A 55,501-nucleotide genomic window follows, 5' to 3' on the forward strand; every position below is an offset into this window, starting at 1 on the left:
ACAGGTGCCGACATATGGCGTGACCGGATATGCCGAGCCCAACGACCAGGGCCGTGCCCTTGGGCACTTTTTGCATGCTCGCCTCCTGTCCGTGGCGCAGGGTTCGAAAATAGGCCTGGCCTGGCGGCTCAGCGTATCTTCAGGGTGGCCAAGCCGATCAGCACCAATACCACCGTGATGATCCAGAAGCGCACGATGACGCGCGGCTCCGGCCACCCCTTGAGTTCGTAGTGGTGATGCAGCGGCGCCATGCGGAAGATGCGGCGTCCCGTCAGCTTGTACGACCCCACCTGGAGGATCACCGAGACCGTCTCCATGACGAAGATCCCACCCATGATGAAAAGCACGATCTCCTGGCGGACGATGACCGCCACCACACCCAGCGCCGCCCCCAGCGCCAGCGCCCCGACGTCGCCCATGAAGACCTGGGCCGGATAGGTGTTGAACCAGAGGAAGCCCAGGCCAGCCCCGGAAATGGTGGCGCAGAAGACCGCCAGCTCTCCGGCCCCGACGATGTTGGGAATCTGCAGGTAGCTGGCGAATACCGCATTGCCGCTGGCGTAGGCGAATACCGCCAGGCCCATGGCCACCATGACGGTGGGCATGATCGCCAGCCCGTCCAGGCCATCGGTGAGGTTGACGGCATTGGAGCTGCCGACAATCACCAGATAGGTCAACACGATGTAGAAGACCCCCAGTGGTATCACGATATCCTTGAACAGGGGCACGATCAGGCTGGTTTCCACCGGATTGCCAGCAGTGTAATAGAGCACCAGGGCGGCGATCAGGCCAATCACCGACTGCCACAGGTACTTCCAGCGTGCCGGCAGCCCCCTGGGATTCTTCTCCACCACCTTGCGGTAGTCGTCGACCCAACCGATCGCGCCGAAGCCCAGGGTCACCACCAGTACGATCCAGACATAGTGCACGCTAAGGTCCGACCACAGCAGCGTACTGACGGCGATGGCCATCAGGATCATCGCGCCGCCCATGGTGGGGGTGCCCGCTTTGGACAAGTGGGATTGAGGGCCGTCATCGCGTACCGCCTGGCCGATCTGCCGCTCGACCAGTCGACGAATCATCCAGGGCCCTAACCAGAGACAGAGCAACAGGGCCGTCATGGTCCCCAGGATCATCCGCAGGGTGAGGTAATTGAAGACATTGAAGGCGCTCTGGTATTGCGCCAGGAAGTTAGCCAGAAAAAGCAGCATGTGTTGCGTTCACCTTGATGCGTCAGCGCGTAATGCGGCCACGACCCGCTCCATTCCGGCACTGCGCGATCCCTTGATCAGTACGCTTGCCCCGGGGGGGAGTTGACTCAGGACATGGCGCGTCAGCGCGTCGCGGTCGTTGAAATGGCACCCACCCTCTCCGAAGGCTCTACTGGCTGGCTGCGCCAGCTCACCGCAGGTGCCGAGCACGTCGATTCCCAGTTCCCGCGCGTAACGGCCGACTTCGGCATGCAGTCGGTCCGATGCCTCCCCCAGCTCGCCCATGGCGCCCAGCAGGCACCATCGCGGCCCCGGCAACTCGGCCAGCAGCGACATGGCCGCCTTCACCGCACCTGGGTTGGCATTATACGTATCGTCAAGCAGTCGGCATCCATTGATGCCGGATTCCGGACTCAAGCGTCCCGGCATTGGCACAACCGCCTCCAGCCTGGCCAGTAGCGGCTCGGGGGCGAGCCCCAGCGCAATGGCTCCGGCCATTGCTGCCAGCGCATTGGCCACTCCATGGCGCCCCAGCAGGGCGAGCTGCACCCGCCCGCACCGACGTTCGTCCACGACAAGCGTGAAAGCATAGCGCCCCGAGGCGTCACAGGCCAGCTCGGCGGCATGCACCCGCGCCTCTGTGCTGAATCCGAAATCCATGACCGGTCGCGGAGCGGCAAGCCGCATCCATAACGGAAAGTAATGATCGTCGCGATTGAGGACGGCGATGCCGTCGTCACCCAGGCCTGCGAGGATCTCCGACTTGGCCTGGGCGATCCGGCCCATGCCGCCGAACTCACCGACATGGGCACCGGTGACATTGGTGATGATCGCCACCTGCGGCTGAGCGAGCATCGTGGTCCAGGCGATTTCACCCAGATGATTCGCACCAAGCTCCACCACTGCCTGCCGGTGGGCGGAATTCAGCGCAAGAAGCGTGAGTGGCACGCCAATATCGTTGTTGAGATTGCCATGGGTGGCCAAGGTCTCACCCGGCCGGCCCAGCAGTTGAGAGAGAATTTCCTTGACGCTGGTTTTGCCACTATTACCGGTCACCGCTACCAGCGGGCCGCCCCAGGCCCGGCGTCGTGACTGCCCAAGCAACCCCAGGGCCAGGCGGGTATCCGGCACCACCAACTGGGGCAGCGGGTCGTCCATGGGCTCCTCGACCATCGCCGCCGCCGCCCCCGCCTCCCGTGCCTGGGCGATGAAGTCATGGGCGTCGAAGCGGTCGCCGCGAAGCGCCACGAACAGGGCACCGGGAACCAGGCAGCGTGAATCGGTAACGATGTCAACCAATTGCCGGTCCACCCCCGGAGGCGCCACCCCAAGCGCGTCGGCCACTTCTGCCAACGTCGACAGTCCGAGCCTAGGCATCAGCATCGCTCCCACACCGCAGCAGCGCGACTTCGGCCCGCCGCGTATCACAGAATGGGTGGCGTACGCCATCGATCTCCTGGTAAGTCTCATGACCCTTGCCGGCGATCAATACCACATCATCGGCACCGGCCTCTGCCAGCGTCCGGTCGATGGCTTCGCCTCGCTCCGCAATAGCCCAGGCCTGGCGGCGGGCCTCGGCCGACAGCCCGTTCAGGACCTGGTCACGAATGGCGGCTGGGTCTTCGTTACGAGGGTTGTCATCGGTCACTACCAGACGATCCGCATGACGCTCAGCAGCCTGTGCCATTAATGGCCGCTTGCCACCGTCCCGATCGCCGCCACAGCCGAACAGACACCAGAGCCGCCCTTCGCCGGGCAAGTGACGGCGCAAGGCAACCAGCGCGTTTTCCAGAGCATCCGGCGTGTGTGCGTAGTCAACGATCACCGTGGGACAGCCGGCCCGGCGCAGCGTTTGCATCCGCCCCGGCACTGGCGGCAGACGCGTTGCCACCTCGAATAGCGTCGGCAAGGACTCTCCCAGGCCATAAAGCGTGGCGATGGCCAGTAGCACGTTGTCGAGATTGAAGCGCCCCATCAGCGACAGTTCGAGGGTCTTCTCACCCTCGGGGGTGGCCACCAGCGCCAGCTGACCGTGCTCGGAGGGCTTCCAGTCGAGCACACGCAGGGTCGCTGCGATGTTGTCACCAACGGCAAGCACCCGCACTCCCGGCGCCACACCAGCCAGCATCAGGCGCGCCAGGGGGTCGTCGGCATTGACCACGACAAGCGACAGCTCGGGCCGACGGAACAATCTTGCCTTGGCAGCCGCGTAGGCCGCCATGCTGCCGTGATAGTCGAGATGATCACGGCTCAGGTTGGTAAAGATCGCTGCCGTCAGTTGGCAGCCGTCCAGTCGCCCCTGCTCCAGGGCATGGGATGAGACCTCCATGGCAACGCGGTCGATGCCCTCCCGGGCCATCTCTGCCAGCGACGCCTGCAGGGCCAGTTGCCCCGGCGTCGTCAGGCCGCCCTCTGACAGCGCGGCAGGCCGCCCATGCCCCAGGGTTCCCACTAGCCCAGCATCCCGACCCAAGGCGGCGCTCAGCTCGGCAAGATAATGTGTCACCGAACTCTTGCCGTTGGTGCCTGTGACACCGATCAGCTCGACCCCCTCGGGGACCGCAAAGAGTTCATGACCCAGCTCGCCCAGGCGTTGACGCAGAAAAGGCAAGGCGAGCACCCGTGGATCCTCGGCGGATGCCGGCAAGGTTTCCCCGGGCTCGATATGGTAGAGCACCCACCCGGCACCGGCGTCCAGCGCGGCGGAAACGAAGGCTCGCCCGTCGGCACTGACCCCTGGAACGGCCAGGAAGATATCGCCCCGTGACAGGCGACGGCTGTCGAGCACCAAACGAACCGGCTCGCCCGGTGCTATGTCGGGAATCGGCAGGCCGGGCCAGCATCGCTTCATCGCAGCCTGAAAGCAGGAAGCACTCACCTCCATGGGATCACCTCTAACGGGAAGTGGCAAAGTGTCATCTTACGCGCTGGTCGGGCGGCACATCGAGCAGACGCAGTGCGCCACCAGTGACACGAGAGAATACCGGAGCCGCGACGGCACCACCAAAGTAGTCGCCACCACGGGGGTGGTCGATCATCACGATAGTAACGATGCGGGGGTCGGAGACGGGGGCAATGCCGGCGAACAGGCTACGATAGGCATCCTGCTCATAGCCACTAGCCGAGGACTTGCGCACTGTGCCAGTTTTTCCGGCTACCCGATAGCCAGGCACCCCTGCACGGCGACCACCCGTTCCCGGCTGGACGGACTCCTCCATGATGCGCAACAGATTGTAGGCTATCGTCGGATCGATGGTTGGGGTACCGTCAGGCCCCTCCGGCAGCCTGAGCAGGGAGGGAGGCATACGCACCCCGTCATTGGCGAGCGCCGTATAGGCACTGGCCAGTTGCAGCGCAGAGACAGACAAACCATAGCCGTAGGAGAGAGCGGCCCACTGGCTGCGCGACCAGCGTACCGGTGCCGGCATATGGCCGACAGCCTCGCCGGGAAAGCCCGTATCGGTGCTCTGGCCAAAGCCCAGCCGACGATAAAGCTCGGGCACCAGGGGTTCGTCGAGCTCGAGGACCAGTCTCGACATGCCGATGTTGGAGGATTTCTCGAGAATCCCGGCCAAATCCAGCCTGCCATAGTTGCGAATGTCGCGAATGGTGAAGCGGTCCAGCATCATCCAGCCGGGCGAGGTATCGACCACGACATCCAGGTCAAACTGACCACTCTCCATGATTGCGGCCATGGCCAGCGGCTTCACCACGGAGCCAGGCTCAAAGACATCGACGATAGCCTGATTGCGCAATCCTCGAGGGTCGAGGCCCGCTCGATTATTGGGGTTGTAGGAGGGCTGGTTGGCCATGGCCAGCACCTCACCGGTACGGGCATCCATCATCACCACGACGCCGCCATCGGCCTCGTGCTCGTCCACCGCGGCCATGAGCTCACGATAGGCCATGTACTGCAGCCGCTGATCAATGGAGAGCACCAGCTCGCCACCGGGCTGCGCTTCGCGAAGAATGGCCAGGTCACGCACCAGGCGACCGCGGCGGTCCTTGATCACGCGGCGCTGCCCCGGTGTTCCAGCCAGGTAGGGCTGATAGGCGAGCTCCACCCCCTCCTGGCCCATGTCATCCACATTGGTCACGCCCAGCAACTGAGCGGTCACTTCGCCAGCCGGGTAGTAGCGCTTGTACTCATGCTGGGCATAGACTCCGGCCATGCGCAGGCCAAGAACGCGCTGGGCTGCCTCCGGAGTCAACTGCCGACGCAGGTACATGAATTCGCGCTCGCTGAAGCGCTCCAGACGCGCTTCGAGATCGTCCGGTGACATGTTCAGGGACTGGGCCAGCATCAGCCGCTGGATACGATCCTCAGGCACTTCCTGGGGGTTGGCCCACAGCGTCACGACCGGTGTGGAGATGGCCAGCGGCTCACCGTTACGATCACTGATCATGCCCCGGTGGGCGGTGAGAGACTCTGTGCGCAGCGTCCTGGCATCCCCCTGCCCTTGCAGAAACGAACGATCAATGACATGCAGCGTGACGATGCGCCCTGCCAACAGCAGCATGCCGACCAGGACCAGAAAGAGGATCAGATAATAGCGTGCGCCGCCCATGGGAGCCGAAGGCGGGCGACGGCGCGGCGACACACCGCTGCGGGCTTCCCCGCTCATGGTCGGATGACCTCGACTTCGTTGACATGGGGCAGGCGCATTTCCAGCCTCTCGATGGCCAGGCGCTCGATTCGCGCTGGTGACGACCAGGCGCTCTCTTCCAACAGCAACTGCCCCCACTCGGTCTGCAACTGATCGCGTTCACGCTCGAGCTGCTGCAGGCGAGCATATTGCTCGCGAGTAAGATGGCTGACGTTGACCACCACTGTGGCAGTGACAAGGCAGGCCACCACCAGGCCCACCACCACCAGCAGGCCGCTGCTGGGCATACTGGCAGGCGCCCAGCGGGACAGGTTGGCGCGTGATGGTTGCAGTCCTTGCTTCATGCCCTTCCTCAGACCAGCTTGCGCGCTGCTCGCATGACAGCACTGCGGGCACGGGGATTGGAATTGACCTCTTCTCGTGTCGGGCGCTGGGCCTTGCCCAGCGGCTCCAGGCGCCGGGCCAGCTGATCGTCACGAATCGGAACGCCACGTGGCAAGTCAGTGTCCCCACGCACGTGCTCACGGATGAATCGCTTTACACGCCGATCCTCGAGCGAGTGAAAACTGATCACTACCAGATGGCCACCGGGGGCCAGGGCCTCAAGCGCCTCCTCGAGAGCCGCATCGAGTTGCTCCAACTCACCGTTGATATGGATACGTAACGCTTGAAAAGCGCGAGTCGCGGGATGCTTGCCCTTTTCCCAGGCCGGATGAGCGACCTTCAGCACCTCGGCCAGATCCGCTGTCCGGCTGAAGGGGCGCTCCGCACGACGCGTCACGACCGCCCTGGCCAGCCGCTTGGCAAAGCGTTCCTCGCCGTAGATCTTGAAGACATGGGCGATCTCGGACTCACCGGCACGTGCCAGCCAGGCAGCCACGCTCTCCCCCCGGGTCGGGTCCATGCGCATGTCCAGCGGACCGTCACGCAGGAAACTGAAGCCGCGCTCGGGGTCATCCAGCTGTGGCGAAGAGACACCGACGTCGAGCAGTACACCATCCAGCCTGCCATACAGGCCATGGCGTTCAGCCAGTTCACCAAGGCGCGCAAATTCTCCCTGCTCGATGGTGAAACGGGCATCATCGATATCCGCCGCTTCGGCAATGGCTTGGGGATCACGATCGATGGCCAGCAGCCGTCCCTCGGGGGCTAGCCGGGCGAGGATGGCCCGGGAGTGTCCGCCTCGGCCAAAGGTGCCGTCCAGATAGGCGCCAAAGGAGTTGTGAACGAGCGCCTCTACGGCACCGTCCAGCAATACGCTGGCATGACGAAAGCCGCGGTGGGCCGGTTCAGGTGCGGTTGACGACATGCGCTTCTCTGGATTGTCGGTCTAGGACCGGTAACGGAAGTTTGAAATCAGGGGGAGTCGGCCGATAAGCCGGGTTCTGTCGAGGACAGCCATTCATCTAGGGGCCGCGTCACCACGGCCCTCGAGCAACCTACCCGAACCCGACGCGGGCCACGTCATTGGGTTCCTATTTGGTCTTGCTCCGGGTGGGGTTTACCATGCCACGCACTGTTACCAGGCGCGCGGTGCGCTCTTACCGCACCCTTTCACCCTTACCGGCCTCCCGAAGGAGACGTAGGCGGTCTACTCTCTGCTGCACTTTCCGTCGGCTCACGCCGCCCAGGCGTTACCTGGCACCCTGCCCTATGGAGCCCGGACTTTCCTCCCCCGGCCGACCGCGAGGGCCGGCACGGCGGCGACTGTCTGGCCGACTCCGAGCGCAAGAATAACAGCGCACCGGAGCCCTCTCAATGTCTTTCCTCGTCATCGGACGCAGAGCCCGATGCGTCAGCGCGCATCCTTGAGGGCCTGAGCCCGGCCGTACCAGACCTTCTTGGGACCGCCCAGCAGCCTTGCCGCTACTCCTGCCGCCTGCTTGACACCGACATCCTCGGCCAGCAGCGCACCCAGCAAGGCATCGGCCTCGGCCTCGCCGGCTTCGGGGGCATCGCGCGACTCGGCTCCGGCTATCATGATGACGAACTCCCCCCGAGCCTGGTCCGGGTCGTCGTGCATGCGCGCCAGGAGGCATTCTGCACTACCATCAAGGAAAGTCTCGAATGCCTTGGTCAGCTCACGAGCCAACACCAGCCGGCGATCACCCAGCACACAGGCGATATCCGCCAGGGTATCGCGGATACGGTGCGGCGACTCGTAGAAGACCAGCGTCTCCTCGCGGGCCGCAAGCCCCTCCAGGCGTAGTCGGCGGGCACCGCCCTTCGCTGGCAGGAAACCCTGGAAGAGGAAACGGTCCGTGGGCAATCCAGCCCCCGAGAGGGCCGCCACCAATGCACAGGCGCCCGGCACCGGTACGATACGACGCCCCCGGGCACGCAGTTCTCGCACCAGCACGAAGCCGGGATCACTGATCAACGGCGTACCGGCATCACTGACAAGGGCGATATCATCGCCGCCTACCAGTCGTTCGTCGAGTTGAGCGACGCGCGCCGCCTCATTATGCTCATGGAGAGAGAGCATCGGCAACGCAAGCCCCAGGTGGCGCAGCAACCGTACTGTATGGCGAGTATCCTCGGCGGCTATTACCGCCACTTCGCTCAACACCCTGGCTGCACGCGGCGAGAGGTCTTCCAGATTCCCAATTGGCGTGGCGACAACGTACAATGTCCCCTGATTCACATCAGTCATGTCGGTTCCCTGGCAAGCTCCCCGGACAAGGAAGAATCATGCTGAAAATGCCCCGCGGCCTGCTGGCCACAGCGCTTCTGGCCATACTGCTGGCCGGCTGTGCACCTCCCGGCATCGTCGATCGTGTTCCCGACGACGACCCTGGCTATCTCATCGAGCTGGCGCGGCAGCAGGAGCCCGAACAGGCAGCGATGAGCCGCCTCCAAGCGGCCGACATCCTAGCACAACAGGGACAGCGCACCCAGGCGCTCGAGGTGGCAACCGATATCGACGATCAGCGACTACCCGCCGAATATCGCCTGCAGTGGGCCGTGCTGCTCTCCGAACTCGGCGAGTCCGAGGACGATCCCTGGGCGGTCATCCAGGCCGCGCAGCTGCTCGACGAAATCCAGGTGCCTCGTGATGCTGGCCTGATACTGCGTGAGCGGCATGGCCGGGCCCTGGCACAGGTCGATGAGGATCGCGCGGCTGCGCTGATCCTGATCAGTGTACAGAGCGAGACTGACAGCGAAGCACTAAACGACCCTATCTGGGCCTCGCTCTCTCGCCTTGAGGGACCTGAGCTTGCGTCCATGCGCGACGAAACCGATGCTCTGGGTCTGGGCTGGCTGGTACTCGCCAATCTGGCGCGAGAAAGTGCTGGCGACATCGAGCAGCTCTTCATGCGCCTCGATGAATGGCGCCAACGCAACGCCCACCATCCAGCCGCACGAAGCGTACCCGCAGACCTCATCGCCTTGCGCGACCTGCGCGGTCAGGAAGTCCGACATATCGCCGTTTTCCTTCCTGAATCGGGCCCCTTGGCCGGCGTGGCTGACGCAATTCGGGACGGCATACGCACCCATCACCAGCGTGCCGCCGAACGCAATGGCGGTGTTCGCCTGTCGTTCCTGGACACCAGCCGGGGCAGTATCGACGCCCTCTATGAGGAGGCACGTAACCGCGGCGCTCAGGTCGTCATCGGCCCCTTGGACAAGGACCTGGTGACGGAGCTCGAAAACCGCGACCGACTGCCGCTGCCTACCCTGGGCCTCAATTACGGCCACGGTGAGTCCAATCGCGCCGAGGGGTTCTTCCAGTACGGCCTGTCGGCCGAGGACGAAGCCCGCCAGGTGGCGAGACGGGGACGTGATGATGGCCATCGCAGTAGCGCCATACTGGTACCGGATAACGAGTGGGGGCGGCGGGTCGGCCGCGCTTTCGAGGAGCAGTGGCGCCGCCGGGATGGCATCATCACCAATGCGGTGGCCTACGATCCCCACGGCTCCGCCACAGAAAGTACACGCCGCGTTCTCTCCGGCGGTCGCCCGGACATGCTATTCCTGCTGGCACTGCCCAGCTACGCTCGCCAAGTCCCCCCGACCTTGGACTATTATGATGCGTCCACCCTACCGATCTATGCTACCTCGCACCTTTTCGAGGGTCGCCCGCAACCGCTGCTCGATCATGACCTGGATGACGTAAACTTCATCGACATCCCTTGGCAGATACCCGATGCCGCCGTCGGTGGGGTTGAGGCCCTGCCCTACCTCAGCAGTTATCAGCAATTGCACACAGACGCGGACCCCTCCGTCTTCCGCCTAATGGCCATGGGCGTGGACGCCTATGAGCTTGCACGCCGCCTGCCCCAGTTCCAGCTAATGCCGGAGAGTGAGCTGAACGGCGCCACGGGTCGGCTGACCCGCGCCGCCGACGGGCGCATTCAGCGCCAGCTACCCTGGGCACGCTTCCAGAACGGTGTGCCCCGGCCTATTCTGACCATCGACCTATTCGACACCGAGCCGATGGAAAACGGGCTTCTTGATCACGAGCCGTTCGCCAATGGCCAGCGGAACTGATGCACGGGCAAGGGGCGCTCGTATCGAGCGCCTCGCTGCCGATTGGCTCACTGCACGAGGCCTGGCGCTGATCGCCAGTAACCACCAGGTGAAAGGTGGGGAACTGGATCTAGTCATGCGCGATGGCGAGACCCTCGTCTTCGTCGAGGTCCGGCACCGTGCCGATATCCGACATGGTCACCCATTGGAAACCATCACCGCTACCAAGCAGCGTCGCCTGATACGTGCGGCGCGTTTTTATCTTGCACGCAACCGGCTATCATGTCCGTGCCGCTTTGACGCGCTGGCCGTGACCGGCACCCCACCCGCTCTCGACTTCGAATGGGTGCAAGGCGCCTTCGAAGCGTTCTGACCGGCCTGCCACAGAACCCAGGACCAGGACCTCACAGAATGGATTTTCAGCAACGCATACTCGGCCACTTCAATGCCAGCATCGACACCAAGACCTATGCCAGCGAGGTATTGCCGCCTTTCATCGAGGTAGCCAGCCAGATGATGGTCCAGTGCCTGGTCAATGAGGGCAAGATCTTGGCCTGCGGCAACGGCGGCAGCGCCGGCGACAGCCAGCACTTCTCCTCCGAACTGCTCAATCGCTTTGAGCGGGAACGTCCCAGCCTGCCGGCACTGGCCCTGACCACCGACACCTCGACGCTGACATCCATCGCCAACGACTATAGCTACAACGAGGTGTTCTCCAAGCAGATTCGCGCTCTGGGGCAGCCCGGCGACATACTGCTTGCCATTTCCACCAGCGGCAATTCCGGCAACGTCATCCAGGCGATACAGGCGGCCCACGACCGCGATATGACGGTCGTCGCTCTGACCGGTCGCGACGGTGGCGACATGGCATCACTACTCGGCCAGGACGACTGCGAGGTACGCGTCCCAGCCACCTCGACGGCGCGCATCCAGGAGGTTCACCTGCTGGTGATCCACTGTCTGTGCGATCTCATTGACGAACAACTCTTCGGTAGCAGCGAGTAAACACCATGGCCCTTACAAGATTGATTCCCCTCTTCCTGTCCACCTTCGTGCTGACACTGGCCGGCTGTACCACGGTGACCGGTGTCGCAAACCCCGGCACCATCGACGAGAACTATGGCAAGCGCACTCTCGGCGCCCAGGTCGAGGACGAGAGCATCGAGACGAAGATCGCCCATAACCTGCGCCGGAGCGATGCCCGCCTGGGGGACGCCCGCATCAATGTCGACAGCTACAATGCCATTGTACTGCTCACCGGCCAGGTGCCAAGCCAAGAGCTCCAGCAGAAGGCCACCGAAATCGCCCGTGACGTGCGCAACGTGCGCGATGTCCACAACGAGCTTTCCATTGCCGCCAATCTTCCCGCAAGCCAGCGCATGTCGGACACATGGATCAATACCCGCATTCGCACCAGCCTTGCCGCCGACGATACCATCGACACCAGCCGGCTGCGTTTCATCACCGAGAACGCCAGTGTCTATGTCATGGGCATCGTCACCCGTGCCGAAGCGGATCGCATCGTCAATGCCATTTCGCGCATCGGCGGGGTTCAGCGTATCGTCAAAGTTTTCGATTATATCGATTGACGCCAGCATCGAATGAAAACAACCGACGCAAAAACGGCAGGCCTAAGCCTGCCGTTCTTCGTATCGGTATGGCTCGCCAGACTGTGGCAGTGCCAGTTCAGCCGAAATAAGTCGGCCCCATGCTGCTGGCGTGAGGCTCTGCTACTTGATGACCCTGAGCGACGGGCGCCCATTGGACTTGGTTTTAGCCTTGGGCTTGCTGCTGCCCTCATCCTGGCGCGCCTCGCCCGAAGCTTCCGGTTCATGATCCTCGCGTTCAACGGTAGTCAGCTCAGGACGTTCGGCGGACTCTTCCATGTCATCGCCGCTTTCCACCTGAGGAATCACCGGCTCATGGCCAAACACCATGCCTACGCCGTTCTCACGGGCATAGATGGCGATCAGCGCAGGCATTGGCACAACTACCTGCATAGGCCGACCACCGAATCGGGCATTGAAGGTGATGGCATCATTCTCGATGTGCAGATCGCGCACTGCGGTTGGCCCCACATTGAGAACGATCTGGCCGTTCTGGACAAACTGACGCGGCACCACCACACCGGCCTGCTCGGCATCCACGACAACGTAGGGAGTATGCGCGTTGTCGAGAAGCCACTCGTAGAGACCTCGGGCGAGATAGGGACGGCTCGATAGCATCTTTGCTGCCCTCCTCCGTTTGAAGACGCCGGGCACAGCCCGACGTTAGAATCCGTTGCGCATTTCGCGCTCGGTCTCACTTAGAGAAGCAACAAAAGCATCACGCTCGAACAGCCGCTCCATATAGGTAACCAACGGCTGTACCTGTTTCTCCGGCAACTCGATGCCAAGCACCGGCAGACGCCACAGGATCGGAGCGATACAGCAATCGACCAGCGAAAACTCCTCGCTCATGAAGAACGGCACGTCCTCGAAGATTGGTGAGATGCCCACCAGGCTTTCGCGCAGCTCCTTGCGTGCCTTCTCGACGTCCTTCTTGGGCCCTTGCCCGATCTGCTCAACCAAGGGGCACCACTCACGCTCGATACGATGCATCCAGAGTCGGCTCTGTGCCCGAGCCACCGGGTAGACCGGGAGCAGCGGTGGATGTGGGAAACGCTCATCCAGGTACTCCATCATCACCTTGGACTCGTACAGCACCAGGTCACGGTCAAGAAGCGTGGGCACACTGTTGTAGGGGTTGAGATCGGCGAGTTCTTCAGGGCGCTTTTCGCCACTGACTTCGACAATATCCACCGCCACGCCCTTCTCGGCGAGTACGATGCGCACGCGATGACTGAAGTGATCATCGCTTCCGGAATAGAAGATCATCGACGACCGCTTGGCCACTACACCCATGAAACAATCCTCGCATCAATTCGAACCGGGATGATAACACGCACACGCATGGTCGTGCGTATGCGTTGCAACTGGCAGAAGACAAGACGCAAGGGGCGCATGGCACAACCGCCATACGCCCCTCCTTCACACAACCGACCCGCTGGGAGCCTGCCGGACTCAACGCTGATCCGCTGCGAGATCCGGTCAAGACCGACAGACTCCTAGGAATCAGTGAATATCGCGCCAGTACTCCCGCTTGAGCAGATAAGCCAGCACACCAAAGATGAAGATGAACAGCAGCACCTTCGGCCCGAGAACCTGAGCCTGCAGCTTGGAAGGTTCACCCACATAGGCCAGGAAGTTGGTCAGGTCATAGACCGCTTCCTCGAACTCGTCCGGCTCCATGGAACCCGGCCGGGTGACCTGAAGCACATCGCAGGACTGGTACTTGCCGGTCAACGGATCGAGTTCGGCGCCCTCAACGGGGCGATCGGTCTCGGTACAGACTTTTTCCTGGACCCCCTGCAGCGGCTCGAGCACATTGGGCATCGCCACCATGTCGAAGACCTCATTGTTCACCCCGTTGGGGCGACTCGGGTCCTTGTAGAAGGTCAGCAGGTAGGAGTAGACCCAGTCGGCACTGCGCACCCGCGTGTGAAGGGTCAAGTCCGGTGCCGCGGCACCGAACCAGTTGGCCGCATCATCGCGGGTCATGGCAATATGCATCTGGTCATTGTAGGCCAGGTCGGACGAAAAGATCAGGTGCTCCTCCACCAGGTCCTGGGGCATGCCGAAATCCTCGGCGGCCCGGGAGAAACGCTGGTGCTCCAGGCTATGGCAGCCCATGCAGTAGTTGACATAGAGCTGCATCCCCCGCTGCAACGACGCCTTGTCATTGAGGTTCGGCGTCATCGAATAGGGCACGTCAGCTGCCGGTGCGGCCACGGCCGCGAAGGGCACTAGCGCGAAGAGCAGTGCGAACAGTTGCTTTTTCATTAGCCAGTCACCCTCTCCGGAACGGGTTTAGTCTTCTCCAGCCGCGTGTAGAACGGCATCAGCAGGAAGAAGGCGAAGTACAGGGCCGTGCACAGCTGGGCCACCGCAGTGCGTAGCGGTGTCGCCGGCAGTGCCCCGAGAATACCCAGGATCACGAAGCTTATGGCAAAGATCGCCAGCATCGACTTGGACATCCATCCCTTGTAGCGCATGGAGCGAACCGGGCTGCGGTCCAGCCAGGGCAGCACGAAGAGAACCGCAATGGCCCCACCCATGAACACCACGCCAAGGAACTTGGCATCCAGGCCGAAGAGGTCGAAGGTAATCGCCCGCAAGATCGCGTAGAACGGCGTGAAGTACCACACCGGCGCGATATGATCCGGCGTCACCATGGGGTTGGCCGGCTGGAAATTGGGTGCTTCAAGGAAGTAGCCACCACCTTCGGGGAAGTAGAAGACCACGGCCGCGAAGACGAACAGGAATACCGCCACACCGAAGATGTCCTTAACGGTGTAGTAGGGATGGAACGGGATGCCGTCCAGCGGCTTGCCGGTTTCATCCTTCTTGGCCTTGATGTCGATACCGTCGGGATTGTTGGAGCCGACCTCATGCAGGGCAATGATATGCAGCACCACCAGCGCCAGGATAACGATAGGCAGCGCCACCACGTGCAGGGCGAAGAAACGGTTAAGAGTGATGCCGGAAATCAGGAAGTCACCTCGAATCCACTGGGTCAGATCCGGACCGATCACCGGTATCGCCGAGAATAGCGAGATGATTACCTGGGCACCCCAGTAGGACATCTGCCCCCAAGGCAGCAGGTAGCCCATGAAGGCTTCGGCCATGAGCAGCAGGTAGATGGCCATGCCGAAGATCCAGACCAGTTCCCGAGGCGCCTTATAGGAGCCATAGAGCAGACCGCGGAACATGTGCAGGTAGATGACCACGAAGAAGGCAGTAGCACCAGTGGAATGCAGGTAGCGAATAAGCCAGCCCCACTCGACATCTCGCATGATGTACTCGACCGAGGCAAAGGCGCCTTCGGCCGAGGGGTTATAGCTCATGGTCAGCCAGATGCCGGTCAGTATCTGGTTGACCAGCAGCAACATGGCCAGCGAGCCGAAAAAGTACCAGAAATTGAAGTTCCTCGGCGCATAGTACTTGGACAGGTGGTCCTGCCACATCTGCGTGGCGGGAAAGCGATCATCCACCCAGCGCATGAAGCCGCTTTCCGCCTTGACCTTGTTCGGATTACCCATCAGGCAGTCTCCTCGTCTTCGCCAACGATGATCACATCATCGCCCTCAAAGCGATACGGCGGCACTTCCAGATTGGTCGGTGCCGGCACGTTACGGAATACGCGTCCCGCCAGATCGAAATAGGAACCGTGACAGGGACAGAAATAGCCCCCGGGCCAGGCGGCCATATCGACGTCATCAGGCTCGGGCCGATAGAGCGGAGAGCAGCCGAGATGGGTGCAGATCCCGATCAGTACCGAGATATCGGGCCGGATCGAACGCAGCGGACCGGTCACATACTGTGGCTGCTGCGGCTCATTGGAATCAGGGTCGGCCAGACGAGCGGGATCGAAGTTCTCGGTACGCTCGATCATGTCGTCGGTACGCCTGACGATCCAGACCGGTCGCCCTCGCCACTCGACGGTCATGCGCTGCCCCGTTTCCAGCTTCGAGACATCTGCGGTTACCGGCGCCCCCGCCGCTCGTGCCCTGGCACTAGGCTGCCAGGAAGCCACAAAGGGAACCGCCACTCCCACTGCACCCACCGCACCCACTACGGTGGTGGCACCCAGGAGGAGACGGCGCCTCCCTTTGTTCACGCCGTTATCTACCATGTTATGGTTTCTCCCATCAGCTTACCCGTTGATCCAGCACGGGGGGTGGTGTCCCGCGACCACGGATATAAAATCCGACGTATCTTAAGGAATCCTGCCGCTTTGCACAAGACAGAACACGCCTGACCAAGGTGTAATTTCTTATGCAAAGGACTGTTTAATCACAATAAAAAACCCAGGCAATTGCCTGGGTTTTTCTGTCGGGAAGGACTGCGATCAGCGCTTGGAGAACTGCGGGCGACGACGCGCCTTGCGCAAACCGACCTTCTTCCGCTCAACCTGACGAGCGTCACGAGTTACGTAGCCGGCTGCGCGCAGAGCCGGACGGAAGTCCTCGTTGTACTCCATCAGGGCGCGAGTGATGCCGTGGCGAATGGCACCGGCCTGAGAGGACCCGCCACCGCCCTTGACGGTGACAAAGACGTCGAACTGACCCACAGTGTCGGTCAATTCCAGCGGTTGACGGACTACCATCCGACCGGTGACACGGCCGAAGTACTTGTCCAGTTCTTGGCTGTTGACGTTGATCTTGCCGGTTCCCGGCTTGAGAAAGACACGGGCGGTGGATGTCTTGCGGCGCCCGGTACCGTAATAGTGCTGTGTCATGGCAATGACCCCCTCAGATGTTCAGTTCTTGCGGCTGCTGGGCGGCGTGCGGATGCTCGGCGCCGGCGTAGACCTTGAGCTTGGAATACATCGCACGTCCCAGGGGACCCTTCGGCAGCATACCCTTGACAGCGGATTCGATGACACGCTCGGGAGCATGAGCGATCATCTTCTCGAAGCTCATTGAGCGCAGGCCACCCGGGTAGCCAGTGTGGCGATAGTAGGTCTTGGCCTTCGCCTTGTTGCCCGTGACATGCACCTTCTCGGCGTTGATCACGACGATGTAGTCGCCGGTATCAACATGAGGAGTGAATTCAGGCTTGTGCTTGCCGCGCAGGCGACGAGCAATTTCGGTGGCCAGACGGCCGAGCGTCTTGTCCGCAGCATCGACGACGTACCAGTCGCGCTGGACGGACTGCGGCTTAGCAGTGAACGTCTTCATGGATGAAATCACCACAATATTGATGTATTGGATCCTGCCGCCGGGGCTGCCGGCTGGGGATCATCCCTATTCTTCTTGGTTGCCGCCACCGACCGACAGTGACGACAACGTTCGAGCGAGGACGCATTCTACATGACTCGCCGGGCCATGATAAGGGGCTGTCACGGTTTATGCGGCAGCGCCAGGTACTCGTGGGACTGCATCTCCTGGAGCCGAGACAGGGTTCGCTGAAACTCGAACTCGAGTCGACCATCGGCATAGAGGGCCTCCGCCGGCGCCTCGGCGGAGAGCAGCAACTTGACGCCACGATCGTAGAACTCGTCGACCATGTTGATGAAGCGACGCGCCTGGTCGTCGGTTGATGCCCCCATGCGGGTCACATTTGAAACCAGCACGGTGTGGTACTCCCGTGCCAGCTCGATATAGTCATTCTGGCTGCGTGGCCCGTCGCACAACTCGCGAAACTCGAACCAGACCACGTCGTCATGGAGTCGTCGCACCTGCAGTACGCGATGATTGACCTCTATCGCCACGCTACGCTCACCCTCGTGGCCGGCAATCTCGCGGAAGCTGCGAGCGAGCTCGGCTTCGGCCGCCTCGTCGAGGGGGGCATGGAAGATCTCGGCACGCTCAAGTGCCCGCAGCCGATAGTCGATGCCGGAATCGACATTGACCACGTCGCAGTGTCGCTTGAGCAGGTCGATGGCAGGCAGGAAACGCGCCCGCTGCAGCCCATCCTTGTAGAGCTCATCGGGGACGATATTCGATGTTGCCACCAGCACGACGCCCCGCTCGAATAACGCCTCGATGAGGTTGGCCAGAATCATCGCATCAGTGATGTCCTTGACGAAGAATTCATCGAAGCAGATCACCCTGGCCTCGGCGGCAAACTTGCCGGCAATCAGGGACAGTGGATTCTTCTCGCCCTTGTAGTGCTCGAGTTCATTGTGCACACGCTGCATGAAGCGATGAAAATGGGTGCGCATTTTGTCGGGAAACGGCAGCGACTCGTGAAAGGTATCGACCAGGTAGGTCTTGCCTCGCCCCACTCCCCCCCAGAGATAGAGCCCCCGAATGGCCGGTAGCGACGGCGCGTCATCAGGCTTGTCACGCTTGCCGAACAAGCCCGCCATCTTCGACTTGAGACCGCGCCCCGTAGTCACGGCCCTTGGCTCGACGCGTGGCGTCGCGACCAGCTGATCGAAGAGACGCTGCAGGTGCATGACGGCCTGCTCCTGGGCCGGATCGTACTGGAAACCTTCTCGCTCGATGTCGGCACGGTAACGCGTCAGTGGCGTATTACCGGGAGTCGAACAAGAGTCCAGGGGGGTCGCAGTCGCGCACATGGCAATTCCTTGCTGACTTGGCTCGAAAGTTGGCAAGCTCGGCATTATACGCACCCTGACATTTTTGCGCAGAATATTGGCTGTCGTCACTACCCTGCGGACACTGCGTTGACCGGCCAGCCGCCCACACCCCTATAATGGGCCGCCAGGCGTCCGAGTGCGGCGCCATGGCGACACCACGCGCTCAGCGTGTATCTGCATCAAGGGGGAGAACCACGTGGAATACGGCAACATCAACTGGCTCGTCGCCATTGTCAGCCTGCTGGCCGGCCTGGGCCTCGGCGGCTTGGGTTATCACCTGTTCGGCGCTTCAGCTGCCCGCTTTCAGCGGCAGCGGCAGCAGCTGGCAGAGCGCGAACGCGAACTGAGCGAAATCAAGGAAGGCCTGGGAGAGCATTTTTCCCAGGTTGGCATGATGGTCACCAACATACAGCGCGAGATCCGCACTCTCGAGCACCGGATAACCGAAGACGCCAGCACCCTGAACTGCGAAACACCGACCACACGCCGTCTCGATGCCGTCGAGCAGAAAGTCCTCGACCCTCAGACAGAAGACATACCTGCGCCCCGCGACTACGCCGATGGCACCAGGGGGACCCTTTCCGAGGATTTCGGACTCAAGGGAGACAGTGACAACCAGAATTCCCCACCGCCGCCACGTTACTGAAGGGGCTGGAATGCCCCCTGCCCGGCGTCATGCCGGGTTGTCGATGTCGACGAAGCGATGCTCGATGCCGAACTCCCGGACCAGCCACTCGCCCAGCGCCTGGACACCGTAGCGTTCGGTGGCGTGATGTCCAGCGGCCAGGTAGTGGATACCGAGCTCTCGCGCCAGGTGGGTCGTCCGCTCGGAAATTTCACCAGAAACAAAGGCGTCAGCGCCGGCCTCCCAGGCCTGGGTAATCATGTCCTGCGCCCCGCCCGTACACCAGGCCACACGACTCACCGCACCCACACCAGGCGCTTCGATCAGCAGTGGCTCACGTCCCAGGCAGTCGGCCACATGATTCGCCAATTCGGCCACCCCTAGGGCTTTCGGAAGGCGACCCATCCAGATTAGCCCCTCCCCGATCTCGCCATCGACGCAGCCCTCCACTTCAAAACCCAGCCGGCGGGCCAGCTCGGCGTTATTACCCAGCTCCGCATGAGCATCCAGCGGCAAGTGGTAGGCGAGCAGGTTAATGTCGTTGAGCAGCAGTGTCCGTATGCGACGCTGCTTCATGCCCGTGATGGGGACTGGTTCGTTCTTCCAGAAATAACCGTGATGCACCAGCACCAGGTCGGCCCCCCAGGCCACTGCTTCGTCAAGCAGCGCCTGACAAGCGGTAACGCCGGTCATCACTCGAACGACGCGATCACGCCCTGCCACCTGCAATCCATTGATTGTGTAATCCTTGAAGCGTGGCGCATCAAGCAGGGCATCACAGGTCCTCACCAGGTCATCGCGGGAAATCATTCGGCCCTCCGGACAGCGGTTCGCTTGGAATGTTACGATAACGCAATTGTAACGACTGCGCGGGGCGGCATCGACCGCGCCTCGCCGATCAGGAAAGCCACGCATGCGTCGTCCGCTCCTAGCCTATGTCCTGCCCATCCTCATTGGCGTGCTACTGGCCATCGTACTGCTCAACACTTTCCCGCAGTTGCTGGGACCTTCGCGTTCCGAGCCTCATGCCCCCACGCCCACGGCGGAGGCCCCCGGCGGGCTAGAGCAGCCGACATCGCGCGCCACTCCCGAGGTGCGCCAAGCCCAGCCCCTGAGCCGCATTCAGGGGCCTGTCAGCTACTCGGAGGCGGTAGAGAAAGCCGCCCCGGCAGTGGTCAATATCTATTCGTCACGAGTCGTCGCGCGCGAAGATCATCCAATGATGTCAGATCCCTTCTTCCGCCAATTCTTCGGCGACGACCTGCCCAGCCAGCAGCGGTTTCTCTCCAGCCTGGGCTCGGGCGTCATCGTCAGCGAAGACGGCTATGTGTTGACCAACCATCATGTGATCGACGGTGCCGACGAGATTCAGGTGGCCCTGCGCGACGGGCGCGAAACCCTAGCACAGGTTATCGGCACCGACCCGGAAAGTGACCTGGCCGTGCTGCGTATCGACCTGGACGACCTCCCGGTGATCATCCTGTATGACAGCCAGGACGTCGCGGTCGGCGATATTGCCATGGCCATCGGCAACCCCTTCGGCGTGGGCCAGACCGTGACCATGGGTATCATCAGCGCCACGGGGCGCACTCACCTGGGTCTGAGCGCCTATGAAGACTTCATCCAGACCGATGCAGCCATCAATCCCGGCAACTCGGGCGGAGCTCTGATCAATGCCGAAGGCGCCTTGGTAGGCATCAACACCGCCATATTTTCACGTTCCGGCGGCTCCCAGGGGGTGGGATTCGCCATACCGACCCGACTGGCCCACAGCATCCTCGACGACCTGGTGACACAGGGGCGCGTGATCCGCGGCTGGCTGGGCATCGAGGCGCAGGAGATCACTCCGGAGCTGGCCGCCTCCTTCGGCCTGCAGCCCCCCCGCGGAGTGGTGATATCCGGCGTGGTCCCGGAAGGCCCCGCCGCCAGGGCAGGACTACGGCCCGGCGATGTACTGCTGGAAGTCGACGGACGTCCGATCCTCGATGCCCGCGTGGCTATGAGTGACATCGCCGCGATACAGCCCGGTGCCACACTGCCGCTGACGGTAGTGCGCGGTGGCGAGAAACTGAGCACCGAACTGGAAGTCGGCGAACGCCCTCCCCCTCAATTTAGGCAGCCGGAACGCTAAGAGTGCTGCCAAGCACTGACTACTGACACGACGCCGCTTCGAAAGTGAACCCCTCGGCGTACCGATCCCTCATTAAAACACCCCGAAAGTTGGACTGTGTGTCCAACCTTCGGGGTGCAGTTCGTGGACAGGGTCGTTCGTATTATCGCCCCGGCAGCAACCGGCAGGCGCTACGTCTGTATCCGATACTCGGCCGAACGGGCATGGGCGGTCAACGACTCGCCCCGAGCGAGGATTGATGCCACCCTCCCCAGTTCCGACGCCCCCTCCCGGGAGCAGTTGATGATGGAAGAGCGCTTCTGGAAATCGTAGACCCCCAGCGGCGAGGAGAAACGCGCTGTTCCCGAGGTCGGCAGCACGTGATTGGGGCCGGCACAGTAGTCGCCCAGCGCCTCGGCGGTGTAGCGCCCCATGAAGATGGCGCCCGCATGGCGCACCTCCGGCAGCAGCGACTCCGGATCGGCCATGGAAAGTTCCAGGTGTTCTGGCGCGATCCGGTTGATCAAGCGGATCGCCTGCTCCCTGTCACGACAGTGAATCAGAGCGCCGCGGCGCGACAGCGATTGCCGCACGATTTCCTCTCGCTCAAGCGTCGGCAGCAGCCGCTCGATGGATGCCTCTACGGCATCCAGGTGGCTGGCGTCCCAACTGACCAGCAGAGACTGAGCGTCCTCGTCATGCTCGGCCTGGGAGAAGATGTCCATGGCCAGCCAGTCGGGGTCGGTTCCCCCGTCGGAGACCACCAGGATCTCGGAAGGCCCAGCGATCATGTCGATCCCCACCTGGCCGAACACCGCTCGCTTGGCCGTGGCGACGTAGATGTTACCCGGGCCCACGATCTTGTCGACCCTTGGCACTGTTTCGGTGCCGTAGGCCAGCGCAGCTACGGCCTGCGCTCCACCGATGGTGAATACATGATCCACACCGGCCAGGTGCGCCGCCGCCAGCACCAGCTCGTTGAGCACGCCGTCTGGCGTGGGCACTACCATGACGATCTCGCGGACCCCAGCCACATGGGCAGGTATGGCGTTCATCAGTACCGACGAGGGGTAGGCCGCCTTCCCCCCGGGGACATAGATACCGGCACGATCCAGCGCCGTGACCTGCTGACCGAGTACGGTACCGTCGGCTTCGGTGAAGGACCAGGACTCCGGCTTCTGACGTTCGTGATAGGCCCGAATACGCTCCGCCGCCTTCGACAAGGCTGCGCGCTGCTCTTCGGGAAGACCGATGAAAGCCTGTTCGAGTCGCTCCGGGCCGAGCGTCAGCTCCGCCATGCTCGACACGGTGAGCCGGTCGAAGCGATTGGAATATTCGATCAGCGCCGCATCGCCACGCGTCCGGACACCGGCGAGAATGTCATCGACACGACTTTGAATCTCGGCATCGGACACGCCCTCCCAGGCAAGCAGCGCATCAAGGCGCGTCTCGAAATCGCCATCGCCGGTTGAGAGCCGGGCGATCTCGACGGTATCAACAAGGGTTTCACTCATGGTGGAGTTCACCTCTACAAGGATAATGGCAGTCGCAACGTGCTCCCTCGCCTGCAGCGTTCAAGGCGAGACCGCACCTTCAGTAGTACGCCGCTTGCCCACCGCATCGGTCAGGCGCGCTATCAACGGCTTGAGTCGGTCGTGCTTCATGGTCATGGCCGCCTTATTGACCACCAGGCGAGTGCTGATTGGTGCGATCAGTTCCCGCGGCGACATGCCGTTGGCACGCAGCGTATTGCCGGTATCGACGATATCGACGATCTCATCTGCCAGGTTCATCAACGGCGCCAGTTCCATGGCACCATAGAGCTTGATCACCTCGGCCTGGATGCCCTGCTCCGCGTAATACCGTCGCGCCACGTTGACGAATTTGGTGGCCACCCGGCGGCGTGCACGAGCCGGTTTGGCACCGTCAATGCCGGCGGTCATCAACTTGCATCTGGCGATCTCGAGATCCAGCGGCTCATAGAGACCCTCAGCGCCGTGCTCGAGCAACACGTCTTTACCAGCGACCCCCAGGTCGGCAGCCCCAAGCTGGACGTACGTCGGCACGTCGGTGGCACGGATGATCACCAGCTTTACGTCAGCCAGATTGGTGTCGAAGAGCAACTTGCGGCTCTTGCCCAGGTCCTCTGCCGGCGTGATGCCGGCATCGGCCAGCAGCGGCAGGGTTTCGTCGAGAATACGGCCCTTGGAGAGGGCCAGAATCAGTTGCTTGCTCATGATCTCGCCTGTGGTCGGGAAAAGCGATTGTCGAAGGAGCCACTCAGCCGGGGATTCGACGGATCCGCGCGCCTAGAAGCTGAAGCTTCTCCTCTATGCACTCATAGCCGCGATCGATGTGATAGATGCGATCCACCAGGGTCTCGCCTTCGGCCATCATGGCCACGATCACCAGTGAGGCCGAGGCCCGCAGGTCGGTTGCCATGACCGGCGCCCCCGAGAGCCGCTCGACACCGGTAATCAGCGCGGCATTACCCTCGAGCACGATCTTTGCTCCCATGCGGTTCAGCTCCTGAACGTGCATGAAGCGGTTCTCGAAGATAGTCTCGACGACCCGCGAGTTGCCGTCCGCCACTGCATTGAGCGCCACGAACTGGGCTTGCATATCGGTGGGAAAGGCGGGATACGGCGCCGTACGGATATTGACCGGCCGGGGCCGGCGCCCCTCCATATCCAACTCGATCCAGCCGTCACCCAAGGTGATCTTGGCACCGGCCTCCTCCAGCTTGGCCAGCACGGCCTCCAGAATGTCGGCACGAGTATTGCGCACCCGAACCTTGCCGCGACTGAGTGCGGCTGCCACCAGGAAAGTGCCGGTCTCGATACGGTCCGGCATGACGTCATGATAGGCACCGTGGAGCCGCTCGACACCCTCGATCACGATAGTATCCGTGCCGTGGCCACGAATCTTCGCCCCCATCTTGATCAGGCACTCTGCCAGGTCGACCACCTCGGGCTCGCGTGCGGCGTTCTCCAGTATCGTGGTACCGGCAGCCAGGGTCGCGGCCATCAGCAGGTTTTCGGTGCCGGTGACGGTCACGGTGTCGAAGTAGATCGTGGCGCCCTTGAGACGGCCGTCGACCCGTGCGCGAATATAGCCGGCCTCGACGCGGATCTCCGCACCCATGGCCTCCAGGCCCCGGATATGCAGGTCCACGGGGCGTGAGCCGATGGCACAGCCGCCGGGCAACGAGACGTCCGCATGGCCAAAGTGTGCCAACAGCGGGCCGAGCACGAGTATGGAGGCGCGCATCTTCTTGACCAGCTCATAGGGCGCATGACAATCCTTCACCTGGGAACCGTCCAGCTGAATGGTCATCTTCTCGCCCATTACGGGCTCGACGCCCATGCGGCCAAGCAGCTCCAGCGTAGTCGTGATGTCCTGGAGATGTGGCAGATTGCCGATGGTCACGGGCTCATCGCCGAGCAATGTGGCACATAGAATGGGCAGGGCTGCGTTCTTGGCGCCGCTGGCCCAGACCTCGCCGCTGACGGGGCCATTACCGGTTATGATCAACTTGTCCATGGAGGTTCGACCGTCAGGCACCCTGGTTCTGTGAAGCCGCATTCTCCGGCGCGCTAGCCCACTGCGCCGGGGTGTAGGTCTTGATGCTGACGGCATGAACGGCACCGGAGGCGATCTCTTCCGACAGGGCGCCATAGATCAACTGCTGGCGCTTGACTGGGGACAGGCCGTCGAACACCTCGCCCACTGCGATGACCTGAAAATTGCAGCCTTCGCCCTGAATGTGGAAATCGCAGCCCTCGATACGGGCCTCTAGCAGCACCTTGACGTCACTGGGTTGCATGGAAACCGGAACTCCTGTGGATCGAAAAGTAGGCACGCAAGCGCAGTGGCCGGTGCCAGAGTCAAACAATGGTGACATGGTAATGAAAAGCGCCCCAGTTGGCGATGCCCGGGCAGCGCAGAACTCAAGAGGAAGGGGTTTCGGTGACCGGGAGCAGGGCATCGAGCCCAGCGACCCTGGTCAACCTGGCCAGGGGCTCGGAGAGACTTACCGAATCAATCTGGATACCGGCCTTGCGAGCGCGCCGAGTCCACTCGAGCAAGACGCTGAGCGCAGCGCTGCTGACTCGCTCGACGCCATGCAGGTCCAATTCCAGCCGGGAACCGGCCGGCTGTTCGGCCAACCAACCGCTACCGGCGTCGGCGAGCTGAGCCGCTATGTCGAAATCGACGTCGCCAGTCACGGCCAGCCTGGCGGGGCCGGCCTCGAGACGGACACCACCCTGGTCGAGCAGCAAGCTCATTGACTCCCGCCTTCTTCGAGCTCCTCGGCAGCCAGCTCCGGCGACCAGGAGTCGATCACGGCATCGTAATCGCGATTGTGATCGCGCATGGCCTGATCGAACTGGTTGCGGAACGTCAGCCCCAGGTTGATGCCATTCACGATGACATTGACCACCTTCCACTGACCGTCCGAAAGGCGCAGGGTGTAGCTGACGGGGTAGACGCTGCCATCGACGGCTACCACCTCCATGGCAACGCTCGCCTGATCCTCATGGCGCGGCGGCCGCTGACTGTCCAGCACCCGAAGTTCGCGATAGTCGAAAGTGACAAGGCCCTTGGTATAGGTGTCGATCAGGGTCTGGCGAAACGTATTGGCGAAACGGGAGCGCTGTTGGGGCGTTGCATTCTGGAAATAGCGCCCCATCACACTCGCCCCGATGTAGCGAAAGTCGGCAATGTCTTCCAGACTCTCGTCGACAAGTGACTCGAGCTCGTCGACGTTGACCGCAAAGTAGTCTTCCCGCCCCTCTATCTGACCCATCATGTGATTAATACTGTCGCGAATGACCTGCTCCGGGCTGCGCTCCGGCTCGGCCTGGGCCGAAAGGGAAAACAGTGACAAGCTCAACCCGACCACCAGCAGTCGAAGGAGAGTGTGGGGGCTAGGCATCAGTGTCATGGGTTGACCTCGAACGAAACGATGATTGATTGACGCGAGGCAGGGCCTCTAGTCGCTGACCATATTGGACACGAATTGCTGGATGAGTTCTTCCAGCACCATGGCAGACTGGGTATCGCGGATGGTATCGCCATCGGCAAGGGTGTCCGGGTCTCCTCCCACCGTGAGCCCGATATACTGCTCGCCGAGCAGACCAGCAGTAAGAATCGCAGCGGTCGTATCGCGGGAAAGCTGGCCCTCGAGTTCGCCGTCGAGGTCCAGCACTACGCGGGCATCGTACCAGTCGGTATCGAGTTCGATGGCGGTGACACGGCCTACGGTCACGCCCGACATGGTGACCCTCGCGCGTGGCTTGAGGCTGCCGATATTGGCAAAGTTGGCCTCGAGGCGAAAAGTATCACCCGGCGCTGTGAAGGCCATGCCACTAACCCGCATTCCCAGGAACAACAGCCCAAGAATACCCGCCAACATGAACAGACCGACACCCAGTTCCATCGTCTTGCTACGCTTCATTCCGTCTCTCCGAACATCGAAACAAGCCTACCCGTCATCAGGAAAATCCTCCAAACATCAGCGCGGTGAGCACGAAATCCAGGCCGAGCACCGCCAGCGAGGAGTAGACCACCGTTCGCGTGGTGGCACGGGAAATGCCTTCCGAGGTAGGCACCAGGTCATAGCCCTGAAATACCGCAATCCAAGTGACCACCAGAGCGAAGACAACACTCTTGAGCATACCGTTGCCCACATCGCCGACGAAGTCGACACTAGCCTGCATGTTGCTCCAGTAGGAGCCTTCGAAGAGCCCGAGCCATTCGACACCGACCAGGTAACCGCCATAGATGCCGACCACGCTGAAGCCGACGGTCAACACAGGCAGTGCCACGAAACCGGCCCACAGTCTGGGAGCCACCACCCGCCGCAGCGGGTCGACGCCAATCATCTCCATGCTGGTGAGCTGCTCGGTGGCCTTCATCAGGCCGATCTCGGCGGTCAACGCAGAGCCGGCCCGCCCGGCAAACAGCAGCGCAGCAACCACCGGAGAGAGTTCACGCAACAGCGATAGCGCCACCATCTGACCCAGCGCCTGCTCGGCGCCGAAATCGACCAGCAGGGTGTATCCCTGCAGCGCCAGAACCATGCCGATGAAGAGCCCCGATACCAGCACGATGGCCAGTGAGAGCACCCCGACGAAGTGCACCTGGCGCAGCCAAAGGTACCAACCCTCCCGTGATGGCACGCCAACGGCGGACTGGGCCATGAACTGTCCCGCCCGACCCAGGGCTTCGAGCACGTCGCAACCGCGGCGTCCCAGGCTCACGATTCGGCCAATCATCGACGCTCCTCCATATTGAGGATGTCGCTGAAGAAATCCGTCGCCGGATAATGAAAAGGTACCGGGCCGTCGGGCTCGCCATGAACGAACTGGCTGACTCGCGGATCTTCATCCACATCCAGCGAGTCCGGCGTGCCGTGAGCCATGACCCGACCATCGGAGATCACATAAACATAGTCGGCGATGGACAGCGTCTCCTGAATATCGTGCGACACCACGATGGCGGTAAGCCCAAGTGCTTCGTTGAGCCGCTTTATCAGCTGTACCAGCACGCCCTTGGAGATCGGATCCTGTCCCACGAAGGGCTCGTCGTAGAGAATCAGCTCAGGGTCCAGAGCAATGGCCCGGGCCAGGGCAACCCGGCGGGCCATGCCCCCGGAAAGCTCGGAGGGCATCAGCTCACGCGCCCCGCGCAGCCCGACTGCCTGCAGCTTCATCAGCGCCACGTCACGGATCATCGTCTCGGGCAGGTCGGTATGCACCTGCAGGGGAAAGGCTACGTTTTCGAACACACTGAGGTCGGAGAAGAGCGCACCGCTCTGAAACAGCATACCCATCCGTCGCCGCAGCCGGAACAGCGCCTTGCGCGGCAGGGCATGCACATCTTCGCCGTCGATCGTGACACGGCCCGCATCGGGAGCAAGCTGTCCGCCAATCAGCTTGAGCAGGGTCGTCTTTCCCGTGCCGCTGGGACCCAGGATGGCGGTGATCTTGCCTCGCGGAATCTGCAGCTCCACGCCACGGAAGATGTCCATATCCCCCCGGGCAAAATGCAGACCCTCCACCACCACGAAAGGGGAATCGGTCATTGCGCGACGTCCATCGGAAAAATTATCGAACATCGTATCCTAACCCGGCCGCAGGGCGCCAGCCCAACCCCGACTGCACTTGCATAGCGGCCCTTCAGCACGTCTAATATGCGCCTCCTGACCCTCGGCCCATCCCTACTCATGTTGATACCCCTGCTCATGGTCGCCATCGGCCTCATCGGCCTGGTCTGGAGTGCCGATCGCTTCGTCGGTGCTGCCGCGGCCACCGCTCGCGGCAGCGGGCTGAGCACACTGCTGATTGGCATGACCGTCGTGGCGCTGGGAACCTCGGCACCGGAAATGGTAGTGGCTGTCATCGCCGCCCTGGACGGGATTCCCGATCTGGCCACCGGCAACGCGCTAGGCTCGAATATCGCCAATATCGGCCTAGTGCTCGGCGTCACCACCCTGATACGACCAGTTCCCGTACCCTTCTCCCTGGTGCGTCGGGAACTACCGCTGCTGCTGGGTGCCACCGGCATGGCAGGATATGCCCTGGCCAACGGCATCCTGGGGTACTTCGATGCACTACTCCTCTCGCTGCTGCTGATCTTCAGTCTTTGGTGGCTGGTGCGCGCCGATACGCCGGACAGCATACCTGTCGGCGAGATACCCGACCTGGCGCTGCCACGTGCGATCTACTGGCTGGTCGGCACGCTGCTATTGCTGACTCTCAGCTCCAGGGTACTGGTCTGGGGCGCCAGCGCACTGGCCGAGGGCATGGGCATCAGCGAACTGATCATCGGCCTCACCGTCGTGGCCATCGGCACCAGCCTACCGGAACTCGCCGCCTGCCTGGCGAGCGCCCTGAAGGGACACCACGATCTGGCGATTGGCAACATCATCGGCTCGAATCTATTCAATCTGCTGGCGGTACTGCCCATCCCGGCCCTCCTCGCACCCGGTCCGATAGATGCCGCAGCGGCCAGCCGTGACTATCCCGTCATGCTACTGCTGACTCTGGCCCTGGCCATATTACTAATGTGGCAGCGCCATGGTCGCATCCAACGACTGTCGGGCGGCTTGCTGCTGGCGCTCTATCTCGCCTATCTGGGCTGGCTGGCTATTGCCGGCAACGGCAGTCCTTGAGTGAAACCCCACAACGGGCAACAATCATCTTCATGACCAATGACACTTCCACCTCCCAGCCTGTCGAGCCTGCCAACGGTGCTTCGCCATTGCGGGACAGCGCGCGCCGCACTCTGAAGGTTGAACAGCAGGCCATCGCCGCGCTTGCCAACCGCCTGGACAGCCATTTCGATCACGCCTGCGAGTTGATGCTCGCCTGCCAGGGTCGGGTGGTCGTCACCGGCATGGGCAAGTCCGGCCATATTGCCGGCAAGATCGCGGCAACCCTGGCCAGCACCGGCACGCCCGCCTTCTTTGTCCACCCCGGCGAAGCAAGCCATGGAGACCTCGGCATGATCACCCCCGGGGACGTCGTGCTGGCCCTTTCCAACTCCGGCGAAACCGGCGAGGTCACGGCGATTTTGCCATTGCTGAAGCGCCTGGGCACACCGCTGATCAGCATGACGGGGCGCGCCGACTCGACCCTGGCACGCCATGCAGACGCCCATCTCGATGCCGGCGTCGCCCGGGAGGCCTGCCCGCTGGACCTGGCTCCCACCGCCTCGACCACTGCAGCACTCGCTCTGGGAGATGCCCTGGCCGTCGCCCTGCTGGAAGCGCGCGGCTTCACCGCCGAGGACTTCGCGCGTTCCCACCCGGGTGGCAGCCTCGGCAAACGGCTCTTGCTGCGAGTCGCTGATCTCATGCATCAGGGCGCACGGCTGCCGAGCGTACCGCTGGGCAGCCCTCTGCGGGACGCCCTGCTTGAAATATCTCGGCAGGGGCTCGGCTTCACATGCGTCGTCGATGAGCAGAATCGAATGATCGGTGTCTATACCGACGGCGACCTGCGTCGCACCCTGGACCAACATAGCGACCTGAGCCAACTGACAGTCGATGATGTAATGACCCGTCCCGGCAAGCGTATCGCCCCTGACCTCCTGGCCGCCGAGGCGGTTCGCGTCATGGAGGACAACCTGATCACGGCCCTGGCCGTCGTCGACGACGAGGGGCACCCGGTCGGCGCCCTGCACATGCACGACCTGCTGCGCAGCGGCGTGATCTGACCCTCTGAACCTCTGACCCTTTAAACCACAAGGAAAGCCCATGGCTCTGGCAACCCCGATCAACGACCCCCACCTCCGCGACCGCCTTCGCCAGATCAGGCTGCTGGCACTCGACGTCGATGGCGTACTGACCGACGGACGCCTCTACTTCCAGGCCGACGGCGTGGAGATCAAGGCATTCCACACCCAGGACGGACTGGGCATCAAGCTGCTGCGACGCGCTGGTATCCAGGTTGCCCTGTTGACGGGCCGTGAGTCGTCCATGGTCAGCCATCGCGCTGCGGCGCTGGGCATTGACAACGTCTTCCAGAGCTGCGAGGACAAGCTGGCTACCCTGCGCGAACTGTGCCGGCGCAAGAACCTCTCCCTGGAGCAGATCGCCTACTGCGGAGACGACCTCCCCGACCTGGCCGCCATCCAGCGCGCCGGCATCGGCATCACCGTCCCTGGGGCGCCCCCTTATATTCACGCCCTGGCCGACTGGATCACCGTGCGCAGTGGTGGCCACGGTGCCGTTCGCGAAATCTGCGACACCCTGCTCGAAGCCCAAGGTCACCGGGACGCACTGGTCGACACCTACCTTCACGTCCAGCACTGATCGCATGTCACTCAAGCGCCTGCCCCGCCCCTCGTTTCGATTCTGGCTACTGCTGATCCTGCTTGGCCTGGGAGCGCTGCTGGCATGGCTGATCCCCTGGCAGCCCCCCACCCCCGGACCGGTACCCACCGACGAAGCTGGGGAGCCTGACTACTTTCTCGAAGAGGCCAGGCTGACGCGGTTCGACGCCCAGGGGCGGGCACACCAGCGCCTGGACAGCCCGCGTCTGGTACACACCCCCCACGATGACATCACCCGGGCCGTGACCCCGGTAGCCTACTTGATTGACCGAGAGAAACGACGCTGGATCGCCAACGGCGATGAAGGGCAAATCGGGCCCGGCGGCAACCCGCTGACGCTGACCGGCAACGCCCGCCTGTTTGCCCCGGAGGAGCGCTGGCAACTCGACACCGAAATCCTCCACTTCGACGCCAATACCGGGCACGCCTGGAGCGACACCCCGGCACTGCTCCAGCAGCCACCCCAACACATGCGCGGCGATCGCTTCGATGCCTGGATCCATGACAATCGTTCACGATTGACCGACAATGTGCGCGGCCACCACCCCCCCGAAGGCGCCCAGCAGGGCCAGGGCGGCGCCATCAACCTAGAGGATGTCACGCCATGAAGCGATGCAAGTTCCCGACCACCCGAATGCTGCTCACGCTGGCGTTGGTCGGAATGGCATGGGGAAGCGGCGGCGCCGTGGCCCAGCAGCGCGACGCCGATCAACCTGTCGAAGTCGAGGCTGACCGGTTGGACCTCGACGACGCTGCCGGCACAGCCGTCTATACCGGCGCCGTTGACATTCGCCAAGGCACCATGCAGCTTACCGGCGACCGGGTGGAGATCCGCCGCAACCAGGCAGGTGAGCTGACTCGCGCCACCGCCACCGGCGAACGTGCCTATATCGAACAGCAGCCCGATCCAGATGAACCCGTAGTGCGTGGCTGGGGACGAACCATCATCTATCATGTCGCCGAGCGCCGGGTGGAGCTGATCGACCAAGCTGAGCTGCATCAGCGGGGCGACACCTTCGATGGCGGCTATCTCGAATACTTCCTCGACCGCCGAGTGGTTCAGGCGCGTTCCGAGAGCGAAGGGGTCGAAGGTCGCCAGCGGATTCGCATGACCCTGCAACCGGAGCGCTGATGTGCCGATGAAGACCTTGCGGGCCACCCATCTGGCCAAGACTTACAAGCGCCGCCGCGTGGTGCACGACATCAGCCTCACCATCGAGCAGGGCAGTATCGTCGGACTGCTCGGCCCCAACGGCGCTGGCAAGACCACCTCCTTCTACATGATCGTAGGCCTGGTCCGCGCCGACGCCGGCGAAGTGCATATCGACGAACTGGACCTGAGCGGATCTGCCATGCATGAGCGTGCTCGTGCCGGTATCGGCTACCTCCCCCAGGAAGCCTCGATCTTTCGCAAGCTATCGGTGGCGGATAACATCATGGCGATTCTCGAGACGCGCAAGGACCTGGACCGTCGCGGCCGCCAAACCCGTCTCGAGGAACTGCTGGAAGACTTTCACGTCACTCATATCCGCGACAATCTCGGCATGAGCCTATCGGGCGGCGAGCGGCGGCGAGTCGAAATCGCCAGGGCACTGGCCACCGAGCCTGCCTTCATCCTCCTCGATGAGCCTTTCGCCGGCGTCGACCCCATTTCGGTGGGTGAAATCAAGGGCATCATCCGTCAGCTCAAGGCACGCGATATCGGTGTCCTGATCACCGACCACAACGTTCGCGAGACGCTGGACATCTGCAATACCGCCTATATCGTCGGAGATGGAAAGATCATCGCCGAAGGCGACGCCGAGGCCATTCTGGCCAATCGCAGGGTCCGTGAAGTCTATCTGGGAGAGGACTTTCGCCTGTAACGGAGGCGAGCCTAGGCGACACAACTTCTTGTTACAAATAACCATATGCTTACACGGCACGGAAATTGCGCGTGGCATGATTATTGCTACAAAACGACTTGCAAGTCGACCCGCGGCGGGCTAGGGTGGGTCTTTTCGGCAAATGAGCCCCTATCCTCATGGCCATGAAAGCATCCTTGCAACTCCGTGTCGGCACCCAACTGACCATGACCCCCCAGTTGCAGCAGGCGATCGCGCTGCTGCAGCTCTCGACACTCGATCTGCGCCAGGAAATCCAGCAGGCCCTGGAAGCCAACCCCATGCTGGAACTCGACGACGATTTCGGCGAACAGGCCGCCGAAGAAGCCCGTGACGACGACTGGGCCAGCGAGATACCCTCCGAGCTTTCCACTGACAGCGACTGGTCGGACACCTATCCCGACCATGGCACCAGCTCGGGCAGCGGCGAAGGACCCGATTTCGAGCGCCAGGCCGCAGGCCAGAGCCTGGCCAGCCACTTGACATGGCAACTGGCGATGACCGACTTGAGTGAGCGCCAGCGCCAGATCGCCGAGAGCCTGATCGATGCGGTGGACAGCACCGGCTACCTGGCGCAGCCGCTGGAAGACATCCGTGACGGGCTGCGCAAGCAAGGCTTGGAGGGCCTACCGACCCGAGAGCTCGAGCAGATACTGCTGCGCCTCCAGCAGTTCGAACCCACCGGCGTCTTTGCCCGGGACCTGCGCGAATGCCTGATGCTGCAGCTCGCCACACTACCCGACGACACTCCACTGCTGCCCCAGGCGCGTCGCCTCGTGCGACAGTTTCTCGAAGCCCTGGCCAGCGACGATCGGCGACTGCTCAAGCGCCGCCTGGGCCTGGACGATGACTCCCTGAACACCGTGGTTAGACTGATTCGCTCACTGGATCCGCGCCCGGGCAGCGAGTTTGTCGAGGTAGGCGGCAACTACGTCACTCCCGACCTGCTCGCTCGCCACGACGAGCGCGGCTGGCGCGTTGAGCTAAATGCCGACGCCCTGCCTAGACTGCGCATCCAACCCGACTACATGGCCCTGGTCCGGCGTGCCGACAAGAGCCAGGACAACCAGTTCCTCAAAAACCACCTCCAGGAAGCGCGCTGGCTGATGAAGAGTCTGGCCAGCCGTAACGACACCCTGCTACGTGTGGGCCAGGAGATCATGGCCCGCCAACTTGATTTCCTCGAGCAGGGGGAAGAGGCCATGCGACCACTGATCCTTGCCGATATCGCTCAGGCCGTCGACATGCATGAGTCGACCATTTCCCGCGTGACGACCCAGAAATTCATTCACACACCGCGTGGCGTGTTTGAGCTAAAGTTCTTCTTCTCCAGCCATGTCGGCGGTGGAGAGGGCGAAGGCGACGCCTATTCCAGCACGGCGATCCGTGCGCGGATCCGCAAACTGGTCCAGGACGAGCCGCCGCGCAAGCCGCTTTCGGACAGTCGATTGGCCGACCTACTGGCCGAGGACGGCATCCGCGTCGCGCGACGAACCGTCGCCAAGTATCGGGAAGCCCTGGGTATACCCTCTTCCAGCGAGCGCAAGCGATTTCGCTGACCCGACGCCGGCCTCTTGACCCTTAGCAGGAAACCCACAAGGGAGGGGTTTGCAGGGCCCTAAAAAGGGTTACAATCGAGTCACCACCCGAAGGACGAAGGAGCTTGTCATGCAAGTCAATATTACTGGCCACCATGTAGAACTGACCGATGCCCTGCGTGACTACGTCAGCGAAAAGCTGACCCGTGTGCAGCGCCACTATGACAACATCACCAACGTTCAAGTCACGCTATCGGTAGAGAAGGAGCGTCAACTGGCCGCCTGCACACTGCATGCCGCTGGCGCTGACCTTCACGCCGAGTCCACGGATTCCGACATGTACGCCGCTATTGACGCACTGACTGACAAACTCGATCGTCAACTTGTCAAGCACAAGGAAAAGGCCCAGGCCCGCGCCCAGGGCGCCGGCATTCGCTGATTGACATGACACTTGAAGCCATCCTGCCCCCGGAGCGCGCCCTGTTCGGCGTGCCCGGTGGTAGCAAGAAGCGGGTACTGGAGTTCTTCAGTACCTTCATCGCCCAGAACACACCAAGCCTCGACAGCCAGGAAGTCTTTGCGCGCCTCATCGGCAGAGAGCGCCTGGGCAGCACGGGTATTGGCAATGGCGTGGCCATACCGCACGCCCGGAGCCCCCACTGCCACAGCCCGGTCGCGACATTCCTGAAACTGGCTGAGCCCATCGATTTCGACGCCATAGACGGCGAACCGGTCGACCTGGTGTTCGTACTGCTGGTGCCGGAAGAAGCCGATGACACGCACCTGGCGCTACTCAGCCAGGTCGCCAGCGTGATGAACGACGTCGACACGCGAGTCGGGCTGCGCAAGAGCACCAGCCAGCGTGAGCTCCACGAGCGACTCCTCGAGGCGATTCGACGACAGACGTCGACCTGACTCCCCCGGGCCGCCCGGCCAGCCAACCAGGAGACCCGCATGCAGCTCGTGATCATCAGTGGCCGTTCCGGCTCCGGCAAGTCGATCGCACTGCAGGCGCTCGAAGACCTGGGGTTCTACGCCATCGACAACTTCCCGGCCATGCTGCTGGGATCGCTGGTGGAGGAACTCCCCAGCGGACCGGCCGGCCAATCCTCTATCGCCGTCAGTATCGATGCCCGCAACCTGCCCCACGCCCTGGAGCGCTTTCCACGCCTGCTCGAGGAGCTTCGCTCGCGGCAGATTGATTGCCAGGTCATCTACCTCACCACCGATGCTCGTATCCTGATCGAGCGCTACTCGGCCACGCGACGTCGCCACCCGATGACCCGCGGCAGTGACATGACGCTGGGGGAAGCGATCGAGTCGGAAGATGCTACCCTGAGCGACATCCGCAATCTGGCGGATCTGATCATCGACACCTCCCGGCTTTCGGTACACGACCTGCGCGGTCGTATTACCGACCAGGTCGCCAGCCACCGGCCCGACCAGCTGACCCTGACCGTGGAGTCCTTCGGCTTCAAGGGGGGCGTACCGCTGGATGCCGATATCGTCTTCGACGCTCGCTGCCTGCCAAATCCCTATTGGGACCCGCGCCTACGCTCCGCCACCGGCCGCGACCCCAGTATCGTCGCCTTTCTTGAGCAGTACCCGCTGGTCGGCGAGATGCTCGACGACATCATCGGCTGGATCGAGCGCTGGCTCCCCGCCTATCGCAGCAGCCATCGGAGTTACCTCACCGTCGCCATCGGCTGTACCGGGGGGCAGCACCGCTCTGTTTACCTCGCTGAACGGCTTGCACACCACCTGGCCCAACAGCAGCCCGACGTTCGCCTGCGCCACCGGGAGCTCGGCATCCACACGCCAGTCTCATCTTACGCGCAGGACGCACCGGGAAAGCCTGAATGCAAGGAGCCTTGAGCGTGCCCAGCCGCAAGCTCATATTGACCAACAAGCGCGGCCTGCATGCCCGTGCAGCAACCAAGCTGGTGCAGTGCTGCCAACCCTTCCAGTCACGCGTCACCGTCAGCCGAGGTGGCCAGGTCGCCGATGCCTGCAACATCATGTCCTTGTTGATGCTCGGCGCACCATGCGGCACCGAGCTGATGGTAAGCGCCGAGGGCGAAGATGCCGAGCGGGTACTCGATGCGCTGGAGGCCCTGTTCGATGCGCGCTTCGAAGAGGATGCCTGAGCACCCCCTCGCCCTCGACGTGACGCAGTGCCCCTGATATCCCGCCTCAGCCTCCGGCGATGGTCATCTCATCGATCAGCCAGCTGCCGGAATGGATGCTGCCACGGGTGTCGATATCGCTGCCGACGGCGGCCAGCCCCTTGAACATCGCTTCCATATTCGAAGCGATGGTGAACTCCTCCACCGGGTGCTGGATTTCCCCGTTCTCCACCCAGAAGCCGGCAGCGCCCCGGGAATAATCGCCGGTGACGCCGTTGACCCCCTGCCCCATCAGCTCGGTGACGAGCACCCCGCGGCCCATGCGCGCCAGCAGTTCGTCACGGGTTGCCAGCGGAGCGTCGATACGCAGGTTCCGCGCACCGCCGGCATTGCCGGTGGTTTGCATGCCGAGACGCCGGGCGCTGTAGGCGGACAGCATGTAGCTGACCAGTTGCCCATTCTCGATGAAGACGTTGTCACGGGTCTGGACACCATCATTGTCGAAGGGGGAGCTGGCCATGCCGCCCCTCTCCATGGGCCGCTCATAGAGGGAGAACCAGGCCGGGAAGAGCCCGTCGCCCAGGCGGTCGCAGAGAAAGGAGGCCTGCCGATACAGGGAGCCGCCGGCGATCGCACTCATGAGGTGGCCAATCAGGCCGCTGGCAACGGTGGCATCGAACAGCACCGGCAGGCGCCCGGTATCGGGCCGCCGCGAGCCCATGCGGCGCAGTGTCTTCTCTGCCGCCGACCGGCCGACCACGTCGGGTGCCAGCAGGTCCTGCGGATTGCGGGCACTGGTATAGTCGTAGTCGCGCTGCATGCCCCCCTCGTCCTCGGCGATCAGCATGCAGGAGAGCGAGTGGCGGCTGCCGCACTGGCTGCCGAGGAAGCCGTGGCTGTTGGCATAGACCCGCACGCCTTCACCGCTGGAGAGCGAGGCCCCTTCGGACTGGCGTATCCCCGGCTGGCTCCTGCCGGCAGCCTCGCAGGCCAGGGCCAGGTCGATGGCCTGCTCGGTGGTCAGCGCCCAGGGGTGGTGCACGTCCAGATCGGGGAGCTCCGTCGCCATCAGCGCGGCATCCGCCAGCCCCGCCGCGGGATCCTCGCCGGTGTAACGGGCGATGGCCATGGCCTTTTCCACGACCGCGCGTATCGACTCATCGCTGGCATCCGTCGAGGAGGCACTACCCTTGCGCCCCCCCTGATAAACGGTCACCGCGATGCCCTGGTCGCGGGACAACTCGACGGTTTCCACTTCGCCCTCACGCACGCTGATGCCGATTCCCTGGTCGACGCTAGCACCCACTTCGCAGGCGTCGGCGCCCAGGCGGCGTGCCAGCGCCAGTGCCTGCTCGGCACGGGACGTCAGCAGCGGCTGTTGAGCGGCGGCATCGAAAGCCTGTGTCATCTGTCTCTCCCTCATTCACCGGCCCGGCCGGCATTCGAACGTATCGGTATCCCGCCATGCGCTGGCGGGCTGGTATACTGTGTCGCATTGATCTCATGAGTGCGATCAAGCTCACGATACTGTTGACCCATCACACTAGTTGGTAACGGCATGTCCCAGGAAGACTCTTCGCAGGCAGACGAGCGGCCCAGCAAATCCCAGCTCAAGCGCGAGATGCACAAGCTGCAGGCGCTGGGCGAACAGATCATCGCCATGACCCCCGCCGAACGGTCACGGTTCCCGCTGTCCGATGACCTGCTGGCGGCGGTGGAAGAGACCTCACGTATCCGCTCCCACGAAGGGCGTCGCCGTCACATGCAGTACATCGGCAAGCTCATGCGCGGCGAGGACCTCGCCGCCATCCAGGCGGAATTCGATACCATCGAGCAGGAGTCCCGCCATCGCGACCTGGCCTTCCATCGCCTGGAAAAATGGCGTGACCGCCTCATCGAGGAGGGCGACGACGCCGTCGAGACCTTCATCGCCGACTATCCCGATGTCGACCGCCAGTCCCTGCGCCAGTTGATCCGTAATGCTCGTCGCGAGCGTGAGCAGGACAAGCCGCCCACCAGCTCGCGGCGCCTGTTCCGCCTGATCCGCGATACGGCGGGGCTGTAGCAGCTCCGGCAACACCGCCGGGAGGCCTGCGGCCTCCAGTCGCGACGGGAACCGGCGCTCCTACAGCGAAGACTCATAGACAAGTCTCTATTGGAGCGCTCGGCCTGGCACAGCCGGCCTTCTACATTGCACCTCAAACAGCCTCAGACAAGCCGCCTATCTTCAGGAGGCAGTCCCGCCGATAGTGAGTTCATCCAGCTTGAGCGTCGGCTGGCCCACGCCCACCGGCACCCCCTGCCCGTCCTTGCCACAGACGCCGATCCCGGTATCCAGCTCCAGGTCGTGACCGATCATCGAGACCCGCCCCATGGCCTCTGGGCCATTGCCGATCAGCGTCGCGCCCTTGACCGGCGCGGTGATGCGGCCGTCCTCGATCAGGTAGGCTTCGCTTGCCGAGAAGACGAACTTGCCCGAGGTGATATCCACCTGCCCGCCACCGAAGCTGACGGCATAGATGCCGCGCCTGACACTCTTGATGATATCGGCCGGCTCGTCCTGACCGGCCAGCATGTAAGTGTTGGTCATCCGCGGCATCGGCATATGGGCGAAGGATTCGCGACGGGCGTTGCCGGTGGGCGCCATCCCCATCAGCCTGGCGTTGAGCTTGTCCTGCATGTAGCCGGTGAGAATGCCGTCCTCGATGAGCGGCGTATACTGCCCCGGCGTGCCCTCGTCATCCACGCTCATGGAGCCTCGCCGATCGGCCAGGGTGGCATCGTCGACCACCGTCACACCGGGGGACGCGACGCGCTCGCCCATGCGCCCGGCAAAGGCCGAGCTTCCCTTGCGATTGAAGTCGCCCTCCAGGCCATGCCCCACCGCCTCATGCAGCAGGATGCCCGGCCAGCCTGGCCCCAGCACCACCGGCAATTGTCCCGCCGGCGCATCCACCGCATCGAGGTTGACCAGTGCCTGACGCACGGCTTCCCGGGCATAGCGCTCAGCCACGTTTTCATCACGCAGCCGGGCCATGGCATAGCGCCCGCCGCCGCCCGCGCTGCCGCGTTCGCGACGTCCATTCTTGACCGCTATCACGCTGACGTTGAAGCGCACCAGCGGACGGATATCTGCCGCCAGTGTGCCGTCGCTGGCACGCACCAGCACGACTTCGTGGACGCCGGAGAGCGACGCACTGACCTGGGAAACCGAGGGGTCGGCGGCACGAGCCGCGCGGTCGGCTTCCTTGAGCAGGGCGATCTTCTCCTCGGCCGAAAGACCGGAGAGGGGATCGATGGCGTCGTAGCGTACGCTGGCCTGGCTGATCACCCGGGGCGCCGCCGACAGCGCAGCGCCGCTACGCACGATGCCAGACGCCGTACGCCCCGTCTCAGCCAGGGCATCGGCCGTGATCTGGTTGGAGTAGGCGAAGCCGGTCTTCTCACCGGCCATGGCGCGCACGCCTACGCCGCCATCGATGTTGTAGCCGGCCTCTTTCACCTCACCATCCTCCAGCACCCAGCTCTCGTGCCAACTGCGCTGGAAATAGAGGTCGGCGTAGTCGACACCGGGGGTGAGCACGTGCCTCAGGCCGGCATCGAGCGACTCGAGGCCGAGGCCGCCGGGACGCAGCAGGATATCGACGGCGGTATCGAGCATGGCTTGCGATCGTGTCGTCATTCGGCGGTTTCCAGTGTGATCTGCGGCGAGGTCCAGGGACCGCGCACGCGATAGTGAATTCGAGTGACCCGGTCGATAGCGCGACCGAAGAGGCGATCGGCGATGAACAGGGCGCCGCCCACCACCGGGGCCCCGGCGATGACCGCGGCCAGGGGCAGACTGCTGCTGACAGGGACTGTGACGCCCAGCCGCTGGTCGAGTTCCCGCCTGGCCAGGTCCACGGTGCCATCGAGCGTAAAGGTCGTTGCCGGCCCGCTGATATTCACGGGCCCCTGGGTCTCCAGCACGCCCTCATACAGGGTAGCGGCTCCTACCACATGATCGAAAGCCGTACCCTGCCCGGTCACGTCGGAAAAGTCCATTCGCAGTCGGCGTACCAGGTTGTCCAGATTGAGCAGGCCGATCAGCCTTGCCGTCGGCGACTCCAGGTTGACGAAGCGCCCGTTGCGCAGCTCCACGTCGATATTGCCACGCGAGCGGACCAGGGCAAACTGCCATGGGGCTCCGGGCCAGGCGAGCTGACTCCTGACCCGGGTTTCACCACTGCGAATGGCCACCGGCTGACCAAACTTCTCCAACGCCGAGCCCAGATCCCGGCCATCCAGGGAGAGCCGGGAACGGGTCAAGCTGTCGCCAGGACCGGCAGACTCCCAGATCACCTCTCCATGGGCCGATACCTGCCCCAGGGTCAGACCCAACGGCGACACGGTCAGGCGGCCCGGCCCGCTCTGCCAGCGAGCTGTCAAGGGCCCCATCTGACGGCCCTGGTACTGGATATCGGCAATTCGCAGGCGTCCATCCGGAAGTTGTGCGACCCAGCCAGGCAGCGGTGCGGGCTCGGTTGTAATGTCGATTTCGTCCAGCAATCCGCCTACCCCTTCTCGCTGAGCCGGAATCAAGCCATCCAGAGTCAAGCGCTGCAGTGCAATGTCGAGGGGGTCGCGCAATGTCGGACGGTAGTCTAGATGGCCGGTCAACAGGCTGGAATCCATGTTCACTCGCCACCCCCCGCCAGCCTGAGGCTGGGCCGTCGCCGTCGCCACCCCCAGGCAGCCATCGGCGCCTACCAGACAGGTCGTCTCCAGCCTCACTCGCCGCAGTGGAAGCGTGACCGTATCCGGGCTCCCCGTATCCGTCAGTGATGCCAGGACACCACCCCACTCCCGAAAATCGAGGCGGGACGGATAGAGATCCACATCCCAGCCCTCGCCATCGGGCCAGGCAGGGGCACTGGGCCATCGACCCAGCCAAGCCTGCCCCTGGCCGCTGCCGGGCCCTGGTGTGTCCCGCCAACGGATCCTTAGCTCGCCTCCCAGTTCGGCTTCAACACTGCGCCTGTCAAGGTCGGCGTCGACAAACAGAGAGCGCGCTTCTCCGGCCGCCTTACCCAGCGGAGCTGGCAGATCGATGGACAAGCCCCGCAGGCCGCTTTCCAGCCTCAGCGTGTTGCGCGCATTCATGCGCAACCTCCCCTGCCAGGGCAGTTGACCGGACAGCATCAGCCCAAGGTCGGGCATGTCGACCAGCTTGAGCAGGCGTGACACCTCGATGGCCCCTTCGAGATCGACTCGGCCAGCCTGAGTGTCGATATCGGCCGTGACGGGGCCACCCAGCAGGCGCGCCTTCAGCTGCCCCTCGAGTCCACCCTCCTCCTCGCCTTGCTGACGCCAGGCCAGCGGGCCGGTCACGTCGCGCAACGTAACACCGAAGCCCTGATGCGTCAGCTGTTCCAGCGCCACGTTCGTATCCAGATCCAGCGCCATGCTTTCGGGCTCGCCGAGAATCAGGCTCAGGTCCAACTCACCGGTGGCACCCCCGACGCCTCGCCATGGGTCGACCAATTCCATGCCCCCCACCGGCATGGCCCCGAGATATCGGCGCAGTGCATCGGCATCGGCCATAAGCTCGCCACTCACCTGCAGGCGCTCGTCGGCCAGGGTAACGCGGCCGCGGTGGCCTTCGACACCAAGGCTTTGGGCGTAATGAACATCGGCGTCCAGGGTACCGATGCCCAGTTGCAAGCGGCCTTCGACTTGTTCGAGGGCCGGCCAGTCGGGAGCGAAGGATAGCCGGCCACGTTGGATATCCAGGTCCAGCGCCATGCTCGGGGGCACAGGATCCCCACCCCAGAACAGAGGCAGATGAAGCTTGAGCGAGCCCCTGGGCACGTGACCCGCGACCCCGGCGGCCAGCCACTCCTTGAGTTCGTCGCCGAGCACGCCGACCGGCAACCACGCCATGAGAGGACGCTCGAGGACATCGACGTTACGAAAACTCAGGTCCAGCCCCAGGCCACCGCGCAGCTCGCCGCCGACCACCAGCCCGAAGCCGCCCTCCACCTCGGCACCCTGCCAGCCCGCCCTCAGGTGGCGCCCGCTGACGAAGCTGCGTGGCCCGTCATAGGACCAGTTGATCACCCCGCTGGCGTGGGATAGCGCCAAGGGCTCGGCAAATACCTGCGGCAGCTCGAAAACCGTGCCTTCGACGCCGACGAATTCTACGCGGCCCGAGAGGTCGCGGGCCTCGACCCAGGCGTCCAGGGGGCCACCGCCCGGCACGTCCTGCCAGGCCGAGACGGCAACCTGATGGACAGCGGCCTGGGCCACCCAACTGCCGTTCTCCCGCCCCACCCCCAGGCCCGCGACCAGACCGCGAGGCTCGAGCGTCTCGATGACCCGGGTGAGCCCCTCGGGCAGCAGGACCCGCTCTCGCCATGCGGCAAGTGAAGCGAAGTCGAATTCGCTGGTGGTGAGCCACCAGTCGTGCGCGCCATGCCGCAGGTACCAGTAGCGCGGCAGCGCTGGTCCCGGCGCTGCCGCCAGCGCCTCCGGCTCGGCCCAGTCGGCGTTCTCGGCATCGCCCTCCAGCCAGGCTTCCCAGCCATCTTCGCTGCGCAGCCATTGGCCGCGGGCCTTGAAGGGCTCCATCAGGACGAGATCGTCACCACGCCGGAGGGCCAATCGCGACACATCGATATCCAGCCGGGCATCGGCCAGTGAGCCTCGGTGCCAGCGGCCCCATAGCCGAGCATTGCCCTGGGCATCTTCTAGCCTCAAGGGGTCATCGAAGGAAAGCAGCTCGACCAGGCCGATCAGCGTATCAAGTTTCATGTCGGCCTGAAGGGCGGCGCTGAAGTCGCGTAGCCCACCGGGGCCGGGAAACACGTCCAGGGCGGCCAGCAGGGCAGGTTCCTCCTGGCCTTCGAGATGCACCTCTCCTTCGAGATGAGCATGGCGCTCGTCGCCGGTGAGCAGAAGCCGTGGGGCGTGCATCTCCACCCGATCCTGCTGGCCATGCAGCACCAAGCGAACATCCTCGGCCCAGGCACGTTGACGCAGCAGTACTCCTACCCAAAAGTCCAGGGCCTCCAGGTCAAAGTCGCCCTTGGGCATGAATTCAGGGGGAATGTCAGCGGGGTCAGGCCAGTGCCAGCCGCCCTGCGCATCCTGGTAGAGGTGCAGCGTCAGCCCCCTCAGCCGAGCATCCTCCACCACCGGAAAGCCGTTACTGAGAGTAGCGGAAGTATTCAGGCGCAGACTGGCATGCTCGACTTCCAATAGCGGCAAGCCGTCAGCGCCGCGCTGACTGCGGGCAGATAACCCGCTGCCCTCCAGCAGGAGGTCGAGCCCGGCCAGGCGGGACTCCATGCGGGCCAGCTCGACTACCGCTCCCGAACGGGCCTCCAGCAAGCGCTCGACCCGCGGCGCAAGCTCGTCAACCTGGGTCAGGGCAAGGCGCAGCACCAGCACTACCAGAGCCAGCAGCCCCAGCACGATGGCCATCAGCGTCAGGGCCCAGCGGCCCACCAGACGTATCGGATGCATCGCAGCGTCACATCAGCACGATGTCGTACTGCTCCTGGGAGTAGTGGTTCTCCACCTGAAAGCGGATGGTCTTGCCAATGAAGGTTTCCAGATCGGCCACCGCCGCGGACTCCTCATCGAGCAGGCGATCCACCACCGACTGTGAGGCCAGCACCATGTAGGTCTCCGCGCTGTAGGCGCGCTCCTCGCGCAATATCTCGCGGAAGATCTCGTAGCAGACCGTCTCTGCAGTTTTCAGCGTGCCGCGCCCTCCACAGGTTGGACAGGCTTCACACAACGTTTGCTCCAGGCTTTCCCGGGTACGCTTGCGCGTCAACTGAACCAGACCCAGCTCGGTCACACCAGTGCACTTGGTCTTGGCATGATCACGTTCCAGTGCCTTGTCCAGCACCCGCAACACCTGCCGCTGGTGCTCGGTTTCCTCCATATCAATGAAGTCGATGATGATGATACCGCCCAGGTTACGCAGCCGCAGTTGACGGGCGATGGCGTTGGCCGCCTCGAGATTGGTCTTGAAGATGGTTTCTTCGAGATTGCGATGCCCCACATAGCCACCGGTATTGACATCGATGGTCGTCATCGCCTCGGTGGGATCGATCACCAGGTAGCCGCCGGATTTCAACTGGACCTTCCTCCCCAGGGCCTTGAGAATCTCATCCTCGACGCTGTATAGGTCGAAGATGGGGCGCTCGCCGGGGTAGTACTCGATACGGGCCGAGGAGTCAGGCATGAACTCCTCGGCGAATTCGATCAGCTTGACGTAGTTCTCCCGCGAATCGATACGCACTTTCTCGATGTCGTCTCGCATCAGATCACGAAGGGTGCGGATGAACAGAGGGAGGTCATCGTAGATGACGCTGGGACAGGGTGCGGAACCCCTGCGCTCACTGACCTTGCGCCACAGTCGCAGCAGAAAATGCATGTCGGCGAAGAGCTCTTCCTGGCCCACGTTCTCGGCTGCGGTGCGAACGATGAAGCCGCCAGTGATCTCGATATCCTGCTCGAGCTGGCAGCGTTCGAGCAGTTCACGCAAGCGCTCGCGCTCGCGCTCGTCCTCGATGCGCTGGGAGACCCCGTGATGCGGGGAGTCCGGCATATAGACCAGATAGCGTGACGGCACCGACAGGTGAGTCGTCAGGCGGGCTCCCTTGGAGGCGATGGGATCCTTGGTAACCTGAACGACCAGGGACTGCCCTTCGCTGAGCAGTTGCCCGATGGCGATCTGCTCCTCGGAAGAGGAGCCCGGCGGCATCACCTCATGAACATGGATGAAGGCAGCCCGGTCCAGCCCGATGTCGACGAACGCCGCCTGCATCCCAGGCAGCACCCTCACAACGCGCCCCTTGTAAATGTTGCCGACGATGCCTCGCCGGCGCGTACGCTCGATGAGCGCCTCCTGCAGCACGCCGTTTTCCACCACGGCTACCCGGGTTTCCATCGGCGTCAGGTTGATCAGTACTTCGCCGCTCATGCGGAAATCCTTGTCCAGTCAGTCTTCGGAGCATTATGACATAGTGCGGACGGCAGACAGGGTTATCGGCAGGCACGATTCCACAGTGGCACGCCCTGACGCGACAGGAGCCTCGCGGTCTCGAACAGCGGCAACCCGACAACTGCCGAGTGGCTACCCTCGATGCGTTCGATAAAGATCGCTGCTAACCCCTGTATGGCATAGCCGCCCGCCTTGTCGAGAGGCTCACCGGTGACCCAGTATGCGGCTATCTCATGTTCGGCTATGGTGCGCATGACCACTCGCGTTGTGACGCAAACTTCCAGCATACCGGCCGGACCGGACACTGCCACTGCAGTCAGCACCTGGTGGGTGCGTCCCGATAACGCACGCAGCATGGCGGCTGCGTGCTGCTTGTCGCCGGGCTTGCCCAGGATCACTCCATCGCAGACCACCGCTGTGTCCGATCCCAGCACGGGCAGGGAGGAAAGTCCGGCACCGGCACTCGCCTTCTGACGAGCCAGCCGGGTCACGTAGGCGTCGGCGCGCTCGCCGCCGTTAGGGGTCTCATCGATGTCGACCGGACAAACCTCGACCTCGACGCCGATAGATGCCAACAGCTCCCGACGACGTGGAGACGCCGAGGCAAGGCATAGGGCCGCAGTGTTGAATAATTTACTCATGAAGATAGGCTCCGATCAGGCGTTGCCGGCAAGGCGGCGCTCCATAGCCTGGAACATGGTAGCCAGCCAGGGCCAGAGTATGGCACCGATCAGTGAAGGCAATAGAAAAGCGAGATGCATCGAAAAAGGACCGAACAGGGTCCGCAACCACTGCTCGATCAACTGCACCAGCCCCAACAGCACCAGGATAAGCAGTGATTGCTGAAAGAGGGAGTAGGTGCGAAAGCGCGGATAGACCAGTGCTGCCAGAAAGGCCAGCAACGAGAGCGCCAGGGCATTCTGCCCCAGGGGAGCGCCCTCGATCAGGTCCAGCAAAACTCCCAGCACGAAACCATGGAAAACCCCAACCCGGTCGGGAGCCGACATGCACCAGTAGATGAGCATCAGCCCCAGCCAGTCGGGCCGCCATATCTGCCACCCTTCGGCCAGGGGCATCACCTGTAGACAGAGAGCCAGCAGCAGCGTCAGCCATACCCAGGGCAGTGCGGTGCGCGGAGAACTCGCCATCAGTCTGCCCCCTCCCCGTGCACCGCATCGGTGCCGGGGGCTTGTTCGGTGGAAGTTTGTTCGCCAGGTAGACGGTCCGGGTCGATATCCCAGGACTCGTCGTCCGGCACCGCCATCGGTTCGGGCGGAAACAGCAGCAGAAAGTGGCGCGAGCGCTGCAGCAGGGCCACGGGAGCTGCGGTGACACGTGCAAATGGCTGGCCGGGGTCATGTACCACCTCGGTGATCCGTGCTACGGGGTAGCCAGCAGGGAAACGCCCGGCGAGCCCCGACGTGACTAGCAGATCACCCTTGCGAATGTCGGCGGTATCCGGCACGTGCAGGACGCGCAGCTCATCGTAATGGCCGCTACCCTGCAGGATGAAGCGCAGGTCATTGCGATTGATCTGCACTGGCAACGCATGGCTGGCATCCGCCACCATCAGCACCCGGCTGGAGTAGGCGGAAACGGCCGTCACCTGCCCCACCAGGCCCGAGGCGTCCAGCACCGGCTGCCCCACATAAACGCCATTGCGCCGGCCACGGTCGATCACCATCTGGTGGTTGAAGGGGTCGGGATCTAGCGAAAGTAGTTCCGCAGTGATGTAGGGTGATTCCTTGCGCGCTGCAGCACCCAACAGCTCACGCAGGCGCACATTCTCGGCCGTCAAACTGGACATGTGCTGCACTCGATGAGAAAGGTGCAGGATCTGTTCCCGCAATCGCTGATTTTCTTCCACCAGGGCACGCTGATCGGAGAGTGCCAGGGAGCCCCAGGCCAAGACATCGCTGGGCACGGCGACTAGCCACTGTATGGGGGCCACCACTGTCGAGAGCTGGGCGCGGACCTCCTCCATTCGCGTGAAGCGATGATCGGCGAACATCAGGACGGAGGCTGCCAGCACACACACGAACATGCGATAGCCTGGCACCGGTCCATGAGAAAACAGCGGCTTAATGGCGAATTTCCCCCAAGTCTCCTATACGCCTTGCCGGTATCAGGGAAGGTCTCCGTCACCGAGCGGTCGAGTGCAGGCACAGCACGGTGCGCCTCGGACCATGACAAACGGCAAGGAGTGCATGGACAGGCGCTCCAGTTACTGCCGTGGCAAAGCGGCTCAACCGCTCAGCCACGACAGGACAAGGCCTAGTCGCTAGACAGCAGCTCGAAGGTATGGCGGTCGATCATCTCCAGCGCCTTGCCGCCACCGCGGGCCACGCAGGTCAGTGGATCTTCGGCGACGATGACCGGTAGCCCCGTCTCCTCGGCAATCAGTTTGTCCAGGTCACGCAGCAAAGCGCCACCACCGGTCAGCACCAGGCCACGTTCAGCGATGTCGGAAGCCAACTCGGGCGGTGACTGCTCCAACGCACTCTTTACGGCAGCAACGATGGAAGCCAGCGTCTCCTGCAGGGCATCGAGAATCTCATGGGAGTTGAGGGTAAAGCTGCGTGGAATACCCTCAGCCAGGTTGCGCCCGCGCACGTCTATCTCGCGTAGCTCGCCGCCTGGGTAGGCGCAGCCGATCTCCTCCTTGATGCGCTCGGCGGTGGCCTCGCCGATCAAGCTGCCATAGTGGCGGCGAACATAGGCGGTGATAGCTTCGTCGAAGCGATCGCCACCGACGCGAATGGACTCGGAGTAGACCACGCCATTCAGTGAGATGATGGCGATTTCAGTGGTACCACCACCAATGTCGACCACCATCGAGCCCTGGGCATCGTCCACCGGCAGGCCGGCCCCGATTGCAGCCGCCATGGGCTCTTCGATCAGGAATACCTCGCGAGCACCCGCACCTTCGGCCGATTCCTTGATGGCGCGGCGCTCCACCTGTGTCGACATGCAGGGCACGCAGACCAGCACGCGCGGACTGGGCGTGAGGAAGGTGCTCTGATGGACCTTGCGGATGAAGTGCTGAAGCATCTGCTCGGTGACGGTAAAGTCGGCAATCACACCATCCTTCATCGGTCGAATGGCGGTGATGTTACCCGGCGTACGACCCAGCATACGCTTGGCATCGGCGCCGACAGCGGCCACGCTGCGCATGTTGCCGGACTGGCGGATGGCCACCACCGACGGCTCGTCAAGCACGATGCCGCGACCACGGACGTATATCAGTGTATTGGCCGTACCCAGATCGATTGATAAATCGCTGGAGAACAGCCCCCTCAAGCGTTTGAACATGGACGTCGTTACCTAGAGCAGACCGGGGACCCTTGTGCGGATGCAAACGGTATCATCGCGGCCCCCGCGCAGCAAGCGACATGCCACCCCCATCGCCTAGAGAAGAGTGCCCGCAGCACATCGGATGTGGTACCTTTTCCTGCTATTCATCATCCCCAATCCGTGCGAGGACACCCAGCCCATGGCGCTTGAACACGCAGACGTGCAGCGGGCCGCCCACCTGGCCCGCCTTGGCCTGAACGACGATGAAGCCGCCGGCTATGTCGATGATCTTGGTCGTATTCTTGAAATGGTCGATATGCTACAGGCCCTCGACACCGACGGTGTTGCACCACTGGCCCACCCGCTGGATGCCACCCAGCGCCTGCGCGCCGATGAAGTCACCGAAGCCGATCAGCGCGAAGAATTCCAGCGCTGCGCCCCCGCCGTCGAGAACGGTCTTTATCTGGTGCCTCGGGTCGTCGAATGATCGCACGCGCCCTCTTCCGTTAACGGCACGCTTTCATGGAGCCATGCCGCATGCATGACAAGACGCTTGTCGAACTCGCCCGAGCGCTGGACGCCGGCGAGTTCTCCAGCCGCGAACTGACCCAGCACCTGCTGGGCCGCATCGACCGCCTCGACGGTGAGCTGAACAGCTTCATTACCGTCACCTTCGACCAGGCCCTCGCTGCCGCCGACGAAGCCGACGCCGCGCGGGCCAAGGGCAACGCTGGGCCGCTCACCGGCCTGCCGCTGGCTCTGAAAGACATCTTCTGTACCCGCGGCGTGAAGACCAGCTGCGGTTCGAAGATGCTCGACAGCTTCGTCTCGCCCTACGACGCCAGCGTGGTCGAGAAGCTCCGGGCCGCCGGCACGGTGAGCCTGGGCAAGACCAACATGGACGAGTTCGCCATGGGCTCCTCCAACGAGAACAGCCACTACGGCCCGGTGCACAACCCCTGGGATCTCACCGCGGTGCCCGGCGGCTCCTCGGGAGGCTCCGCCGCCGCGGTTGCCGCCGGGCTAGTGCCCGCGGCCATGGGCACCGACACCGGCGGTTCGATCCGTCAGCCGGCCGCCTTCTGCGGCATCACCGGTCTCAAGCCCACCTATGGGCGGGTGTCACGCTACGGCATCATTGCCTATGCCTCGAGCCTCGACCAGGCGGGCCCCATGGCCCACTCCGCCGAGGACTGCGCCCTGTTGCTGGGCGCTATCGCCGGGCACGACCTGCGCGACTCCACCTGCGTCGCCCGCGGCGTGCCCAACTATTCCGAAGAGCTCGCCGCCCCGTTGAACGGCCTCAAGATCGGCCTGCCCAGCGAGTATTTCGGTGACGGCCTTGATCCGGCGGTAGAGAAGGCAACCCGCGAGGCGATCGCTGTCTTCGAGTCGCTAGGCGCCAGTGTGCGCGAGGTGAGCCTGCCGCACACCCACTACGCCATCCCGGCCTACTACGTCATCGCGCCGGCCGAGGCCTCCTCGAACCTGTCACGCTTCGACGGCGTGCGCTTCGGCCATCGCTGCGACAACCCGGTCGACCTGATCGACCTCTACAAGCGCAGCCGCGCCGAGGGTTTCGGCGACGAGGTCAAGCGGCGCATCCTGATCGGCACCCACACCCTCTCCGAGGGCTTCTTCGATGCGTACTACAAGAAGGCCCAACAGGTGCGGCGGCTGATCCGTCAGGATTTCCTCGACGCCTTCGAAGAGGTCGACGTGCTGATGGGGCCAGCCTCGCCCACGCCGGCCTTCGATCTGGGGGCCAACAAGGACCCCGTGTCGATGTATCTGCAGGATATCTACACCATCGCCGTCAACCTGGCCGGTATCCCCGGCATCAGCGTGCCGGCCGGCTTCGTAGGCAGCCGCCCGGTGGGCCTGCAGATCCTCGGCAGCCACTTCACCGAGGCACGACTGCTCAACGTCGCCCACCAGTTCCAGCAGGCCACCGACTGGCACCGTCGTCGTCCCGCCTTCGCCGAGGAGAACGCCTGATGCAATGGGAAACCGTGATCGGGCTGGAGGTCCACGTCCAGCTTGCCACTCGCTCGAAGATATTTTCCGGCGCGTCCACGGCCTTCGGCGCCGAGCCCAACACCCAGGCCTGCGCCGTCGACCTGGGCCTGCCCGGTGTGCTGCCGGTGCTCAACGAGGCAGCCGTGGCCATGGCCGTACAGTTCGGCCTGGCGATCCACGCCGAGATTCCCGAGATCTCGGTCTTCGACCGCAAGAACTATTTCTACCCCGACCTGCCCAAGGGCTACCAGACCAGCCAGATGTATCACCCCATCGTCGGCGCCGGCGAAGTGGAGATCACCCTGGATGACGGCAGCACCAAGCGTATTCGGGTGCACCATGCCCACCTGGAAGAGGATGCCGGCAAGTCGCTGCATGAGGACTTCCACGGCATGACCGGGGTCGACCTCAACCGGGCCGGCACGCCGCTGCTGGAGATCGTCTCCGAACCGGACCTGCGCTCGGCGAAGGAAGCCGCCGCCTATCTCAAGGCGATTCACTCCATCGTCACCTATCTCGGCATCAGCGACGGCAACATGGCCGAAGGGTCGATGCGCTGTGACGTCAACGTCTCGGTGCGCCCCCGGGGCCAGGAAGCCTATGGCACCCGAGCCGAGATCAAGAACGTCAACTCCTTTCGCTTCGTCGAGCGTGCCATCGCCTTCGAGGTGGAGCGTCAGGTTGAGCTGATCGAGGATGGCGGCAAGGTGGTGCAGGAGACTCGCCTGTTCGACCCCGACCGCGACGAGACTCGCAGCATGCGCACCAAGGAGGAGGCCAACGACTACCGTTACTTCCCCTGCCCCGACCTGCTTCCCGTGGTGCTGGACCAGGCCTATGTCGATCACCTGCGCAGCAACCTCCCGGAGCTGCCCGCCGAGAAGCGCGCTCGTTTCGAACAGGAACTGGGGCTTTCCGCCTACGATGCCAGCCTGCTCTCCGCCACCCGGGAGATGGCCGACTTCTTCGAAGAGGCCAAGAACGTCTGCGGCGATGCCAAGCAGGCCGCCAACTGGGTGCAGGGCGAGCTCTCCGGCGCGCTCAACCGGGAAAGCCTGCCGATCGCCGACAGCCCCGTTTCGGCCCGCCAGCTCGGCGAGCTGATCGCCAGGGTCATCGACGACACCATCAACGGCAAGGCCGCCAAGCAGGTTTTCCAGGCCCTGTGGAACGGCCAGGGCGCCAGTGCCGACGACATCATCGAGGCCCAAGGGCTCAAGCAGGTCACCGACAGCGGTGCCATCGAATCGATGATCGACCAGGTGATTGCCGAAAGCCCCGGACAGGTGGCCCAATACCGCGACGCCGAGCCGGACAAGCGCGGCAAGATGATCGGTTACTTCGTCGGCCAGGTGATGAAGGCTTCCCGAGGCACCGCCAACCCTCAGCAGGTCAACCAGCTGCTGAAAGAAAAGCTGGACGCACTCTGCTGAGCCCGACGGGGTGTGATGCGCCATCGGCGCGTCATGCCCCGGCTGCCCGAGACCACAAGGAGATCAGGATGTCGGATGACGTCGGTGCACGGCTGCGCGCCCTGCGTACCCTGCGTGGCATTTCTCAGCGCGAGCTGGCCAAGCGCTGCGGTGTCACCCACTCCAGCCTGTCGCTGATCGAACAGGGCAAGGTCAGCCCCTCGGTCAGCTCACTGAAGAAGATCCTCGACGCCATCCCGATCAGCGTTGGCGACTTCTTCACCATGAACCTGGAGAGCCGCGATCAGGTATTCTATTCCGCTGTCGAACTGGCCGATGTAGGCACCGGCGAGGTGATCTACAAGCTGGTCGGCGCCAATCGCGATAGCCGCGCGCTGGCGTTCATGATCGAGACTTACCCACCCGGCGCCGATACCGGCCGCGAGATGATCGCCCATCAGGGCGAAGAAGCCGGCGTCGTGCTGGAAGGCGAGATCGAGATCACCATCGGTGCCGAATCTCGCACCCTCGGTGCGGGGGAAGCCTACTACTTCGATACCAACGTGCCCCACCGCTTCCGCAATCCCGGCAAGGCACCCTGCCGGCTGGTCAGCTGCTGTACCCCCGCTCGCACGTTCTGACCCCTTCCGCTTCATTCACTTGCCTGTACCGGAGAGACATCATGTTCGGATGGCTGAAGCCTGACCCGAAGAAGAAACTGCAAAAGGCTTATGAGCACAAGCTGCAACAGGCGATGGAGGCCGCGCGCAACGGCGACATGCGCGCCAATGCGTCGCTGACCGAGGAAGCCGAAAGCCTGCTCGCCGAGCTCAGGCAATACCCATAGCCAAGGGGGTGACGCCGGAAGGCCGGCTTATTTGAGTGACCCCGGGGCAGTTCGCTCCAGGTCATCCACCCCGCCCCCCGCCTCGTCGTGCCAGCCGGGGGTGAGTTCGAGGCGGGCCCGTTCGACAAGCTCGGCGGGCAGCTCCTTCTTGACCGCCACCCCGAGATCCTGGAATTCGGCGGTCTGCTTGATCAGGTTGGCACGGCCATTGACCAGCTGTCCCATGGCCCTGTCATAGCTGTCTCGGGCACCGTCCAGTTTCCTGCCGACATCCTCCATGCTTTCGAGGAAGAGGCGCAGCTTGTTGTAGAACTTCTCGGCACGGCTGGCCAGCTCGGCGCTGTGACGGCTCTGATCCTCGAAGCGCCACAGCTGGCGCACGATATTCAAGCTGGTCAGCAGCGTGGTGGGCGTCGCCACCAGGACGTTATTCTCGATGGCCCGCTGGAAGAGCGACTCGTCGAACTTGAGCGCCTCCACATAGGCCGACTCCACCGGAATGAACATCACCACCACCTCCGGCGAGTTCAGGCCCGGCAGATCGTAGTAGTGTTTGTCGGCCAGCTCGGCAATACGATCGCCCACCGCCCGGGCGTGTTCGGCCAGTGCCTGCCCCCTCGCCATCTCGTCGTCGGCGTTCACGTACCTCACATAAGCGGACAGCGACGTCTTGGCATCGATCACCAGGTGCTTGCCCTGGGGCAGGTAGACGATGGCATCGGGCCGCCGGCGCCCCTCCTCGGTGGTGAAGCTGACCTCGCGCTGGTAGTCCTTGCCGGCACGCAGCCCGGAGCCCTCCAGTACGTTCTCGAGCATCAGCTCGCCCCAGTTGCCCTGCACCTTCTTCTGCCCCTGGAGCGCCCGGGTCAGGCGATCGGCCTGGTCGGTGATCTCGCGGTTGAGGTTCTGCAGATGCTTGAGCTCGGTGCGCAGGCTGGCGCGCTGCTCGGTGTCGAAGCGATGAATGGATTCCACTTTCTCGCGAAACCCCTTCATCTCGCTCTGGATGGGCTGCAACAAGCCGCTGATATGCTTCTGGGAAAGCTCCGAGAAGGCGCGCCCCTTGCGTTCGAGTATCTCGCTGGCCAGCACTTCGAACTCTTGCTTGAGCTGGTCGCGGCTGTCGCGCAGCAGCGTGAGCTGCTCGGCGAAGTGCTGCTGCTTCTGCTCCAGCGTGGTAGCCAGGCGCGCCTCGCTTACCTGTACCTCGCCGAGCATGCGCTGCGATTCATCGAGGCGTCGCTCGCGCTCGGCAAGCCGCTCGCGCAGCTCGGCCAGGGCGGTGGCGTACCGTCGGGCATCGGCGCGCTGACGCCGGGCAGCGAACAGGCCGGCCAGGCCGAAAGCAAGCAGGAATGCCGGCAGCGCCGAGAGCGCCATGGCATAGCCAACGGGAAGGGAATCCAGCAGTGTCGTCAGATCAGTCAAGGGGCTTTCTCCTGCTGCAGCGCGAATGGGGCCGGGACGAAAGTCTCCCCAAAACCGTCAAGCTTGTCACTGTTTACCCATAGATATCCTGCTGCAAGTCCCAGCTCACTCATCGGCTTCGGTCGGATCACGACCAGCCTGCAGTCGTCAACGCGAGGCCATGGTATCGTGAGTCTTCAGCGCCACTTAGCCTACGACCCCCATGCTCGATTTCCTTGCCCGTTCCCAAAGCCTTGCCTGGCACCAGCAGCTGGCACGCCTGGTGCGCACGGCGGCAGCGTCCGACTTTCCGGCCAGGCTCGACCAATGCTTGCGCGAGCTCGTGGGCCACGAAACCGTACTGATCAACGCCTATCGCGGCCGCCGCCGGCCACTGCTGATTCATGACGACTACCCCCCGCATCGACGCGAACAGGGCATCGAACGCTACCTGAGCAAGGCCTATCTGCTCGACCCCTTCTTCACTGCCGTGAGCGACGGCCTGGACCAGGGCGCCCACCGCCTGCGCGAACTGGCGCCGGACCGTTTCGAGGCCAGCGATTACTACGCCCACTACTACCGAGCCTTGGGCCTGGTGGATGAAGTCGGCATCTTCTGCCGGGTCGAGGAGGATGTGGTAATTGCCGTGTCGCTGGGCTTCGGGGCCAACTCACCACCGCTGACCCGTCGCGCCCTGCAGGCCTTGCGCTACCTCTCACCCATGATGGAAGCGCTGCTGGTCGAGTACTGGAAATGGCAGGGCAGCCAGTTCCAGCAGCGCCTGGCGGAGCAGGAACCGGTGGAAGCGGCCTTGGCCAGTTTCGGCGCCGGGGTACTGACGACTCGTGAGCAGGAGATCGTGCGCCTGCTGCTGGCTGGCCACTCGACGAAATCGGCAGCCCGAGAGCTCGATATCAGCGACGGTACGGTCAAGGTGCACCGCAAGCACATCTACCAGCGCCT

General features: G+C 63.2%; 59 protein-coding genes and 1 other RNA gene (2 of these 60 running past the window's edge). 24 read left to right on the forward strand and 36 right to left on the reverse strand.

Features of this window, described 5'->3' with window-relative positions; all coding sequences use genetic code 11:
• The 9 genes from murD to rsmI form a co-directional block, all read right to left on the reverse strand.
• A protein-coding gene (gene murD, locus DU490_RS02515) for a UDP-N-acetylmuramoyl-L-alanine--D-glutamate ligase (protein WP_114572766.1) crosses the window boundary here: on the reverse strand, positions 1-76 show its beginning. It extends 1,304 nt beyond the left edge of the window; only the first 76 of its 1,380 coding nucleotides appear in the window; it begins with the start codon at positions 74-76; the stop codon falls past the left edge of the window.
• Positions 77-128: 52 nt separating this feature from the next.
• Positions 129-1,211, reverse strand: coding sequence for a phospho-N-acetylmuramoyl-pentapeptide-transferase (gene mraY / locus DU490_RS02520; RefSeq protein WP_114572767.1), 1,083 nt, complete (start codon positions 1,209-1,211; stop codon positions 129-131).
• A gap of 9 nt (positions 1,212-1,220) precedes the next feature.
• Positions 1,221-2,588, reverse strand: coding sequence for a UDP-N-acetylmuramoyl-tripeptide--D-alanyl-D-alanine ligase (gene murF / locus DU490_RS02525; protein WP_114572768.1), 1,368 nt, complete (start codon positions 2,586-2,588; stop codon positions 1,221-1,223).
• Positions 2,581-4,095 carry a UDP-N-acetylmuramoyl-L-alanyl-D-glutamate--2,6-diaminopimelate ligase gene (locus tag DU490_RS02530; protein WP_114572769.1) on the reverse strand — a complete coding sequence of 505 codons (1,515 nt, stop codon included), beginning with the start codon at positions 4,093-4,095 and terminating at the stop codon, positions 2,581-2,583. Before DU490_RS02530 ends, murF begins: the two co-directional genes overlap by 8 nt.
• Positions 4,096-4,126: 31 nt before the next feature.
• On the reverse strand, positions 4,127-5,836 hold the full coding sequence (locus tag DU490_RS02535) for a penicillin-binding protein 2 (protein ID WP_114572770.1): 1,710 nt from the start codon (positions 5,834-5,836) through the stop codon (positions 4,127-4,129).
• Entirely contained in the window at positions 5,833-6,162 is a 330-nt protein-coding gene (gene ftsL / locus DU490_RS02540) for a cell division protein FtsL (RefSeq protein ID WP_114572771.1), read from the reverse strand. Before ftsL ends, DU490_RS02535 begins: the two co-directional genes overlap by 4 nt.
• Before the next feature lie 8 nt (positions 6,163-6,170).
• Positions 6,171-7,127, reverse strand: coding sequence for a 16S rRNA (cytosine(1402)-N(4))-methyltransferase RsmH (gene rsmH / locus DU490_RS02545; RefSeq protein WP_114572772.1), 957 nt, complete (start codon positions 7,125-7,127; stop codon positions 6,171-6,173).
• Positions 7,128-7,176: 49 nt separating this feature from the next.
• Positions 7,177-7,541: RNase P RNA component class A (gene rnpB / locus DU490_RS02550), an RNA gene on the reverse strand.
• A gap of 72 nt (positions 7,542-7,613) precedes the next feature.
• On the reverse strand, positions 7,614-8,471 hold the full coding sequence (gene rsmI / locus DU490_RS02555; protein WP_114572773.1) for a 16S rRNA (cytidine(1402)-2'-O)-methyltransferase: 858 nt from the start codon (positions 8,469-8,471) through the stop codon (positions 7,614-7,616).
• A gap of 38 nt (positions 8,472-8,509) precedes the next feature.
• Here rsmI and DU490_RS02560 point away from each other — a divergent pair, with 38 nt between their 5' ends.
• From DU490_RS02560 to DU490_RS02575, 4 genes are read left to right on the forward strand one after another with little or no spacing between them, the layout of a single operon-like run.
• Positions 8,510-10,309, forward strand: coding sequence for a penicillin-binding protein activator (locus DU490_RS02560; RefSeq protein WP_114572774.1), 1,800 nt, complete (start codon positions 8,510-8,512; stop codon positions 10,307-10,309).
• Positions 10,293-10,661 carry a YraN family protein gene (locus DU490_RS02565; RefSeq protein WP_114572775.1) on the forward strand — a complete coding sequence of 123 codons (369 nt, stop codon included), beginning with the start codon at positions 10,293-10,295 and terminating at the stop codon, positions 10,659-10,661. Before DU490_RS02560 ends, DU490_RS02565 begins: the two co-directional genes overlap by 17 nt.
• A 38-nt stretch (positions 10,662-10,699) precedes the next feature.
• Complete coding sequence (locus tag DU490_RS02570; RefSeq protein ID WP_114572776.1) at positions 10,700-11,293, forward strand: phosphoheptose isomerase; 594 nt, start codon at positions 10,700-10,702, stop codon at positions 11,291-11,293.
• A 5-nt stretch (positions 11,294-11,298) separates the two neighbouring features.
• Entirely contained in the window at positions 11,299-11,877 is a 579-nt protein-coding gene (locus DU490_RS02575) for a BON domain-containing protein (RefSeq protein WP_114572777.1), read from the forward strand.
• Between the two features lie 141 nt (positions 11,878-12,018).
• Here DU490_RS02575 and DU490_RS02580 read toward each other — a convergent pair whose 3' ends face one another.
• From DU490_RS02580 to zapE, 8 genes are all read right to left on the reverse strand, one after another.
• Positions 12,019-12,513, reverse strand: coding sequence for a ClpXP protease specificity-enhancing factor (locus DU490_RS02580; RefSeq protein WP_114572778.1), 495 nt, complete (start codon positions 12,511-12,513; stop codon positions 12,019-12,021).
• A 45-nt stretch (positions 12,514-12,558) separates the two neighbouring features.
• On the reverse strand, positions 12,559-13,191 hold the full coding sequence (gene sspA, locus DU490_RS02585; protein ID WP_114572779.1) for a stringent starvation protein SspA: 633 nt from the start codon (positions 13,189-13,191) through the stop codon (positions 12,559-12,561).
• Between the two features lie 210 nt (positions 13,192-13,401).
• A complete protein-coding gene (locus DU490_RS02590) occupies positions 13,402-14,169 on the reverse strand; it encodes a cytochrome c1 (protein ID WP_114572780.1) in 768 nt (255 codons plus the stop codon).
• A complete protein-coding gene (locus DU490_RS02595) occupies positions 14,169-15,428 on the reverse strand; it encodes a cytochrome bc complex cytochrome b subunit (RefSeq protein WP_114572781.1) in 1,260 nt (419 codons plus the stop codon). The genes DU490_RS02590 and DU490_RS02595 overlap by 1 nt, the downstream gene beginning before the upstream one ends.
• Positions 15,428-16,021, reverse strand: coding sequence for a ubiquinol-cytochrome c reductase iron-sulfur subunit (gene petA / locus DU490_RS02600; RefSeq protein ID WP_114572782.1), 594 nt, complete (start codon positions 16,019-16,021; stop codon positions 15,428-15,430). Before petA ends, DU490_RS02595 begins: the two co-directional genes overlap by 1 nt.
• Before the next feature lie 216 nt (positions 16,022-16,237).
• Positions 16,238-16,627, reverse strand: coding sequence for a 30S ribosomal protein S9 (gene rpsI / locus DU490_RS02605; protein ID WP_114572783.1), 390 nt, complete (start codon positions 16,625-16,627; stop codon positions 16,238-16,240).
• A 13-nt stretch (positions 16,628-16,640) separates the two neighbouring features.
• Positions 16,641-17,069 carry a 50S ribosomal protein L13 gene (rplM, locus tag DU490_RS02610; protein WP_043516860.1) on the reverse strand — a complete coding sequence of 143 codons (429 nt, stop codon included), beginning with the start codon at positions 17,067-17,069 and terminating at the stop codon, positions 16,641-16,643.
• A gap of 161 nt (positions 17,070-17,230) precedes the next feature.
• Positions 17,231-18,415 (reverse strand): cell division protein ZapE, encoded by a 1,185-nt coding sequence (zapE, locus tag DU490_RS02615; protein WP_114572784.1) that lies wholly within the window; start codon positions 18,413-18,415, stop codon positions 17,231-17,233.
• A 217-nt stretch (positions 18,416-18,632) separates the two neighbouring features.
• Here zapE and DU490_RS02620 point away from each other — a divergent pair, with 217 nt between their 5' ends.
• A complete protein-coding gene (locus tag DU490_RS02620) occupies positions 18,633-19,082 on the forward strand; it encodes a ZapG family protein (RefSeq protein ID WP_181869933.1) in 450 nt (149 codons plus the stop codon).
• A 27-nt stretch (positions 19,083-19,109) separates the two neighbouring features.
• Here the strand turns inward: DU490_RS02620 and DU490_RS02625 are convergent, their stop codons facing one another.
• The gene (locus DU490_RS02625; protein WP_114572786.1) at positions 19,110-19,871 is read right to left on the reverse strand and encodes a Nif3-like dinuclear metal center hexameric protein; all 762 of its coding nucleotides are present in this window, start codon (positions 19,869-19,871) and stop codon (positions 19,110-19,112) included.
• Positions 19,872-19,974: 103 nt separating this feature from the next.
• Between DU490_RS02625 and DU490_RS02630 the strand changes: the two genes are divergently transcribed.
• Positions 19,975-21,192: a Do family serine endopeptidase gene (locus tag DU490_RS02630; RefSeq protein ID WP_114572787.1), complete on the forward strand. Its 1,218-nt coding sequence runs from the start codon at positions 19,975-19,977 to the stop codon at positions 21,190-21,192.
• Between the two features lie 170 nt (positions 21,193-21,362).
• Here DU490_RS02630 and hisD read toward each other — a convergent pair whose 3' ends face one another.
• From hisD to DU490_RS02675, 9 genes are all read right to left on the reverse strand, one after another.
• On the reverse strand, positions 21,363-22,685 hold the full coding sequence (gene hisD / locus DU490_RS02635; RefSeq protein WP_114572788.1) for a histidinol dehydrogenase: 1,323 nt from the start codon (positions 22,683-22,685) through the stop codon (positions 21,363-21,365).
• A gap of 60 nt (positions 22,686-22,745) precedes the next feature.
• On the reverse strand, positions 22,746-23,408 hold the full coding sequence (gene hisG, locus DU490_RS02640; protein WP_114572789.1) for an ATP phosphoribosyltransferase: 663 nt from the start codon (positions 23,406-23,408) through the stop codon (positions 22,746-22,748).
• Positions 23,409-23,451: 43 nt separating this feature from the next.
• Positions 23,452-24,714, reverse strand: a complete 1,263-nt coding sequence (murA, locus tag DU490_RS02645) for a UDP-N-acetylglucosamine 1-carboxyvinyltransferase (protein WP_114572790.1) — start codon at positions 24,712-24,714, stop codon at positions 23,452-23,454.
• Positions 24,715-24,727: 13 nt separating this feature from the next.
• Complete coding sequence (locus DU490_RS02650; protein WP_114572791.1) at positions 24,728-24,997, reverse strand: BolA family protein; 270 nt, start codon at positions 24,995-24,997, stop codon at positions 24,728-24,730.
• 124 nt (positions 24,998-25,121) lie between these two features.
• Positions 25,122-25,460 carry a lipid asymmetry maintenance protein MlaB gene (locus DU490_RS02655; protein ID WP_114572792.1) on the reverse strand — a complete coding sequence of 113 codons (339 nt, stop codon included), beginning with the start codon at positions 25,458-25,460 and terminating at the stop codon, positions 25,122-25,124.
• On the reverse strand, positions 25,457-26,119 hold the full coding sequence (locus tag DU490_RS02660) for a phospholipid-binding protein MlaC (RefSeq protein ID WP_114572793.1): 663 nt from the start codon (positions 26,117-26,119) through the stop codon (positions 25,457-25,459). The genes DU490_RS02655 and DU490_RS02660 overlap by 4 nt, the downstream gene beginning before the upstream one ends.
• A gap of 48 nt (positions 26,120-26,167) precedes the next feature.
• Positions 26,168-26,632, reverse strand: coding sequence for an outer membrane lipid asymmetry maintenance protein MlaD (gene mlaD / locus DU490_RS02665; RefSeq protein WP_114572794.1), 465 nt, complete (start codon positions 26,630-26,632; stop codon positions 26,168-26,170).
• 37 nt (positions 26,633-26,669) lie between these two features.
• Positions 26,670-27,452, reverse strand: a complete 783-nt coding sequence (mlaE, locus tag DU490_RS02670; protein ID WP_114572795.1) for a lipid asymmetry maintenance ABC transporter permease subunit MlaE — start codon at positions 27,450-27,452, stop codon at positions 26,670-26,672.
• Positions 27,449-28,261 carry an ABC transporter ATP-binding protein gene (locus tag DU490_RS02675; RefSeq protein ID WP_114572840.1) on the reverse strand — a complete coding sequence of 271 codons (813 nt, stop codon included), beginning with the start codon at positions 28,259-28,261 and terminating at the stop codon, positions 27,449-27,451. The genes mlaE and DU490_RS02675 overlap by 4 nt, the downstream gene beginning before the upstream one ends.
• Before the next feature lie 108 nt (positions 28,262-28,369).
• On the opposite strand from DU490_RS02675, the gene DU490_RS02680 reads away from it, so the two are divergent.
• The 11 genes from DU490_RS02680 to DU490_RS02730 all read left to right on the forward strand — a co-directional run bounded on the left by DU490_RS02680 (position 28,370) and on the right by DU490_RS02730 (position 36,582).
• Positions 28,370-29,350 carry a calcium/sodium antiporter gene (locus tag DU490_RS02680; RefSeq protein WP_258801176.1) on the forward strand — a complete coding sequence of 327 codons (981 nt, stop codon included), beginning with the start codon at positions 28,370-28,372 and terminating at the stop codon, positions 29,348-29,350.
• A gap of 32 nt (positions 29,351-29,382) precedes the next feature.
• A complete protein-coding gene (locus DU490_RS02685; RefSeq protein WP_114572796.1) occupies positions 29,383-30,396 on the forward strand; it encodes a KpsF/GutQ family sugar-phosphate isomerase in 1,014 nt (337 codons plus the stop codon).
• A gap of 40 nt (positions 30,397-30,436) precedes the next feature.
• Positions 30,437-30,994, forward strand: coding sequence for an HAD family hydrolase (locus DU490_RS02690; RefSeq protein ID WP_114572797.1), 558 nt, complete (start codon positions 30,437-30,439; stop codon positions 30,992-30,994).
• A gap of 4 nt (positions 30,995-30,998) precedes the next feature.
• Positions 30,999-31,622 (forward strand): LPS export ABC transporter periplasmic protein LptC, encoded by a 624-nt coding sequence (gene lptC, locus DU490_RS02695; RefSeq protein ID WP_114572798.1) that lies wholly within the window; start codon positions 30,999-31,001, stop codon positions 31,620-31,622.
• Positions 31,619-32,146 (forward strand): lipopolysaccharide transport periplasmic protein LptA, encoded by a 528-nt coding sequence (gene lptA / locus DU490_RS02700; protein WP_181869934.1) that lies wholly within the window; start codon positions 31,619-31,621, stop codon positions 32,144-32,146. The genes lptC and lptA overlap by 4 nt, the downstream gene beginning before the upstream one ends.
• 7 nt (positions 32,147-32,153) lie before the next feature.
• Positions 32,154-32,879, forward strand: coding sequence for an LPS export ABC transporter ATP-binding protein (gene lptB, locus DU490_RS02705; protein WP_114572842.1), 726 nt, complete (start codon positions 32,154-32,156; stop codon positions 32,877-32,879).
• Positions 32,880-33,037: 158 nt separating this feature from the next.
• Positions 33,038-34,456 carry an RNA polymerase factor sigma-54 gene (locus tag DU490_RS02710; RefSeq protein WP_114572799.1) on the forward strand — a complete coding sequence of 473 codons (1,419 nt, stop codon included), beginning with the start codon at positions 33,038-33,040 and terminating at the stop codon, positions 34,454-34,456.
• Positions 34,457-34,565: 109 nt separating this feature from the next.
• Positions 34,566-34,874: a ribosome hibernation-promoting factor, HPF/YfiA family gene (hpf, locus tag DU490_RS02715; protein ID WP_114572800.1), complete on the forward strand. Its 309-nt coding sequence runs from the start codon at positions 34,566-34,568 to the stop codon at positions 34,872-34,874.
• A gap of 5 nt (positions 34,875-34,879) precedes the next feature.
• Complete coding sequence (locus DU490_RS02720; protein ID WP_114572801.1) at positions 34,880-35,350, forward strand: PTS sugar transporter subunit IIA; 471 nt, start codon at positions 34,880-34,882, stop codon at positions 35,348-35,350.
• 39 nt (positions 35,351-35,389) lie between these two features.
• Positions 35,390-36,310 (forward strand): RNase adapter RapZ, encoded by a 921-nt coding sequence (gene rapZ, locus DU490_RS02725; protein WP_114572802.1) that lies wholly within the window; start codon positions 35,390-35,392, stop codon positions 36,308-36,310.
• A gap of 2 nt (positions 36,311-36,312) precedes the next feature.
• Positions 36,313-36,582, forward strand: coding sequence for an HPr family phosphocarrier protein (locus DU490_RS02730; protein WP_114572803.1), 270 nt, complete (start codon positions 36,313-36,315; stop codon positions 36,580-36,582).
• 46 nt (positions 36,583-36,628) lie between these two features.
• Here the strand turns inward: DU490_RS02730 and pmbA are convergent, their stop codons facing one another.
• The gene (gene pmbA / locus DU490_RS02735; RefSeq protein ID WP_114572804.1) at positions 36,629-37,969 is read right to left on the reverse strand and encodes a metalloprotease PmbA; all 1,341 of its coding nucleotides are present in this window, start codon (positions 37,967-37,969) and stop codon (positions 36,629-36,631) included.
• 150 nt (positions 37,970-38,119) lie between these two features.
• Here pmbA and yjgA point away from each other — a divergent pair, with 150 nt between their 5' ends.
• The gene (yjgA, locus tag DU490_RS02740; RefSeq protein ID WP_114572805.1) at positions 38,120-38,626 is read left to right on the forward strand and encodes a ribosome biogenesis factor YjgA; all 507 of its coding nucleotides are present in this window, start codon (positions 38,120-38,122) and stop codon (positions 38,624-38,626) included.
• A gap of 162 nt (positions 38,627-38,788) precedes the next feature.
• Here the strand turns inward: yjgA and tldD are convergent, their stop codons facing one another.
• From tldD to DU490_RS02775, 7 genes are all read right to left on the reverse strand, one after another.
• Positions 38,789-40,243, reverse strand: coding sequence for a metalloprotease TldD (gene tldD, locus DU490_RS02745; RefSeq protein WP_114572806.1), 1,455 nt, complete (start codon positions 40,241-40,243; stop codon positions 38,789-38,791).
• Positions 40,240-44,067, reverse strand: coding sequence for a YhdP family protein (locus DU490_RS02750; protein WP_114572807.1), 3,828 nt, complete (start codon positions 44,065-44,067; stop codon positions 40,240-40,242). Before DU490_RS02750 ends, tldD begins: the two co-directional genes overlap by 4 nt.
• Before the next feature lie 7 nt (positions 44,068-44,074).
• On the reverse strand, positions 44,075-45,538 hold the full coding sequence (rng, locus tag DU490_RS02755) for a ribonuclease G (RefSeq protein ID WP_114572808.1): 1,464 nt from the start codon (positions 45,536-45,538) through the stop codon (positions 44,075-44,077).
• Between the two features lie 62 nt (positions 45,539-45,600).
• Positions 45,601-46,200, reverse strand: coding sequence for a nucleoside triphosphate pyrophosphatase (locus DU490_RS02760; protein ID WP_114572809.1), 600 nt, complete (start codon positions 46,198-46,200; stop codon positions 45,601-45,603).
• Between the two features lie 15 nt (positions 46,201-46,215).
• Positions 46,216-46,707: a rod shape-determining protein MreD gene (gene mreD, locus DU490_RS02765; protein ID WP_114572810.1), complete on the reverse strand. Its 492-nt coding sequence runs from the start codon at positions 46,705-46,707 to the stop codon at positions 46,216-46,218.
• Positions 46,707-47,645 (reverse strand): rod shape-determining protein MreC, encoded by a 939-nt coding sequence (mreC, locus tag DU490_RS02770; protein WP_258801190.1) that lies wholly within the window; start codon positions 47,643-47,645, stop codon positions 46,707-46,709. Before mreC ends, mreD begins: the two co-directional genes overlap by 1 nt.
• Positions 47,646-47,833: 188 nt before the next feature.
• Entirely contained in the window at positions 47,834-48,871 is a 1,038-nt protein-coding gene (locus DU490_RS02775; protein ID WP_043514225.1) for a rod shape-determining protein, read from the reverse strand.
• Between the two features lie 181 nt (positions 48,872-49,052).
• Between DU490_RS02775 and gatC the strand changes: the two genes are divergently transcribed.
• The 5 genes from gatC (at position 49,053) to DU490_RS02800 (ending at position 53,131) form a co-directional block, all read left to right on the forward strand.
• Positions 49,053-49,340: an Asp-tRNA(Asn)/Glu-tRNA(Gln) amidotransferase subunit GatC gene (gatC, locus tag DU490_RS02780; protein ID WP_114572844.1), complete on the forward strand. Its 288-nt coding sequence runs from the start codon at positions 49,053-49,055 to the stop codon at positions 49,338-49,340.
• Positions 49,341-49,390: 50 nt separating this feature from the next.
• Positions 49,391-50,851 carry an Asp-tRNA(Asn)/Glu-tRNA(Gln) amidotransferase subunit GatA gene (gatA, locus tag DU490_RS02785; protein WP_114572812.1) on the forward strand — a complete coding sequence of 487 codons (1,461 nt, stop codon included), beginning with the start codon at positions 49,391-49,393 and terminating at the stop codon, positions 50,849-50,851.
• Positions 50,851-52,305, forward strand: coding sequence for an Asp-tRNA(Asn)/Glu-tRNA(Gln) amidotransferase subunit GatB (gatB, locus tag DU490_RS02790; RefSeq protein ID WP_114572813.1), 1,455 nt, complete (start codon positions 50,851-50,853; stop codon positions 52,303-52,305). Before gatA ends, gatB begins: the two co-directional genes overlap by 1 nt.
• Before the next feature lie 68 nt (positions 52,306-52,373).
• Positions 52,374-52,925: a cupin domain-containing protein gene (locus DU490_RS02795; protein WP_114572814.1), complete on the forward strand. Its 552-nt coding sequence runs from the start codon at positions 52,374-52,376 to the stop codon at positions 52,923-52,925.
• Positions 52,926-52,966: 41 nt separating this feature from the next.
• Positions 52,967-53,131 carry a DUF6435 family protein gene (locus DU490_RS02800; RefSeq protein WP_114477782.1) on the forward strand — a complete coding sequence of 55 codons (165 nt, stop codon included), beginning with the start codon at positions 52,967-52,969 and terminating at the stop codon, positions 53,129-53,131.
• Positions 53,132-53,158: 27 nt separating this feature from the next.
• Here DU490_RS02800 and DU490_RS02805 read toward each other — a convergent pair whose 3' ends face one another.
• Positions 53,159-54,559, reverse strand: a complete 1,401-nt coding sequence (locus DU490_RS02805) for a DNA recombination protein RmuC (protein WP_114572815.1) — start codon at positions 54,557-54,559, stop codon at positions 53,159-53,161.
• A gap of 202 nt (positions 54,560-54,761) precedes the next feature.
• On the opposite strand from DU490_RS02805, the gene DU490_RS02810 reads away from it, so the two are divergent.
• Positions 54,762-55,501, forward strand: partial view of a LuxR C-terminal-related transcriptional regulator gene (locus DU490_RS02810; RefSeq protein WP_114572816.1) — the 5' portion only. The gene runs 76 nt beyond the window's last position; only the first 740 of its 816 coding nucleotides appear in the window; it begins with the start codon at positions 54,762-54,764; its stop codon lies off the right edge, out of view.

This window comes from Halomonas sp. DQ26W (assembly GCF_003339685.1).
GTDB lineage: Bacteria > Pseudomonadota > Gammaproteobacteria > Pseudomonadales > Halomonadaceae > Halomonas.

What these genes read in the sequence shown, in the direction of transcription:
- mraY (WP_114572767.1), bottom strand. Translation starts at nt 1,211, where the DNA reads ATGCTGCTTTTTCTGGCTAACTTCCTGGCGCAATACCAGAGCGCCTTC.
- murF (WP_114572768.1), bottom strand. Translation starts at nt 2,588, where the DNA reads ATGCCTAGGCTCGGACTGTCGACGTTGGCAGAAGTGGCCGACGCGCTT.
- DU490_RS02530 (WP_114572769.1), bottom strand. Translation starts at nt 4,095, where the DNA reads ATGGAGGTGAGTGCTTCCTGCTTTCAGGCTGCGATGAAGCGATGCTGG.
- DU490_RS02535 (WP_114572770.1), bottom strand. Translation starts at nt 5,836, where the DNA reads ATGAGCGGGGAAGCCCGCAGCGGTGTGTCGCCGCGCCGTCGCCCGCCT.
- ftsL (WP_114572771.1), bottom strand. Translation starts at nt 6,162, where the DNA reads ATGAAGCAAGGACTGCAACCATCACGCGCCAACCTGTCCCGCTGGGCG.
- rsmH (WP_114572772.1), bottom strand. Translation starts at nt 7,127, where the DNA reads ATGTCGTCAACCGCACCTGAACCGGCCCACCGCGGCTTTCGTCATGCC.
- rsmI (WP_114572773.1), bottom strand. Translation starts at nt 8,471, where the DNA reads ATGACTGATGTGAATCAGGGGACATTGTACGTTGTCGCCACGCCAATT.
- DU490_RS02560 (WP_114572774.1), top strand. Translation starts at nt 8,510, where the DNA reads ATGCTGAAAATGCCCCGCGGCCTGCTGGCCACAGCGCTTCTGGCCATA.
- DU490_RS02565 (WP_114572775.1), top strand. Translation starts at nt 10,293, where the DNA reads ATGGCCAGCGGAACTGATGCACGGGCAAGGGGCGCTCGTATCGAGCGC.
- DU490_RS02570 (WP_114572776.1), top strand. Translation starts at nt 10,700, where the DNA reads ATGGATTTTCAGCAACGCATACTCGGCCACTTCAATGCCAGCATCGAC.
- DU490_RS02575 (WP_114572777.1), top strand. Translation starts at nt 11,299, where the DNA reads ATGGCCCTTACAAGATTGATTCCCCTCTTCCTGTCCACCTTCGTGCTG.
- DU490_RS02580 (WP_114572778.1), bottom strand. Translation starts at nt 12,513, where the DNA reads ATGCTATCGAGCCGTCCCTATCTCGCCCGAGGTCTCTACGAGTGGCTT.
- sspA (WP_114572779.1), bottom strand. Translation starts at nt 13,191, where the DNA reads ATGGGTGTAGTGGCCAAGCGGTCGTCGATGATCTTCTATTCCGGAAGC.
- DU490_RS02590 (WP_114572780.1), bottom strand. Translation starts at nt 14,169, where the DNA reads ATGAAAAAGCAACTGTTCGCACTGCTCTTCGCGCTAGTGCCCTTCGCG.
- DU490_RS02595 (WP_114572781.1), bottom strand. Translation starts at nt 15,428, where the DNA reads ATGGGTAATCCGAACAAGGTCAAGGCGGAAAGCGGCTTCATGCGCTGG.
- petA (WP_114572782.1), bottom strand. Translation starts at nt 16,021, where the DNA reads ATGGTAGATAACGGCGTGAACAAAGGGAGGCGCCGTCTCCTCCTGGGT.
- rpsI (WP_114572783.1), bottom strand. Translation starts at nt 16,627, where the DNA reads ATGACACAGCACTATTACGGTACCGGGCGCCGCAAGACATCCACCGCC.
- rplM (WP_043516860.1), bottom strand. Translation starts at nt 17,069, where the DNA reads ATGAAGACGTTCACTGCTAAGCCGCAGTCCGTCCAGCGCGACTGGTAC.
- zapE (WP_114572784.1), bottom strand. Translation starts at nt 18,415, where the DNA reads ATGTGCGCGACTGCGACCCCCCTGGACTCTTGTTCGACTCCCGGTAAT.
- DU490_RS02625 (WP_114572786.1), bottom strand. Translation starts at nt 19,871, where the DNA reads ATGATTTCCCGCGATGACCTGGTGAGGACCTGTGATGCCCTGCTTGAT.
- DU490_RS02630 (WP_114572787.1), top strand. Translation starts at nt 19,975, where the DNA reads ATGCGTCGTCCGCTCCTAGCCTATGTCCTGCCCATCCTCATTGGCGTG.
- hisD (WP_114572788.1), bottom strand. Translation starts at nt 22,685, where the DNA reads ATGAGTGAAACCCTTGTTGATACCGTCGAGATCGCCCGGCTCTCAACC.
- hisG (WP_114572789.1), bottom strand. Translation starts at nt 23,408, where the DNA reads ATGAGCAAGCAACTGATTCTGGCCCTCTCCAAGGGCCGTATTCTCGAC.
- murA (WP_114572790.1), bottom strand. Translation starts at nt 24,714, where the DNA reads ATGGACAAGTTGATCATAACCGGTAATGGCCCCGTCAGCGGCGAGGTC.
- DU490_RS02650 (WP_114572791.1), bottom strand. Translation starts at nt 24,997, where the DNA reads ATGCAACCCAGTGACGTCAAGGTGCTGCTAGAGGCCCGTATCGAGGGC.
- DU490_RS02655 (WP_114572792.1), bottom strand. Translation starts at nt 25,460, where the DNA reads ATGAGCTTGCTGCTCGACCAGGGTGGTGTCCGTCTCGAGGCCGGCCCC.
- DU490_RS02660 (WP_114572793.1), bottom strand. Translation starts at nt 26,119, where the DNA reads ATGACACTGATGCCTAGCCCCCACACTCTCCTTCGACTGCTGGTGGTC.
- mlaD (WP_114572794.1), bottom strand. Translation starts at nt 26,632, where the DNA reads ATGAAGCGTAGCAAGACGATGGAACTGGGTGTCGGTCTGTTCATGTTG.
- mlaE (WP_114572795.1), bottom strand. Translation starts at nt 27,452, where the DNA reads ATGATTGGCCGAATCGTGAGCCTGGGACGCCGCGGTTGCGACGTGCTC.
- DU490_RS02675 (WP_114572840.1), bottom strand. Translation starts at nt 28,261, where the DNA reads ATGACCGATTCCCCTTTCGTGGTGGTGGAGGGTCTGCATTTTGCCCGG.
- DU490_RS02680 (WP_258801176.1), top strand. Translation starts at nt 28,370, where the DNA reads ATGCGCCTCCTGACCCTCGGCCCATCCCTACTCATGTTGATACCCCTG.
- DU490_RS02685 (WP_114572796.1), top strand. Translation starts at nt 29,383, where the DNA reads ATGACCAATGACACTTCCACCTCCCAGCCTGTCGAGCCTGCCAACGGT.
- DU490_RS02690 (WP_114572797.1), top strand. Translation starts at nt 30,437, where the DNA reads ATGGCTCTGGCAACCCCGATCAACGACCCCCACCTCCGCGACCGCCTT.
- lptC (WP_114572798.1), top strand. Translation starts at nt 30,999, where the DNA reads ATGTCACTCAAGCGCCTGCCCCGCCCCTCGTTTCGATTCTGGCTACTG.
- lptA (WP_181869934.1), top strand. Translation starts at nt 31,619, where the DNA reads ATGAAGCGATGCAAGTTCCCGACCACCCGAATGCTGCTCACGCTGGCG.
- lptB (WP_114572842.1), top strand. Translation starts at nt 32,154, where the DNA reads ATGAAGACCTTGCGGGCCACCCATCTGGCCAAGACTTACAAGCGCCGC.
- DU490_RS02710 (WP_114572799.1), top strand. Translation starts at nt 33,038, where the DNA reads ATGGCCATGAAAGCATCCTTGCAACTCCGTGTCGGCACCCAACTGACC.
- hpf (WP_114572800.1), top strand. Translation starts at nt 34,566, where the DNA reads ATGCAAGTCAATATTACTGGCCACCATGTAGAACTGACCGATGCCCTG.
- DU490_RS02720 (WP_114572801.1), top strand. Translation starts at nt 34,880, where the DNA reads ATGACACTTGAAGCCATCCTGCCCCCGGAGCGCGCCCTGTTCGGCGTG.
- rapZ (WP_114572802.1), top strand. Translation starts at nt 35,390, where the DNA reads ATGCAGCTCGTGATCATCAGTGGCCGTTCCGGCTCCGGCAAGTCGATC.
- pmbA (WP_114572804.1), bottom strand. Translation starts at nt 37,969, where the DNA reads ATGACACAGGCTTTCGATGCCGCCGCTCAACAGCCGCTGCTGACGTCC.
- yjgA (WP_114572805.1), top strand. Translation starts at nt 38,120, where the DNA reads ATGTCCCAGGAAGACTCTTCGCAGGCAGACGAGCGGCCCAGCAAATCC.
- tldD (WP_114572806.1), bottom strand. Translation starts at nt 40,243, where the DNA reads ATGACGACACGATCGCAAGCCATGCTCGATACCGCCGTCGATATCCTG.
- DU490_RS02750 (WP_114572807.1), bottom strand. Translation starts at nt 44,067, where the DNA reads ATGCATCCGATACGTCTGGTGGGCCGCTGGGCCCTGACGCTGATGGCC.
- rng (WP_114572808.1), bottom strand. Translation starts at nt 45,538, where the DNA reads ATGAGCGGCGAAGTACTGATCAACCTGACGCCGATGGAAACCCGGGTA.
- DU490_RS02760 (WP_114572809.1), bottom strand. Translation starts at nt 46,200, where the DNA reads ATGAGTAAATTATTCAACACTGCGGCCCTATGCCTTGCCTCGGCGTCT.
- mreD (WP_114572810.1), bottom strand. Translation starts at nt 46,707, where the DNA reads ATGGCGAGTTCTCCGCGCACCGCACTGCCCTGGGTATGGCTGACGCTG.
- DU490_RS02775 (WP_043514225.1), bottom strand. Translation starts at nt 48,871, where the DNA reads ATGTTCAAACGCTTGAGGGGGCTGTTCTCCAGCGATTTATCAATCGAT.
- gatC (WP_114572844.1), top strand. Translation starts at nt 49,053, where the DNA reads ATGGCGCTTGAACACGCAGACGTGCAGCGGGCCGCCCACCTGGCCCGC.
- gatA (WP_114572812.1), top strand. Translation starts at nt 49,391, where the DNA reads ATGCATGACAAGACGCTTGTCGAACTCGCCCGAGCGCTGGACGCCGGC.
- gatB (WP_114572813.1), top strand. Translation starts at nt 50,851, where the DNA reads ATGCAATGGGAAACCGTGATCGGGCTGGAGGTCCACGTCCAGCTTGCC.
- DU490_RS02795 (WP_114572814.1), top strand. Translation starts at nt 52,374, where the DNA reads ATGTCGGATGACGTCGGTGCACGGCTGCGCGCCCTGCGTACCCTGCGT.
- DU490_RS02800 (WP_114477782.1), top strand. Translation starts at nt 52,967, where the DNA reads ATGTTCGGATGGCTGAAGCCTGACCCGAAGAAGAAACTGCAAAAGGCT.